The 54,490-nt window shown below is 72.4% G+C and carries 47 protein-coding genes and 1 pseudogene (1 of these 48 only partly in view); 27 read left to right on the top strand and 21 right to left on the bottom strand.

All coding sequences use genetic code 11. The features are described from left to right. The 9 genes and pseudogenes from AB0912_RS20700 to AB0912_RS20740 all read left to right on the top strand — a co-directional run. On the top strand, positions 1 to 1,171 hold the 3' portion of the coding sequence (locus tag AB0912_RS20700) for a M20 family metallopeptidase (RefSeq protein ID WP_366701820.1). 50 nt of this gene lie to the left of the window's left edge; 1,171 of the gene's 1,221 nt are visible here — the last part of the coding sequence; its start codon lies off the left edge, out of view; its stop codon occupies positions 1,169 to 1,171. A gap of 303 nt (positions 1,172 to 1,474) precedes the next feature. Then, positions 1,475 to 2,524 carry a BMP family ABC transporter substrate-binding protein gene (locus tag AB0912_RS20705; RefSeq protein ID WP_366701728.1) on the top strand — a complete coding sequence of 350 codons (1,050 nt, stop codon included), beginning with the start codon at positions 1,475 to 1,477 and terminating at the stop codon, positions 2,522 to 2,524. 396 nt (positions 2,525 to 2,920) lie between these two features. Further along, positions 2,921 to 3,973 (top strand): BMP family ABC transporter substrate-binding protein, encoded by a 1,053-nt coding sequence (locus AB0912_RS20710; protein ID WP_366701730.1) that lies wholly within the window; start codon positions 2,921 to 2,923, stop codon positions 3,971 to 3,973. Positions 3,974 to 4,216: 243 nt separating this feature from the next. Then, positions 4,217 to 5,920 carry an ABC transporter ATP-binding protein gene (locus AB0912_RS20715; protein ID WP_366701823.1) on the top strand — a complete coding sequence of 568 codons (1,704 nt, stop codon included), beginning with the start codon at positions 4,217 to 4,219 and terminating at the stop codon, positions 5,918 to 5,920. Further along, positions 5,920 to 7,041, top strand: coding sequence for an ABC transporter permease (locus AB0912_RS20720; protein ID WP_366701732.1), 1,122 nt, complete (start codon positions 5,920 to 5,922; stop codon positions 7,039 to 7,041). The genes AB0912_RS20715 and AB0912_RS20720 overlap by 1 nt, the downstream gene beginning before the upstream one ends. Further along, on the top strand, positions 7,038 to 8,303 hold the full coding sequence (locus tag AB0912_RS20725) for an ABC transporter permease (protein WP_366701734.1): 1,266 nt from the start codon (positions 7,038 to 7,040) through the stop codon (positions 8,301 to 8,303). Before AB0912_RS20720 ends, AB0912_RS20725 begins: the two co-directional genes overlap by 4 nt. Beyond that, positions 8,300 to 8,710 carry a cytidine deaminase gene (locus AB0912_RS20730; RefSeq protein ID WP_366701736.1) on the top strand — a complete coding sequence of 137 codons (411 nt, stop codon included), beginning with the start codon at positions 8,300 to 8,302 and terminating at the stop codon, positions 8,708 to 8,710. The genes AB0912_RS20725 and AB0912_RS20730 overlap by 4 nt, the downstream gene beginning before the upstream one ends. 88 nt (positions 8,711 to 8,798) lie before the next feature. Continuing rightward, positions 8,799 to 10,082 (top strand): thymidine phosphorylase, encoded by a 1,284-nt coding sequence (locus AB0912_RS20735; protein ID WP_366701825.1) that lies wholly within the window; start codon positions 8,799 to 8,801, stop codon positions 10,080 to 10,082. 107 nt (positions 10,083 to 10,189) lie between these two features. Beyond that, positions 10,190 to 10,429: pseudogene (locus AB0912_RS20740) on the top strand (hypothetical protein); the annotation flags it as partial. Positions 10,430 to 10,468: 39 nt separating this feature from the next. Here AB0912_RS20740 and AB0912_RS20745 read toward each other — a convergent pair. Then, a complete protein-coding gene (locus AB0912_RS20745) occupies positions 10,469 to 11,539 on the bottom strand; it encodes a sigma-70 family RNA polymerase sigma factor (protein ID WP_366701738.1) in 1,071 nt (356 codons plus the stop codon). A gap of 693 nt (positions 11,540 to 12,232) precedes the next feature. Continuing rightward, the gene (locus AB0912_RS20750) at positions 12,233 to 13,546 is read right to left on the bottom strand and encodes an MFS transporter (RefSeq protein WP_366701740.1); all 1,314 of its coding nucleotides are present in this window, start codon (positions 13,544 to 13,546) and stop codon (positions 12,233 to 12,235) included. A gap of 62 nt (positions 13,547 to 13,608) precedes the next feature. Here AB0912_RS20750 and AB0912_RS20755 point away from each other — a divergent pair, with 62 nt between their 5' ends. Continuing rightward, entirely contained in the window at positions 13,609 to 14,571 is a 963-nt protein-coding gene (locus AB0912_RS20755; RefSeq protein ID WP_366701742.1) for a LysR substrate-binding domain-containing protein, read from the top strand. Between the two features lie 19 nt (positions 14,572 to 14,590). Here the strand turns inward: AB0912_RS20755 and AB0912_RS20760 are convergent, their stop codons facing one another. Continuing rightward, on the bottom strand, positions 14,591 to 15,352 hold the full coding sequence (locus AB0912_RS20760; protein ID WP_366701744.1) for an alpha/beta hydrolase: 762 nt from the start codon (positions 15,350 to 15,352) through the stop codon (positions 14,591 to 14,593). 113 nt (positions 15,353 to 15,465) lie between these two features. On the opposite strand from AB0912_RS20760, the gene AB0912_RS20765 reads away from it, so the two are divergent. Together AB0912_RS20765 and AB0912_RS20770 are read left to right on the top strand one after the other, a co-directional pair. Then, complete coding sequence (locus AB0912_RS20765) at positions 15,466 to 16,620, top strand: adenosine deaminase (RefSeq protein ID WP_366701746.1); 1,155 nt, start codon at positions 15,466 to 15,468, stop codon at positions 16,618 to 16,620. A 135-nt stretch (positions 16,621 to 16,755) separates the two neighbouring features. After that, positions 16,756 to 17,109, top strand: a complete 354-nt coding sequence (locus AB0912_RS20770; RefSeq protein ID WP_366701748.1) for an ATP-binding protein — start codon at positions 16,756 to 16,758, stop codon at positions 17,107 to 17,109. A gap of 164 nt (positions 17,110 to 17,273) precedes the next feature. On the opposite strand, the gene AB0912_RS20775 is transcribed toward AB0912_RS20770, so the two are convergent. The 5 genes from AB0912_RS20775 to afsQ1 form a co-directional block, all read right to left on the bottom strand. Next, positions 17,274 to 17,477: a PspC domain-containing protein gene (locus AB0912_RS20775; RefSeq protein ID WP_081219053.1), complete on the bottom strand. Its 204-nt coding sequence runs from the start codon at positions 17,475 to 17,477 to the stop codon at positions 17,274 to 17,276. 109 nt (positions 17,478 to 17,586) lie between these two features. Further along, the gene (locus AB0912_RS20780; protein ID WP_366701750.1) at positions 17,587 to 18,138 is read right to left on the bottom strand and encodes a VanZ family protein; all 552 of its coding nucleotides are present in this window, start codon (positions 18,136 to 18,138) and stop codon (positions 17,587 to 17,589) included. A 64-nt stretch (positions 18,139 to 18,202) separates the two neighbouring features. Continuing rightward, entirely contained in the window at positions 18,203 to 18,787 is a 585-nt protein-coding gene (locus tag AB0912_RS20785; protein WP_366701754.1) for a hypothetical protein, read from the bottom strand. A 443-nt stretch (positions 18,788 to 19,230) separates the two neighbouring features. Next, the gene (locus AB0912_RS20790; RefSeq protein WP_366701756.1) at positions 19,231 to 20,814 is read right to left on the bottom strand and encodes a HAMP domain-containing sensor histidine kinase; all 1,584 of its coding nucleotides are present in this window, start codon (positions 20,812 to 20,814) and stop codon (positions 19,231 to 19,233) included. Beyond that, positions 20,811 to 21,488 (bottom strand): two-component system response regulator AfsQ1, encoded by a 678-nt coding sequence (afsQ1, locus tag AB0912_RS20795; RefSeq protein WP_037625670.1) that lies wholly within the window; start codon positions 21,486 to 21,488, stop codon positions 20,811 to 20,813. Before afsQ1 ends, AB0912_RS20790 begins: the two co-directional genes overlap by 4 nt. A 309-nt stretch (positions 21,489 to 21,797) precedes the next feature. Between afsQ1 and AB0912_RS20800 the strand changes: the two genes are divergently transcribed. After that, a complete protein-coding gene (locus tag AB0912_RS20800) occupies positions 21,798 to 22,574 on the top strand; it encodes a SigE family RNA polymerase sigma factor (protein WP_366701758.1) in 777 nt (258 codons plus the stop codon). Positions 22,575 to 22,930: 356 nt separating this feature from the next. Here AB0912_RS20800 and AB0912_RS20805 read toward each other — a convergent pair whose 3' ends face one another. Then, positions 22,931 to 23,569: a uridine kinase gene (locus tag AB0912_RS20805; RefSeq protein ID WP_366701760.1), complete on the bottom strand. Its 639-nt coding sequence runs from the start codon at positions 23,567 to 23,569 to the stop codon at positions 22,931 to 22,933. A gap of 301 nt (positions 23,570 to 23,870) precedes the next feature. Between AB0912_RS20805 and AB0912_RS20810 the strand changes: the two genes are divergently transcribed. Beyond that, positions 23,871 to 24,278 (top strand): hypothetical protein, encoded by a 408-nt coding sequence (locus AB0912_RS20810; protein ID WP_366701762.1) that lies wholly within the window; start codon positions 23,871 to 23,873, stop codon positions 24,276 to 24,278. Between the two features lie 125 nt (positions 24,279 to 24,403). On the opposite strand, the gene AB0912_RS20815 is transcribed toward AB0912_RS20810, so the two are convergent. From AB0912_RS20815 to AB0912_RS20830, 4 genes are all read right to left on the bottom strand, one after another. Further along, positions 24,404 to 25,321: an aldehyde dehydrogenase family protein gene (locus tag AB0912_RS20815; RefSeq protein WP_366701764.1), complete on the bottom strand. Its 918-nt coding sequence runs from the start codon at positions 25,319 to 25,321 to the stop codon at positions 24,404 to 24,406. Beyond that, entirely contained in the window at positions 25,318 to 26,790 is a 1,473-nt protein-coding gene (locus AB0912_RS20820) for an aldehyde dehydrogenase family protein (RefSeq protein WP_366701766.1), read from the bottom strand. The genes AB0912_RS20815 and AB0912_RS20820 overlap by 4 nt, the downstream gene beginning before the upstream one ends. A gap of 5 nt (positions 26,791 to 26,795) precedes the next feature. Continuing rightward, positions 26,796 to 27,746, bottom strand: a complete 951-nt coding sequence (gene deoC, locus AB0912_RS20825) for a deoxyribose-phosphate aldolase (protein ID WP_366701827.1) — start codon at positions 27,744 to 27,746, stop codon at positions 26,796 to 26,798. Positions 27,747 to 27,841: 95 nt separating this feature from the next. Beyond that, positions 27,842 to 28,807, bottom strand: a complete 966-nt coding sequence (locus tag AB0912_RS20830; protein ID WP_366701768.1) for a class I SAM-dependent methyltransferase — start codon at positions 28,805 to 28,807, stop codon at positions 27,842 to 27,844. A gap of 102 nt (positions 28,808 to 28,909) precedes the next feature. On the opposite strand from AB0912_RS20830, the gene AB0912_RS20835 reads away from it, so the two are divergent. Next, positions 28,910 to 29,371, top strand: coding sequence for a helix-turn-helix domain-containing protein (locus AB0912_RS20835; protein ID WP_366701770.1), 462 nt, complete (start codon positions 28,910 to 28,912; stop codon positions 29,369 to 29,371). A 255-nt stretch (positions 29,372 to 29,626) separates the two neighbouring features. Continuing rightward, positions 29,627 to 30,307, top strand: a complete 681-nt coding sequence (locus tag AB0912_RS20840) for a PH domain-containing protein (protein ID WP_366701772.1) — start codon at positions 29,627 to 29,629, stop codon at positions 30,305 to 30,307. A gap of 406 nt (positions 30,308 to 30,713) precedes the next feature. On the opposite strand, the gene AB0912_RS20845 is transcribed toward AB0912_RS20840, so the two are convergent. The 3 genes from AB0912_RS20845 to AB0912_RS20855 form a co-directional block, all read right to left on the bottom strand. After that, on the bottom strand, positions 30,714 to 32,345 hold the full coding sequence (locus tag AB0912_RS20845) for a phospho-sugar mutase (RefSeq protein ID WP_366701774.1): 1,632 nt from the start codon (positions 32,343 to 32,345) through the stop codon (positions 30,714 to 30,716). An 82-nt stretch (positions 32,346 to 32,427) separates the two neighbouring features. Then, positions 32,428 to 33,252 (bottom strand): purine-nucleoside phosphorylase, encoded by an 825-nt coding sequence (locus AB0912_RS20850; protein WP_366701776.1) that lies wholly within the window; start codon positions 33,250 to 33,252, stop codon positions 32,428 to 32,430. Positions 33,253 to 33,525: 273 nt separating this feature from the next. Continuing rightward, positions 33,526 to 33,963, bottom strand: a complete 438-nt coding sequence (locus tag AB0912_RS20855) for a gamma-glutamylcyclotransferase (RefSeq protein ID WP_366701778.1) — start codon at positions 33,961 to 33,963, stop codon at positions 33,526 to 33,528. A 106-nt stretch (positions 33,964 to 34,069) separates the two neighbouring features. On the opposite strand from AB0912_RS20855, the gene AB0912_RS20860 reads away from it, so the two are divergent. After that, a complete protein-coding gene (locus AB0912_RS20860) occupies positions 34,070 to 35,518 on the top strand; it encodes an NAD(P)H-quinone dehydrogenase (RefSeq protein ID WP_366701780.1) in 1,449 nt (482 codons plus the stop codon). Between the two features lie 167 nt (positions 35,519 to 35,685). Then, positions 35,686 to 36,654 carry a DeoR/GlpR family DNA-binding transcription regulator gene (locus AB0912_RS20865; protein WP_366701782.1) on the top strand — a complete coding sequence of 323 codons (969 nt, stop codon included), beginning with the start codon at positions 35,686 to 35,688 and terminating at the stop codon, positions 36,652 to 36,654. Positions 36,655 to 37,073: 419 nt separating this feature from the next. Here the strand turns inward: AB0912_RS20865 and AB0912_RS20870 are convergent, their stop codons facing one another. Then, positions 37,074 to 38,846: a biotin carboxylase N-terminal domain-containing protein gene (locus AB0912_RS20870; protein ID WP_366701784.1), complete on the bottom strand. Its 1,773-nt coding sequence runs from the start codon at positions 38,844 to 38,846 to the stop codon at positions 37,074 to 37,076. Between the two features lie 356 nt (positions 38,847 to 39,202). Between AB0912_RS20870 and AB0912_RS20875 the strand changes: the two genes are divergently transcribed. Continuing rightward, a complete protein-coding gene (locus AB0912_RS20875) occupies positions 39,203 to 39,682 on the top strand; it encodes a hypothetical protein (protein ID WP_366701786.1) in 480 nt (159 codons plus the stop codon). Here the strand turns inward: AB0912_RS20875 and AB0912_RS20880 are convergent. Both AB0912_RS20880 and AB0912_RS20885 read right to left on the bottom strand, forming a co-directional pair. Continuing rightward, the gene (locus tag AB0912_RS20880; RefSeq protein ID WP_366701788.1) at positions 39,651 to 40,271 is read right to left on the bottom strand and encodes a nucleoside triphosphate pyrophosphatase; all 621 of its coding nucleotides are present in this window, start codon (positions 40,269 to 40,271) and stop codon (positions 39,651 to 39,653) included. The two genes, AB0912_RS20875 and AB0912_RS20880, sit on opposite strands and share 32 nt — an antisense overlap. A 181-nt stretch (positions 40,272 to 40,452) precedes the next feature. Beyond that, the gene (locus tag AB0912_RS20885) at positions 40,453 to 40,581 is read right to left on the bottom strand and encodes a hypothetical protein (protein ID WP_366701790.1); all 129 of its coding nucleotides are present in this window, start codon (positions 40,579 to 40,581) and stop codon (positions 40,453 to 40,455) included. A gap of 173 nt (positions 40,582 to 40,754) precedes the next feature. On the opposite strand from AB0912_RS20885, the gene AB0912_RS20890 reads away from it, so the two are divergent. Further along, positions 40,755 to 41,930 carry an SGNH/GDSL hydrolase family protein gene (locus AB0912_RS20890; protein WP_366701792.1) on the top strand — a complete coding sequence of 392 codons (1,176 nt, stop codon included), beginning with the start codon at positions 40,755 to 40,757 and terminating at the stop codon, positions 41,928 to 41,930. A gap of 48 nt (positions 41,931 to 41,978) precedes the next feature. Here the strand turns inward: AB0912_RS20890 and AB0912_RS20895 are convergent, their stop codons facing one another. Both AB0912_RS20895 and AB0912_RS20900 read right to left on the bottom strand, forming a co-directional pair. Further along, positions 41,979 to 42,188 (bottom strand): acyl-CoA carboxylase epsilon subunit, encoded by a 210-nt coding sequence (locus tag AB0912_RS20895; protein WP_366701794.1) that lies wholly within the window; start codon positions 42,186 to 42,188, stop codon positions 41,979 to 41,981. Positions 42,189 to 42,220: 32 nt separating this feature from the next. Then, positions 42,221 to 43,813, bottom strand: a complete 1,593-nt coding sequence (locus AB0912_RS20900) for an acyl-CoA carboxylase subunit beta (RefSeq protein WP_366701796.1) — start codon at positions 43,811 to 43,813, stop codon at positions 42,221 to 42,223. Positions 43,814 to 43,972: 159 nt separating this feature from the next. Here AB0912_RS20900 and AB0912_RS20905 point away from each other — a divergent pair, with 159 nt between their 5' ends. From AB0912_RS20905 to AB0912_RS20935, 7 genes are all read left to right on the top strand, one after another. Beyond that, positions 43,973 to 44,839: a biotin--[acetyl-CoA-carboxylase] ligase gene (locus AB0912_RS20905; protein ID WP_366701798.1), complete on the top strand. Its 867-nt coding sequence runs from the start codon at positions 43,973 to 43,975 to the stop codon at positions 44,837 to 44,839. A 362-nt stretch (positions 44,840 to 45,201) separates the two neighbouring features. Continuing rightward, on the top strand, positions 45,202 to 46,569 hold the full coding sequence (locus AB0912_RS20910; protein WP_366701800.1) for an adenylate/guanylate cyclase domain-containing protein: 1,368 nt from the start codon (positions 45,202 to 45,204) through the stop codon (positions 46,567 to 46,569). A gap of 1,642 nt (positions 46,570 to 48,211) precedes the next feature. Continuing rightward, on the top strand, positions 48,212 to 49,099 hold the full coding sequence (locus tag AB0912_RS20915; RefSeq protein ID WP_366701802.1) for an enoyl-CoA hydratase-related protein: 888 nt from the start codon (positions 48,212 to 48,214) through the stop codon (positions 49,097 to 49,099). Between the two features lie 62 nt (positions 49,100 to 49,161). After that, a complete protein-coding gene (locus AB0912_RS20920; RefSeq protein ID WP_366701804.1) occupies positions 49,162 to 50,316 on the top strand; it encodes a sensor domain-containing diguanylate cyclase in 1,155 nt (384 codons plus the stop codon). A gap of 240 nt (positions 50,317 to 50,556) precedes the next feature. Beyond that, positions 50,557 to 52,095, top strand: coding sequence for a histidine ammonia-lyase (gene hutH / locus AB0912_RS20925; protein ID WP_366701829.1), 1,539 nt, complete (start codon positions 50,557 to 50,559; stop codon positions 52,093 to 52,095). Between the two features lie 273 nt (positions 52,096 to 52,368). Further along, entirely contained in the window at positions 52,369 to 52,572 is a 204-nt protein-coding gene (locus AB0912_RS20930) for a cold-shock protein (protein ID WP_030794464.1), read from the top strand. A 134-nt stretch (positions 52,573 to 52,706) separates the two neighbouring features. Next, the coding region (locus tag AB0912_RS20935) for a DEAD/DEAH box helicase (RefSeq protein WP_366701806.1) at positions 52,707 to 54,490 on the top strand (1,784 nt) is incomplete at its 3' end.

The following is a 54,490-nucleotide window of genomic DNA, read 5'->3' on the forward strand; positions in this document are numbered from 1 at the left end:
CGCGCTGCCCGAGGCACTGCGTGCCGAACTCGTGGCGTTCCGCCGCGACTTGCACATGCACCCCGAGCTGGGCAACCAGGAGTTCCGCACCACCGCGGCGATCAAGGCGCGCCTGGAGCAGGCGGGCCTCGCGCCGCGCGTCCTCGCCATCGGCACCGGCCTCGTCTGTGACATCGGAGACCCGGGCGACGTACGGCCCCGGCTGGCCCTGCGCGCCGACATCGACGCCCTGCCCATCCCGGACACGAAGAGTGACTGCGCGTACCGCTCCACGGTTCCCGACCGCGCGCACGCCTGCGGTCACGACGTCCACACCACGGTCGTGCTCGGCGCCGGTCTCGTCCTCGCCGACCTGCACGCCCAGGCGCTGCTGCCCCGCCCGGTGCGGCTGATCTTCCAGCCCGCCGAGGAGGTGCTGCCCGGCGGCGCCCCCGACGCGATCGACTCCGGGGTCCTCGAAGGCGTCGGCCGGATCGTCGGCGTGCACTGCGACCCCAAGGTCGACGCCGGGCGCATCGGACTGCGGCACGGCGCGATCACCTCGGCGTGCGACCGGCTCGAAGTGTCCCTGGACGGCGCGGGCGGCCACACCGCGCGCCCCCACCTGACCACGGACCTCGTCACCGCCGCCGCGCGGGTCGTCACCGACGTGCCGGCCCTCGTCGGCAAGCGCGTGGACGCCCGCAGCGGGCTCGCGGTGACCTGGGGACGCATCGAGTCGGGCCACGCCTGCAACGTGATCCCGCAGCACGCCGAGCTGTCCGGAACCGTGCGCTGCCTGGACCTCGACGCCTGGCGGGCCGCCCCCGACCTGGTCCACGCGGCCATCGACGAGATCGCCAACCTCTACCGCGCCAAGTCCGAGATCAACTACATCCGGGGCGTCCCGCCGGTGGTGAACGACCCGGCCGTCACCGACCTGCTCCGCGACGCGATGACCGCCCGGCGTGGCGCGTACTCCATCGAGGACACCGAGCAGAGCCTCGGCGGCGAGGACTTCTCCTGGTACCTGGAGCACGTGCCGGGCGCGATGGCCCGCCTCGGCGTCCGCACCCCGGGCGAGCGCACCACCCGTGACCTGCACCGCGGCGACTTCGACGCGGACGAGCACGCCATCACGGTCGGCGTCGAGATGTTCACCGCGGCGGCCCTCCTGGACCAACCGGCCTGAGCCGGCCCCGGCGCCCCGGCCGACGGGCGCGTCCGCTCACTCCGGTCGCGCCCGCCGACCCCCCGTCGTAGCGTGGTGTCCCGCCACGCGACAGCGTGACGGCCGGTCGTCTGCGCATCGTCGGAGCGCGGGCGGCGCGTCCCCGAACGCACCTTTCGGCCCGGTGGTTCACAAGGACGTAACCGGCCACCGGCACGAATGGATAACGGCCACGCGGAACCCCGTTCCCTGGATGGTCTACGCGCGTTAATGTGCGCCGAACTCAGCACCCACTGCGGGGCTTTGGAGAATGGGGAGCTTCAGATGCGTCGGATAGCCAGCCTGACCCGCGTCGCGGTGGGGGTCGCGTCGCTCGCACTCGCCGCCACGGCCTGCGGCGGCACCAGCAACGACAGCGGCAGCAGCGACAGCAGCAAGGACGCCAAGGGCCTCGCCATCGCGTACGACGTCGGCGGCAAGGGCGACCAGTCCTTCAACGACGCCGCCTTCTCCGGTCTGGAGAAGGCGAAGAAGGAGTTCGGCTACAAGACGGCCGACATCGAGCCCACCGACAACGAGACGGACGCCGACAAGCAGCAGCGCCTGGAGTCGCTGGCCAAGCAGGGCTACAACCCGGTCATCGGCATCGGCTTCGCCTACGGCCCCGCGCTGGAGAAGGCCGCCGCGAAGTTCCCGAAGACCACCTTCGGCATCGTCGACTCGGTCGTGCCCGGCAAGAACGTCACCTCCCTCGTCTTCGCCGAGCAGGAGTCCTCCTACCTCGCCGGTGTCGCCGCCGCGAAGGCCACCAAGAGCAACACGGTCGGCTTCGTCGGCGGTGTGGACGTGCCGCTCATCCACAAGTTCGAGGCCGGCTACACGCAGGGCGTCAAGGACACCAAGCCCGGCGTGAAGGTCCTCTCGCAGTACCTCACCCAGACCGCCGCCGAGGGCGGCTTCTCCAGCCCCGACAAGGGCAAGGCCGCCGCCGAGGGCCAGCTCGAGAAGGGCGCCGACGTCGTCTACGCCGCCGCCGGTCTCTCCGGCCAGGGCGTCATCCAGGCCGCGGCCAAGGACAAGAAGTGGGCCATCGGCGTCGACTCCGACCAGTACAAGCAGGAGCCGCTGGCCGCGTACAAGGACTACATCCTGACCTCCGCGCTCAAGGACGTCGGCGGTGCCGTCTACACGCTGGCCAAGTCGGTCCACGACGGCAAGCCGCTGACCGGCACGCAGACCTTCGACCTCAAGGTCAACGGTGTCGGCCTCGCCGACAGCAACCCGAAGATGGCGGAGATCTCCGGTCTCACCGACGCCGTCGCGAAGGCCAAGGCGGCGATCGTGGACGGCACCATCAAGGTCAAGACCTCCTAACCGCCCCGGACGCCGGATGAGGCACGGCGGGCCAGGCCCCGCCGTCCCCGCCCCGGCGCCGGAGACGGACGCGTGACTCCCGGAGCGGGCGGGCACCCCAGGTGCCCGCCCGCTCCGTCGTGCGCCGCCCAAGACGCCGGACGTGGTGCGCCGGGCCGGACGCCGGACGCCGTGCGCCGGGGCCGGACGCCGTGCGGCGCGCGTCCCGGAGGTCACCCATAGCCACCGTCTCTTCGCGGTCGGCAAGCCCCGGGCCCGCCCGCGGGTGGCGTCGGGCACAGCCGCATAACAAGGTGGACAGAAGGGGTTTTCTAGTTGGTCTACGCGCGTTAATCTGCGGCGAAGCCAGCGCCGAAGCTGAACCGTCAGGCGCTTGTACGACAGGAGCACAACACCATGCGCCGGGTTACCCGCATCGCGCTCGCAGGTACTGCGACCGCCTCTCTCGCCCTCGCTCTGTCCGCCTGTGGCGGCACCTCGACCTCCTCCAGCTCGTCCACGGACAGCAAGGGGGACAAGGGCCTCGCCATCGCGTACGACGTCGGCGGCAAGGGCGACCAGTCCTTCAACGACGCCGCGTACGCGGGTCTGAAGCGGGCGAAGGCGGAGTTCAAGTACGACACCGCCGACGTCGAGCCCACCGACGGCGAGACGGACGCGGACAAGACGCAGCGCCTGGTCTCGCTGGCCAAGCAGGGCTACAACCCGGTCGTCGGCATCGGCTACGCCTACGGCCCCGCCGTCAAGGCCGCCGCCGCGAAGTACCCGGACACCACCTTCGGCATCGTCGACGACTCCACCGTCACGGCGAAGAACGTCGCGGACCTGGTCTTCTCCGAGCAGGAGGCCTCCTACCTCGCCGGCGTCGCCGCCGCCAAGGCCACCAAGACCAACACGGTCGGCTTCGTCGGCGGTGTGGACGTGCCGCTGATCCACAAGTTCGAGGCGGGCTTCGAGCAGGGCGTCAAGGACACCAAGCCCGGCGTGAAGGTCCTCTCGCAGTACCTCACCCAGACCGCCCAGGAGGGTGGCTTCTCCAGCCCCGACAAGGGCAAGACGGCCGCCGAGGGCCAGATAGAGAAGAAGGCCGACGTCGTCTACGCGGCGGCCGGTCTCTCCGGTCAGGGTGTCATCGAGGCCGCCTCCGCCAAGAAGGTCTGGGCGATCGGCGTCGACTCCGACCAGTACAAGCAGGAAGCCCTCGCCAAGTACAAGGACTCGATCCTGACCTCGGCGACCAAGGACGTCGCCAAGGCGGTCTACAACGTGGCGAAGTCGGTCAAGGACGGTAAGCCGGAGAGCGGTATCGTACGGGGCGATCTGAAGTCGGGTGAGGTCGGTCTGGCCGACTCGAACCCGAAGTTCAAGAGCGACACCGCGATCCAGGACGCCGTCAAGGCGGCCCAGGAGAAGATCATCAGCGGCGAGATCAAGGTCAAGTCGAGCTGACCAGCAACACCTCAGGAGCAGCCAATGCGGTCCCGGGAAGGGTCGGGTACGCCTCCGTGTCGTCGGACACGCGAGGGTGCCCGCCCCGCCCCGGTCCCGCTTGGTAACCGCGGGGTTACGTCCGCTCAACGGGATACGAGGAGTCTGGCTCCCCGTATCCCGTTCTCGCGGCGCGTGGCCCCTTTCGTTGCCGTAGGGGCGCTACGCGCGTAGACGACCCCCTTTCCCTCAGGAGAGTGCGCCATCAACGCGTCCAGCAGCCCTCCGGCCGACGCGGTCGACGGTCAGGCGACCGCCGTCGAACTCGCCGGGATCACCAAGCGGTTCCCGGGCGTCGTGGCCAACCACGACATCCACCTCAGCGTCCGCAAGGGCACCGTGCACGCCCTGGTCGGCGAGAACGGCGCCGGCAAGTCGACGCTGATGAAGATCCTCTACGGCATGCAGAAGCCGGACGAGGGAACCATCGCCGTCGGCGGCGAACAGGTCACCTTCTCGTCGCCCGCCGACGCCATCGCCCGCGGCATCGGCATGGTCCACCAGCACTTCATGCTGGCCGACAACCTCACCGTCCTCGAGAACGTCGTCCTCGGCAGCGAGAAGCTCCACGGCATCGGCGGCAAGGCCCGCCGCAAGATCGTTGAACTCTCCGAGCGCTACGGCCTCGGCGTCCGCCCCGACGTCCTCGTCGAGGAACTCGGCGTCGCCGACCGCCAGCGCGTGGAGATCCTCAAGGTCCTCTACCGCGGCGCCCGCATCCTCATCCTGGACGAGCCCACCGCGGTCCTCGTGCCGCAGGAGGTCGACGCGCTCTTCGACAACCTCCGCGAGCTGAAGTCCGAGGGCCTGTCCGTCATCTTCATCTCCCACAAGCTCGGCGAGGTCCTCTCGGTCGCCGACGACATCACCGTCATCCGGCGCGGCACGACGGTCGGCACCGCCGTCCCCGCCGAGACGACCCCCCGCCAGCTCGCCGAGCTGATGGTCGGCAGCGAGCTGCCCACCCCGGAGACCTCCGAGTCGACCGTCACCGACCAGGCCGTCGTCCAGGTCGAGGACCTCACCGTCCTCGCGAAGGGCTCCGGCTCGCTCGCCAAGGGCTCGGCGGACCGGCTCAAGGAGGAGGTGGAGCGCGGCACCGTCCGGCTCGTCCTCGACCACGTCTCCTTCACCATCCACGCCGGCGAGGTCATGGGCATCGCCGGCGTCGAGGGCAACGGCCAGACCGAGCTGATCGACGCGCTGATCGGCCTCAAGGCCGCCGACTCCGGCGTCATCCGCTTCGCCGGCGGCGACATCACCGCATGGTCGACGCGCAGGCGCCGGGAGAGCGGCATCGGCTACATCCCCGAGGACCGCCACCGCCACGGCCTCCTGCTGGAGTCCCCGCTCTGGGAGAACCGCATCCTCGGGCACGTCACCGAGAAGCCCAACGCCAAGGGCGTATGGCTCGACATCAAGGGCGCCCAGCAGGACACCCGCCGCATCGTCGAGCAGTACGACGTCCGCACGCCCGGCATCGACGTCACCGCGGCCTCGCTGTCCGGCGGCAACCAGCAGAAGCTGATCGTCGGCCGCGAGATGAGCCACCAGCCGAAGTTCCTCATCGCCGCCCACCCCACCCGCGGTGTGGACGTCGGCGCGCAGGCGCAGATCTGGGACCAGATCCGCGAGGCGCGCCGCGAGGGACTCGCCGTCCTGCTGATCTCCGCCGACCTGGACGAGCTGATCGGCCTGTCCGACACGCTCCGGGTGATCTACAACGGCAAGCTGGTCGCGGACGCCGACCCCGCCACCATCACCCCGGAGGAACTCGGCTCGGCCATGACCGGCGCCGCCTCCGGCCACCTGGAGAACGAGGAGCTGGCCGAAGCGGCCGAGCTGGAAGAGCCCGCCGAGACCCCGGCAGACGGCCCGCAAGACGCCCCGGAAGACGAGGCCCGCTGATGAAGAAGTTCGACAAGGAGCGCCTGCTCCTCGGGGTGGCCGGACCGGTCATCGCGCTCGTCGTCGCCGTGGCGCTGACCTCGGTCGTGCTGCTCGCCTCGGGCAAGAGCCCGTTCGAGCCGTACTCGATCATGTTCCAGCAGGCGACGTACTCCGACATCCAGGTCCTGATCATCAACCAGGCCTCGCTGTACTACATCGCCGCGCTGGCGGTCGCCATCGGCTTCCGGATGAACCTGTTCAACATCGGTGTCGACGGCCAGTACCAGCTCGCCGCCATGATGGCCGCGATCGTCGGCGCGCACGTCGCGCTGCCGGCCGCGCTCCAGGTGCCGCTGCTGATCCTGACCGCCGTCTGCACCGGCGCGTTCTGGGCCGGCATCGCCGGTGTCCTCAAGGTCACCCGCGGGGTCAGCGAGGTCGTCGCGACGATCATGCTCAACGCGATCGCCACCTCCGTCATCGCCTACCTGTGGCTGCCCGACGTCTTCGGCGTCAAGCTCGGCAACAACAACACCACCGGCGAGATGCACAAGTCCGGCTGGGTCCCCGGCTTCGACATGGGCGAGTCCGGCGAGATCTACGGACTCGTGATCCTCGCGGCCGTCCTCGGCATCGGCTACTGGGTCGTCCTCAACCGCACCCGCTTCGGCTTCGACCTGCGCGCCTCCGGCGCCTCCGAGTCCGCCGCCGCGGCCAGCGGTGTCGACCCCAAGCGCATGGTGCTCACCGCCATGCTCGTCTCCGGCGCCATCGCCGGCCTCGCGGGCCTGCCGATCCTCCTCGGCGACACCCACACGTACAGCCTCAACTTCCCCACCGGCATCGGCTTCCTCGGCATCGGCATCGCCCTGCTCGGCCGCAACAGCCCCGTCGGCATCGCCTTCGCGGCCCTGCTGTGGGCCTGGCTCGACAAGGCGTCTCCCGAACTCGACTTCCACGGGTACGACAAGGAGATCGCGGTCATCATGCAGGGCCTGATCGTGATCGCCGTCGTCGTCTCCTACGAGTCCGTGCGCGAGTGGGGCCTGCGCCGCCAGCAGCGCCGCGTCGGCGCGGAACTCGCCGCGGGCCACGCCCTCGCCACCGACAACACCCAGAAGGAGGTGGCTGGCCGATGACCACCGCAACCGACGTCAACCAGCCCACGCTGCAACCCGCGGCTCCCACCGGCCGCCGGATGTCGCTTCCCGTCCTCCTGCTGGTCATCGCGGGCGGCCTGGCGCTGACCTCGATCGTCCGCATCATCACCGGCGCCGACGGCATCACCAACGTCAGCCAGATGTCGACCGCCCTCCAGCTCGCCGTCCCGATCGGGCTGGCCGGTCTCGGCGGTCTGTGGGCCGAGCGCTCCGGCGTCGTCAACATCGGCCTCGAAGGCATGATGATCCTCGGCACCTGGTTCGGCGCCTGGGCCGGCTACCAGTGGGGCCCCTGGACCGGTGTCCTGGTCGGCATCATCGGCGGCTGCGTCGGCGGCCTGCTGCACGCGATCATCACCGTCACCTTCAACGTGAACCACATCGTCTCCGGTGTGGCCATCAACATCCTGGCCCTCGGCGCCACCCGCTACCTCTCCCCGCTCGCCTTCGAGGGCAAGCAGGGCGGCTCCGCCAAGCAGTCCCCGCCGGTCGACACGCTCGGCCACTTCACCGTGCCCGGACTCTCCGACTGGCTGACCACCCTGAACTCCAAGGGCTGGTTCTTCATTTCGGACATCGCCGGTCTGCTCGGCGGCCTGGTCACCAACGTGTCCTGGCTGACCCTGATCGCCATCGCGCTGATCCCGGGCACCTGGTGGATCCTGTGGCGCACCCCGTTCGGCCTGCGCCTGCGCTCTTGCGGCGAGAACCCGGTCGCGGCCGAGTCGCTCGGCGTCAACGTCTACAAGTACAAGTACCTCGCCGTGATCATCTCCGGTGGTCTGGCCGGCCTCGGCGGCGTCTTCCTGTCCATCGTCGCCAACCCCTTCTACCTGGAGGGCCAGACCAGTGGCCGCGGCTACATCGGTCTCGCCGCGATGATCTTCGGCAACTGGATGCCCGGCGGACTCGCCCTCGGCGCGGGCCTGTTCGGCTACACCGACAGCCTCAACCTGCGCGGCGGCTCGGAGAACGTGCACGCCCTGCTGCTGCTCGGCGCGATCCTGCTCCTCATCGGCGCGATCTGGCTCGGCGTGCGCAAGAAGTACGTCTCCGCGGTCGCCACCCTGGCCGTCGGCGTCCTCGTCTTCCTCTGGTACTCGCTGACCAACGAGGTGCCGAACCAGATCGTCTCCGCCACGCCGTACGTCATCACGCTGCTCGTCCTGTCCCTGTCGGCGCAGCGCCTGCGCATGCCCAAGGCGGACGGCCTGCCGTACCGCAAGGGGCAGGGCAAGTGACCACCGGCGCGGACCTCGCGCCCGCCGACTGGGAGCGGCTGCGGGAGGTGGCCCGCGCGGCGATGCACCGCGCCTACGCCCCCTACTCGGGCTACCCGGTCGGCGCCGCCGCCCGCGTCGACGACGGCCGCACCGTCTCCGGCTGCAACGTCGAGAACGCCTCCTACGGGCTCTCGCTGTGCGCCGAGTGCGGTCTGGTCTCCGAGCTGCGCAACAGCGGCGGCGGCCGGCTGACGCACTTCACGTGTGTCGACGGGCGGGGCGAGATCCTCGTGCCGTGCGGGCGCTGCCGGCAGCTCCTGTTCGAGTTCGGCGGGCCCGGCCTCGTCGTGGAGACACCGGACGGGCGCCTGCCCCTCTCCGAGATGCTGCCGCAGGCCTTCGGGCCCGCCCATCTCCGCCAGTAACGCCGTGCGGCCCCTCCCTGCGCGACCGACCGTCGCCCGGAGGGGCCGCTCACCTTTTGGAAGGAAAGCCATGTCCGCCGTGTCAGCTCTGTCCATGGATGCCGTGTCCGTCATCCGCGCCAAGCGGGACCGCGCCGAACTCAGCGATCCGCAGATCGACTGGGTCATCGACGCGTACACCCGCGGCGAGGTCGCCGACTACCAGATGGCCGCGCTCAACATGGCGATCCTGCTCAACGGCATGAACCGCCGTGAGATCGCCCGCTGGACGGCCGCGATGATCGCCTCCGGCGAGCGCATGGACTTCTCGTCCCTCTCCCGCCCCACCGCCGACAAGCACTCGACCGGTGGCGTCGGCGACAAGATCACCCTCCCGCTGGCCCCGCTCGTCGCCGCGTGCGGCGCCGCCGTGCCGCAGCTCTCCGGGCGCGGCCTCGGCCACACCGGCGGCACCCTGGACAAGCTGGAGTCGATTCCCGGCTGGCGCGCGCTGCTCTCCAACGAGGAGATGCTGCACGTCCTCGACACCACCGGCGCGGTCATCTGCGCCGCCGGTGACGGACTCGCCCCCGCCGACAAGAAGCTCTACGCGCTGCGCGATGTCACCGGCACCGTCGAGGCGATCCCGCTGATCGCGTCCTCGATCATGTCCAAGAAGATCGCCGAGGGCACCGGTTCGCTGGTCCTCGACGTGAAGGTCGGCTCCGGCGCCTTCATGAAGACCATCGAGGACGCCCGTGAGCTGGCCTCCACCATGGTGGGGCTCGGCACCGACCACGGGGTGAAGACCGTCGCGCTCCTCACCGACATGTCCACGCCGCTCGGCCTGACCGCGGGCAACGCGCTGGAGGTCCGCGAGTCCGTCGAGGTCCTGGCCGGCGGTGGCCCCGCCGACGTGGTCGAGCTGACCATCGCCCTGGCCCGCGAGATGCTCGACGCGGCCGGCCTGCCCGACGCCGATCCGGCGAAGGCGCTCGCCGACGGCTCCGCGATGGACGTGTGGCGCCGCATGATCGCCGCGCAGGGCGGCGACCCGGACGCCGCGCTGCCCGTCGCCCGCGAGCAGCAGGTGGTGACCGCCCCGTCCTCCGGCGTACTGACCCGCCTCGACGCCTATGACATCGGCATCGCCGCCTGGCGGCTCGGCGCCGGACGCGCCCGCAAGGAGGACCCGGTGCAGGCGGGCGCCGGCGTCGAACTCCACGCCAAGCCGGGCGACACGGTCACCGCGGGCCAGCCCCTGTTCACCCTCCACACGGACACCCCGGACCGCTTCGACTACGCCCTTCAGGCAACGCGGACCGCCTTCGACATCGCCCCGACGAACACGCCCTTCACCCCGACCCCGGTGGTGCTGGAACGAATCGCCTGACCTGCGGTTTCCCCTTCCGGGCGGACGGGACCGGTGGACCCCCACCGGTCCCGTCCGGCGTTCGGCACAAGGTGCCGGTGACAAGCGTCGCCCCGGTCGTCGCGGCGATGAGTTCCGGGGGGCTCGGCGGTCTACTGAGTGTGGATTTCGCGACACCCGCCGTACTCGTGCTGCCAGGACTCGTCACCCGGGACGAGGTGTCCCGGCTGTGTGACGACGTCCGTGCCCGGCTGGAGGCGGCCGGGGGCGGGGTCGTGGTCTGTGATGTCGCCGGGCTCGGGCCGCCCGGTCTCGCCGCCGTCGACGCGCTGGCCCGGCTGGAGCTGACCGCCCGGCGGGCCGGGGGCCGGATACGCCTGAAGGACCCCGACCCCGCCCTGCGCGCCCTACTCGACCTCGTCGGCCTCCGCTTCGACATCTCTTCCGGTGCCGCCGGCTCCGGAGACGGCGAGTGCCGTGGCCTCCTCCGGGCCGTCCAGATGGAGCGGGAGCCCGAACAGCGGGAACCAGCGCGCGGTGTCGAGGAAGCAGTGGAACCCGGTGATCCGGCCCTTTGAGATCTCCAGCGCCTGCACCGCCCACGGCATGTAACCGCCGGATTCCTCGTCCGGCTTGTAGTGGGCGAAGCCCGGCAGCCCGTTCACCTCGACGGGGATCAGCCGCGAGTTCGCGCACGCGGCGCCCAGCGTCGTCATGAAGCCGGTGATGTCCGACGTGCCGCGCAGCCACAGGTCGAACGGCGGCATCGTCATGATCGCGTCCTCGTGGAGGAGCGCCGTCAGCGCCGTCATGTCGTAGCCCTCGAACGCCGCCACATAGCGCTCCAGGAGCTTCTGCTGCTCCTCGTCGAGCGGGTCGGAGGTGGCCGCGTCCGCGCCCTCCCCCTCGCGCTCGGCGAGCGTGGCGCGGGCCCGCTGGAGCGCGCTGTTGACCGACGCGACCGTCGTGCCCAGCAGCTCGGCGACCTCGCTCGCCTTCCACGCGAGGACCTCGCGCAGGATGAGCACCGCCCGCTGCTTGGGCGGGAGCTGCTGGAGGGCCGCCATGAAGGCCAGCCGCACGGACTCCTTGGCGACCGCGGTCTCCGCCGGGTCCCCGGTCATGGGCAGCACGCGGGCGTCGGGCATCGGCTCCAGCCAGGTGTTGTCCGGGCGGGGGGCGAGCGCCGCCTGGGCGAGCGGTGAGGGGCCCGTGAGGTCCATCGGGCGCGCTCTGCGGTTGCCCGCGCTGAGCATGTCCAGGCAGACGTTCGTCGCGATCCGGTACAGCCAGGAGCGCATCGAGGAACGGCCCTCGAACTTGTCGTAGCTGCGCCAGGCGCGGACCATCGTGTCCTGCACCGCGTCCTCGGCCTCGAAGGAGGAGCCGAGCATCCGGTAGCAGTACCCGGTCAGCTCGACCCGGTGCTTCTCCAGCCGGACGTCCAGGTCTGCCGTCGTCGCCGTGCCCTCGCTCATAGCCAACCCACCCCTGTGGCCGTTCTCCGCCCCGCGCACCATTGCGCCGGTCCTTCGGAAGCTACCGCAGCCCACTGACAATGGCCCCCGGAGCGAGGAAACCCGCAGGTCGCGGGGGCGGCGCCGGAGGCGTTCCGCGCCCCGTCGGCCAGTCCCCGCGTCCAGGTGGCGGGCTGGGGCGCGGCGGCTGTGGGAGCCGGGCGTTGAGCAAGCCTTGGGCGGTTGGCCGTTCGCGGGCCGGTACGGGTACGCGGCGGCTGTCCGTGAGCGGGCTCCCGAGTCCGGTGGGCGGGGCTGTCTGCGGGCAGGCCGCGAGCGAGCCCGATGTCCGCCGGGTCCGTCAGGGGCGGGGCGGCGGGTGCAGGTGTTCGTCGGGTTCGTCGGCACCGGTGCTCAGGGTCCGTCAGCGGCACACGCACCGCCCCCCCCGGGTGGCCGGTGTCCCCCCGGGAGGCGGCTCGGCGGGCCGTCGGCGTCGGCGCGCGGCGGCCCCCCGGCGGGCGAGGGGGCCGGTCGACTGGTCCGACGGTGAGGCGAGGGGCCGGTTCCGCCGCGTCCTCGGGGGCGCGAGTACCGCCGTAGGGCCGGGCGGCAGTCCGCGTGAGTGCCGCCGTACAGCCGGGCGTCAGAGGCTGAGGCCGGGGGCCGCCGCCGGGGCCGTCAGGGGCGCACGTACCGGCGTACGGGCTCGCCTCAGTGGGCCAGGGCCGGGCCTCTGCGGGCCGCCGTCCGGGCCGCGCGAGTGCCGAGGAGGGTGATGGAGACCACGCCGAGCACCGCCAGCAGGCCCATGACCACCGTGCCCGCCCAGCCCCCGGCGTGGAAGGCGACCGCGCCGAGCGTGCTGCCCGCGCTGGAGCCGATGTAGTACGCCGACTGGTAGAGCGCCGAGGCCTGCGCCCGGCCGTGCCGCGCGGTGTGGCTCACCGACGAGGACGCCACCGCGTGGCCCGCGAAGAAGCCCGCCGTGATGAGCACGAGGCCCAGCAGGACGAGGACCACCGAGTCCCCGAGGGAGAGCAGCAGACCCGCGGTCGTGGTGCCGCCCGCCAGGTACAGGGAGCCGCGGCGGCCGACCCGGTCCACCAGCCGGCCCGCCGTCGACGCGGACACCGTGCCCACGAGGTAGACCAGGAAGACCGAGCCGACGATGCCCTGGGGGAGCGAGAAGGGCGCCTCGGTCAGCCGGTAGCCGATGACCGTGTAGACCCCGCCGAACACCATCATGAACAGCGCGCCGATCGCGTACAGCCGGCGCAGCAGCGGGTTCGCCAGATGGTCGCGCACCGTGCGGGCCAGCACCCGGGGCCGCAGCGAGCCCTGGCTGAAGTGCCGGGGCGCGGGCAGCAGCAGCCGGAAGGCGACCGCGCAGGCCACGGCGAGCAGCCCGATCACGCCGACGGCCACCCGCCAGCCCCACTCCTGGGCGACCCACCCGGTGATCACCCGGCCGCTCATACCGCCGACGCTGTTGCCCGCGACGAACAGCCCGATCGCGGAGACCAGCGCCTTGGGGCGGACCTCCTCCGCCAGATACGCCGTCGCCGACGCGGGAAGGCCGGCCAGCGCCGCTCCCTGCACCGCCCGCAGCGCCACCAGCGCGCCGATCGACGGAGCGAAGGGCACGAGGAGACCGACGGTCACCGCCACCGCCAGGGACGCCGTCATGACCGTACGGCGCCCGAAGCGTTCCGAGAGGGCGCTCATCGGGAGGACGAACAGCGCGAGTCCGCCGGTCGCCGCCGACACCGTCCAGCTCGCCTCGCTCGCGCTGACCGCGAACTCCCCGGAGACCAGCGGGAGGAGGGCCTGCGTGGAGTAGAGGAGCGCGAAGGTGGCGACGCCCGCGAGGAAGAGCGCGAAGCTCATCCGGCGGTAGCCGGGCCCGCCGGGGGCCATACGCGAGTCGGTGGCGTCGCCGCCGGGGCCGGCGGCGGCGACGGCGGGGACGGGGGCGGGCGAGGTGGCGTCCACGGTGGTGGACGCCCCGGTACTGGCGGAAGGCATGCCCCGAAGGTAAGGACCCGCCGCTCATCCGTCCAATGCATGGAATCGCCATAATCGTTCCCATGGCGCATCAGCAGAGGTCAGAAGCTCACCTGTCACTGTCCGGTGACACAGAAGACACCGGGGGCATGGCCGCCGTGCTCGCCCCGCGCCTCGCCCACTTCGCCCAGGTCGCCCGCACCGAGCACGTCACGCGCGCCGCGCAGGAGATGCGGGTACCGCAGTCCACCCTTTCCCGCTCACTCGTCCGGCTCGAACAGGACCTCGGCGTCGACCTGTTCGCCCGCCGTGGCCGCACCCTGTCGCTCACCCCGGCGGGCCGCACCTTCCTCGCCTCCGTGGAGCGCGCCCTCGCGGAGATCGAGCGGGCCGCCGACGAGGTCCGCGCGGACGCCGACCCGGCCACCGGCAAGGTCGCCTTCGGCTTCCTGCACACCATGGGCTCCGAGACCGTGCCGGGCCTGATCCGGGCCTTCCGCGCCGACCATCCCCGGGTGCGCTTCAGCCTGGTGCAGAACTACGGCGAGGCCATGCTGGAGCGGCTGCGCTCCGGCGAACTGGACCTCTGCCTCACCTCGCCCGTGCCGGACGCCCCCGACCTGGTCGGCCGCCGCCTCGACGAGCAGAAGCTACGGCTCGTCGTGCCCGCCGACCATCCGCTGGCCGCCCGCAAACGCGTCCGTCTCGCCGAGGCCGCCGACGAGGCCTTCGTGACCCTGGAACCCGGATACGGAATGCGCCGGATCGCCGACGACCTGTGCCGGCAGGCCGGGTTCCGGCCGCGCATCGCGTTCGAGGGGGAGGAGGCGGAGACGCTGCGCGGCTTGGTCGCGGCCGGCCTCGGCGTCGCCCTGCTGCCGCCGCCGGCCGTCGCCCGCCCGGGAGTCGTGGAGCTGACGGTCACCGCGCCACGGGCCGTGCGCGAGATCGGTGTCGCCTGGCTCGACGGCCACCCCGACACCCCGCCGGTGGCCGCGTTCAAGAAGTTCCTGCTCTCCCGCAGAGGCCGCCTGCTGCCCGACTGATCGCCCCTCAAGAGGCGGGCTACCGGCGCAGCGACCGCCCGAAGCCCGCCGCCAGCGGCATCCGCAGGCCCAGCGGCGGCGGCGCGGCGAACGCGTCCTCGACCGGCCGGGAGTAGGAGTGGCCGAACAGTGAGCCCAGCACGAAGTCCTCGGCGAGGGCGATGACTTCGTGCCGGTGCTGGTGCAGCGCGTGCCCGTCCGAGTGGACCTCGAAGCGGCAGATGTCGCGGTTGGCCTTCTTGGCGCGTGCCGCGAGCCGGAAGGACAACTCCGGGTCGGTGCGCTCGTCGTTGGTGCCGTGCACGATCAGCACCCGGCGCCCGGCGAGCTGCTTCACCGGTTCGGGTGGTGCCGCGACATCGTCCTCGGGCAGCCAGGGGGCCAGCGCCAGCACGGAGTTGACGGCGCTGTGCCCGCCCGCCCGCAGCGCCGCCCGGGCGCCCATGTCGATCCCGGCCAGGCAGACGGGGACGTCGCCGTAGCGTCGTACGACCTCGTCCGCCGCCCAGGTCGCGTCGCCCGCGAGATGGGCCTCGGCGCCGTTCCAGCCGCGCACCCGGTAGTGCACGACATGCGTGACCAGGCCGTCCGCCCGCCCGCTCCGGGCCAGTCTGCGGCCGAGCGCGCGGACGGAGGCGGTCGCCATCAGGGGGGAGGGTCTTCGCGCCGAGGTCTCCTCGCCGCCGGGCAGCAGCAGAACAACCCCGCTGACCGCCGTCGGCTCCGGGCCGAGCGCCCTCCCCAGCCGGGCCATGCGAACCGGCGTCGCTTGCTGTGCCATGACAGAACAGTGTCAGAAGCATCGGTGTACGCCACCCGTCCGCACGGTCACCGTTACGTATCGACGGATCGGCCCGACAGGAGTTCTACGCGCGTAGGGGCTACAGTGCGAAAATGACGAGCCAGATCCGGAACACCCCCAGCTCGGAACAGATCCGCCGGGCGCCCAAGGTCCTGCTGCACGATCACCTCGACGGGGGACTGCGCCCCGGCACGATCGTCGAACTCGCCCGGGATTCGGGCTACCAGAACCTCCCCGAGACCGACGCCGACAAGCTCGGCCTCTGGTTCCGGGAGGCCGCCGACTCCGGTTCGCTGGAACGGTATCTGGAGACCTTCGCGCACACCTGCGCCGTCATGCAGAGCCGCGAGGCGCTGGTGCGGGTCGCCCGCGAGTGCGCCGAGGACCTCGCCGAGGACGGCGTCGTCTACGCCGAGGTGCGGTACGCGCCCGAGCAGCACCTGGAGGGCGGGCTCAGCCTCGAAGAGGTCGTCGAGGCGGTCAACGAGGGCTTCCGGCAAGGGGAGCGGCTGGCCCGGGAGAACGGCCACCGCATCCGGGTCGGCGCGCTGCTCACCGCGATGCGGCACGCGGCCCGCGCCCTGGAGATCGCCGAACTCGCCAACCGCTACCGCGACTTGGGTGTGGTCGGCTTCGACATCGCGGGCGCCGAGGCCGGGTTCCCGCCCACCCGGCACCTGGACGCCTTCGAGTACCTCAAGCGCGAGAACAACCACTTCACGATCCACGCCGGTGAGGCGTTCGGACTGCCGTCCATCTGGCAGGCCCTCCAGTGGTGCGGCGCCGACCGGCTCGGCCACGGGGTCCGCATCATCGACGACATCCAGGTCCGCGAGGACGGCACGGTGGAACTCGGCCGCCTCGCCTCCTACGTCCGGGACAAGCGCATCCCGCTGGAGCTGTGCCCCAGCTCCAACCTCCAGACCGGCGCCGCCGACTCCTACGCCGACCACCCGATCGGGCTGCTGCGACAACTGCATTTCCGGGCCACGGTGAACACGGACAACCGGCTCATGTCCGGGACGAGTATGAGCAGGGAATTCGAGCACCTTGTCGAAGCGTTCGGTTATTCACTCGACGACATGCAGTGGTTCTCGGTCAATGCTATGAAGTCAGCATTCATTCCTTTCGATGAACGGCTCGCCATGATCAATGACGTCATCAAGCCGGGATATGCGGAACTCAAGTCCGAATGGCTGTTCCAGCAGACCGCTTCGACCAGCGGTTCTGTGGGCGACGGGGCCTGATCGGAGCAGCGGGAAAGCGGCCGGGTCTTCACTTCTTCTCCATGACTCGGCCGCTTTTCGATGTTTGCGGACGGCGGGCCCGCGTGTTTACGGTTCTGGACCGCTCACATCCCCGTATTCAAGGACGCATTCACGATGAAGCAGTCTGCTGCCAAGACCCTCGGCGTCGCCGCTCTCGGTGCCGCTTTCGCCGCCGCCGGCGCGGGCGCCGCGAACGCCGCCCCGGCCGTGCCGGACGCCTCCTCCGCGCTGGACACCGTCACCCGGACGCTGCCCGCCGAGAACGTCGCCAAGGCGCTGCCCGGGGCCGGTCAGGCGCTCGCCCAGGGTCAGGGCGCGCTCGGCACGGGCGTGGCCGCCGCGCAGCCCGCCGCCGCGCGACTGCTCGCCGACGGACCCGCCGCCCCCGTGGCCGGACTGCTCGGCGGTCTGCCGCTCAAGGGCCTGCCCACGCACGGTCTGCCGGTGAACGGCATTCCGCTCGGCTGACCCCCGCGGTACACAGCGGCACACGGGCCCCCTTCCCCGCCCCCGGGGCCTTTTCGCCGCGTCGGCGCCGGTGGGGCGCACCCGTGTCGGGTGTGCCCCACCGGCGTTCGCCGTGCGCGGGCCGGATGCGGGATGCCGGGTGCCGGATGCCGGACGGGCCCGGGTCACCAGGCCGTGCGGGAGGCCTTGTCCTCGGAGGGGAAGAGGATCCACAGCGCTATGTAGAGCAGGAACTGCGGGCCGGGGAGCAGGCAGGACACCACGAAGATGACCCGCATCGTGGTCGCGGAGGTGCCGAAGCGCCGCGCCAGCGCAGCACAGACTCCGCCGATCATGCGGCCGTTCGTGGGGCGGGCGAGGGCGGTCATGGTGGCTCCTTCGCGAACCGTCGTGGAGCGCCGGGCCGGGCTCCGAGGTCATCGGCGCGTTCACCGATGTCTTCGACGGTACGCGGACGAACGGGTGCGAAGCGTCGCTCTACGGGGCGATGCCGACCCTGGGAATCGTCGGGGTCGGACCCTGAGCCGGGTCCTCCCGGAGAACGGCCGCGAGGTCCCGCGTCTCCGTCCGGCGGCGGAGCCGGGCGCGCACGGCGGGTACGACCGCGAGATGCGCGAGGACCACCCCGAGGGTGTTCAGCAGAATCGAGTCGATGTCCACGACCTGGCCCGGGACGCCGGTCTGGAGCAGCTCTATGCCCAGCGACAGCAGGGTGCCGGCCGCGGCCGACCGCAGCAGCGAGCCGAACGTGGAGACGCCGAGCCGGCCGCCGGCCAGCGGGAGCAGGACCCCCAGCGGGGCGAGCAGCGCGAGGCCCGCGGCGATCCGGCGGGCCGCCGTCCCGGCGCCGAGCGCGAGGTCGGCTCTGATGCCCGCGAAGGGCCGCAGGTTGGCGGCACTGACCCAGGGGACGTCCAGCGGGCGCAGGGTGATCCAGGCGACGAGGGCGAGGTGTACGACGAGGAGGACACATCCTGCCGCACGGGCGCGGGTGACGGCACTGTGGCCGTCCGAACCAAGACGCTGCACGCACCCCAAGACGCGGGGTCCGGCACGATCGGTTCCGGCGCCGGGGATTTCGCCCCGGCCCGCCTCACGAGCCCCCGGCCGCCGTCGACTCGGGGGACTCGGCGCCCGGGGAGGCCCGCACCTCGGGCGTGCAGGTGTACGTGCGCGGCGCGCCCGGCGCCGGACCGCCGAGGATCACGCTCCCGTCGTCCCGTGCCGCCGCCGAGTCGGAGAAGGTGCAGACGATCTGCGCGAGGGCCGTCGGGGTGAGGTCCGCGGGGGAGGTGCTCAGCCGCAGGGTCTCCTCGGGGTCCCGGCCGCGCGGCCCGCCGACCGTCATCCCGCCGCGTACGTCCGTCGAGTACCGCGCCTGCTGCTCCGGCGTCGACGGCGTCTCCGCCAGCTCGTCGAGCAGCGCCTGCGCCACCAGGACGCGCCGCGCGGACTCCGCCGTGCCGTCGGGTATGCGCACCGACCGGTCCACGGTGACCAGTTGGGCCGAGCAGACCAGGAAGACCTGGACGGGCACCCCGCCCGAGGTCTGGGTGGCGGTGTCCTGGGCGGACAGCGCGCAGGGCACCCGCGAGGGAGCGGGCCCGAAGTCGGTGGGCACCCGCGTGGCACGAATCCCACACCCCGCGAGCAACAACCCCAACAGGGGCAGCACCATCCACCGCCGCACCCGCCCCGGGCCCCGCCGAACCCGCCGGGCGGGACGAGGGGAGGTCCGGCCGTCGGCCCCGACGGAGGCGCCGTTGGTGCGGGGCGGGCCCGGGGTGTGAGGCGTGTCCGAGGCCTGCCGCGTACCCGGGGCATGGCGCGGGTCCCGCGTGTGATCCGGGCCCGGGGCCTGACGCGTTCCGGGCGTGGGACGCGTGCCCGGCGTGGGACGTGTACCCGGCGTGGGACGTGTACCCGGCGTCTGAGGCGTGCCCGGGGTCTGCCGCGTGCCCGGCGTGGGACGCGTACCCGAGGCATGGTGCGTACCCGGCGTCCGAGGCGTGCCCGAGGTCTGAGGCGTGCCCGGCGTCCGAGGCATGCTCGGCGTCCGAGGCGTGCTCGGCGTCCGAGGCGGGCCCGGGGTCTGGTTCGGGCCCGGGGTCGGGGCGTGGGTCATGCCGGGGTGCCTTCCGTGCCGTTGCCGAGCGCGGGGTCCTTGCGCTCGCCCGGACCCTCGTCGAGCAGCCGCGAGGCGTCGTGCGGCAGCCGCAGGGTGAACACCGCGCCGCCCTCGGGCGAGTTGGCCGCGGTGATCTCGCCGCCGTGGATGTGCGCGTTCTCCAGCGCGATGGACAGGCCGAGCCCGCTGCCCTCCGAACGCGGCCGGGACGCGCTGGCCTTGTAGAACCGGTCGAAGACATGCGGCAGGACATCCTCGGGAATGCCGGGTCCGTGGTCCCTGACCGCGATGACCAGCTCCTCGCCCTCCACCCGCACCGCCACCCGGACCGGCGAACCGCCGTGCTTGAGGGCGTTGCCGATCAGGTTGGCGAGGATCACGTCGAGGCGGCGCGGGTCGAGCCGGGCCAGGATGCCGCGCTCGGCGTCCAGTTCGACGGCGTCCAGCCAGGCCCGCGCGTCGATGCACGCGGTGATCTGGTCGGCGATGTCCACGTCGTCCAGGACGAGCCGGGCGGTGCCCGCGTCGAAACGGGTGACCTCCATGAGGTTCTCGACCAGGTCCCCGAGCCGCCGGGTCTCGCTGACGACCAGCCGGACGGCCGGCTCGATCATCGGGTCCACACTGCCGGTCTCCGCGTCCAGTTCCTCTTCGAGGATCTCCGTCACGGCGGTGATGGCCGTGAGCGGCGTCCGCAGTTCGTGGGACATGTCGGCGACGAACCGCCGGGACGCCTCGTCGCGGGCGCTCATGTCCGCCACGCGTTTCTCCAGCGCCTCCGCCGTGTGGTTGAACGTCCGTGACAGATCGGCGAGTTCGTCCGTGCCGGAGACCCGCAGCCGGGTGTCGAGCTTGCCCTCGCCGAGCCGGCGGGCCGCGATGCCCAGCCGGTGCACCGGCTTGAGGACGGTGGTCGCGGCGGCCTGCGCGAGCAGCGCGGACCCGATCAGCGCCAGCCCCGTCGCGATCCCCAGCGACCAGGCCAGCGAGTTGAGGTCCTTCGCCTCCGGCTCCAGCGACTTGAGCATGTAGCCGGTCGTGGTGCCGCCGATCACCCGCGCGCCGCCCACGAGATACGGCTTGTCGTGCTCGGTGATCCGCTGCCAGTACAGGTGGTAGGCGGACTTGTTGTTCGAGGAGAGCGACTGCTTCTTGTTCACCGCCTTGCGCAGCGACGCGGGCACGTCCTCCAGGGTGAAGGTGTCCAGCTCGGAGTTGCCGGTGATCCTCTTCCCGGTCCCGTCCTCGGCGACCAGCAGCACGCTGAACCGCTGACTGCTGTTCGCCATCTGCCCTGCCGTACGCCGGAGTTCGTCCTGCCCCGGGTGCACGGGCAGCACGCTCGCGTGGTTGCGCATCTCCTGCTGGAAGTCGCGCAGCACCGCGTCCTGGGTGCGCGTCAGCACCGCCTCGCGGTTCAGCCAGTACGCGATGCCCGACGCCGAGACCGCCGCGGTGAGCGCCACCAGCCCGAACACCACGACCAGCCGCAGCCGCAGACTCGTGAAACGCAGGCCGGACAGGAGTGCCTTGCGCGCCGCGGCCCAGCCGCGGAGCTTGTCGTGCGGTTTCGTCACTGAGGGTTGTCCAGCCGGTATCCGACGCCCCGCACGGTACGGATCAGGGTCGGCGAGGAGGGCACGTCCTCCACCTTGGCGCGCAGCCGCTGCACACAGGCGTCCACCAGCCGCGAGTCGCCCAGGTAGTCGTGCTCCCAAACCAGACGCAGCAACTGCTGGCGGGACAGGGCCTGTCCGGGCCTGCGGCTCAGCTCCAGCAGCAACCGCAGCTCGGTGGGCGTCAGTTGCAGGTCCTCGCCGTTCTTGGTGACCGTCATCGCCGCGCGGTCGATGACCAGCGAGCCGAACGACGCCGAGTCGTTCGCCTCCCGCTCGCCCCGGCGCAGCACGGCACGGATCCGGGCGTCGAGCACCCTGCCCTGCACCGGTTTGACCACGTAGTCGTCGGCGCCGGACTCCAGTCCGACCACCACGTCGATGTCGTCGCTGCGCGCGGTCAGCAGGATGATCGGCAGCTGGTCGGTACGCCGGATGCGCCGGCACACCTCGAAGCCGTCGATGCCGGGCAGCATCACATCCAGCACGATCAGGTCCGGCCGCTGCTCGCGCAACAGCTTCAGACCGTCCTCGCCGGTGGCAGCGGTGGCCACACGGTGTCCCTGGCGCGTCAAAGACAGCTCCAGGGCCGTACGGATGGCGTCGTCGTCCTCGATCAGCAACAGGGAAGGCACGAACGTCATTCTGGCCCATGTCATGGCCGGGTATCGACCGTTGGACCGCGCCCCCTCTGCGTAGTCGTACGGCTCCTGTCCGTAATCGACCGTGCCGCGCCGGTGCCGGACCCCTGTGACAGGTCTGTGACAGTCGGCGGACACGGCCATGAAGTGGCCCGGGCAAGCTTTTCGACACACGGCAGAACGCACCACGGAACCAACAGCACGACCAGCACGAACCGTATGACCAGCACGAACAGCACGAACAGCGCGAGAGCACGAAAAGCACGAACCGAAGCACCGGTACTCCACGACGGGGGGCGCGAGATGAACACACTGCACAGCACGAACACTGGCGCGGTTGTCACGCGGCTCCACGACGTCAGCCGGGCCACGGAGAAGTCCGGCGCTGTGATCGGGCGGGGGTGCGATCGCGGCGCCGGGCGTCAGCACACCGTGCACATGAAGGTGGTTGACGCTCGCACGGGGGAGAACACCACGGCAGCCGCCGTGGGCACGACCGGGGGGAAGGCTCACGGGGGAGCCGCGTACGGGGAGGCCACGGGGGAGCGTCGCCCGCTGTCGGAGGTGGAGTTCACCGCCTACGTCCAGGAGCGCCGCGCCTCCCTGTACGCAACCGCCTACCACCTGACCGGTGACCGCTACGAGGCCGAGGACCTGCTGCAGAGCGCGCTGTTCTCCACATACCGCGCCTGGGACCGGATCACCGACAAGGCCGCGGTCGGGGGCTACCTCCGCCGCACCATGACCAACCTGCACATCAGCGCGTGGCGCCGCCGCAAGCTGAACGAGTACCCGACCGAGGAACTGCCGGAGACGCCCGGCGACACGGACGCGATGCGCGGCACCGAACTGCGCGCCGTCCTGTGGCAGGCGCTGGCCCGGCTGCCCGAACTCCAGCGCACGATGCTGGTCCTCCGTTACTACGAGGGCCGCACCGACCCGGAGATCGCGGAGATCCTCGACATCAGTGTCGGCACGGTGAAGTCCAGCATCTGGCGCTCGCTGCGCCGGATGCGCGAGGACGAGGTCCTCAGCTTCGGCCGTGACGAGGAGGAGTCCTTCGGGGAGCTTGTCGCCTGAAGGTCTGGGGGGAGCGGTAACAGACCGGGGGGAGTCGGTTCCGGGGGGAGCCGGCGACGGTCTGGGGGGACCAACGGGGTCACGGGGGACCACGGGGGAAACGGAGAAGGTCCAGGCGGACGGGGGGTCCGCCTGGACCTCTTTTCGTTGTACGGGTGCGGTGCACGAGTTCGGTGCGCGGGCTCGTTGTGCGGGTTCGGTGCACGGGTTCGCTGTAGAGGTTCGGCGTACGGGTGTTTGTCGTACGGGCTTTCGTCGCCGGGTCCGCGAATGTGCCCGGCCTGCCAAGTCGCCCGGCCTGCCAACTCGCCCGGCCCGCGGATGCGTCCGGCGCCGTGCGGTCGTGGTCGTCTCGGTTACGCCGCCGTGCGGTGCGCGGGCGCCGGGTGGCCGGCCGCCGCGGCGGTCAGCCGGCCCAGCGCCTCGTCCTTGTCGCAGGGGTGGGCGCCCAGAGCCGCCTGGCGGGCCACGATGGACCGCTCGGTGCGCATCAGCCGCCAGCCGCGCCGCAGCAGGAACGGCACCGACTTGCGGCCCTCCCTGAGGTCCCGCACGAAGCGGCGCCGGAACGTGGTCACCGGGCCCCGCGACAGACACAGCGCGTCGGCCAGGACGCCCAGTTCGCGGCAGCGCCCGACGATCTCGGCGGCGAAGATCCCCTCCGCGATGAACACCGGGGTGCCCTCGATCCGCAGCGTCTCGGCGCCGGTGCGGGCGCTCAGCGAGAGGTCGTAGACGGGGATGTCCGTACGTCCCGTACGGCACAGTTCCTCGATGGCGGCGACCGCCGTGTCCGCGTCCCAGGACTGCGGGTGGTCCCAGTCGATGTCCTCGCTGCCCTCGACCTGGGGGAGCGTGGGGTCCGTGGCCTCTTTGTAGAAGTCGTCCAGGCGCAGCACGGGGAGGCCGGAGGCGGCGGCGAGCAGGGACTTCCCGGAGCCGGAGGGGCCGCAGAGCAGCACCACGCGGCTGGGTATCGGGGGGTGGGAGCCCAATTCTCTGCACCTTCTGTGACGGGTCCGGCGGCGCGCGCGGCGGCGCGGCTCCCGGACATTATCCCCGTTGCCGGAGCGGGGGCCGACGACCGCCCGGGGCGGTGGACCGACTGGCGCTGATATGCCTGTTGACCCGCAGGGGCGAATCCGGCGCCAGGACCGCCCGCGACGCGAGCCGGTCAACTACTCTGCGTGTCACTTCCGTTGCTCTCGGCCGGCGGACTCCCGGCGGAGAACACTTCCGGCGGGGACTCCCCGGCAGAGAACTCCCGCCTTCCGCTAGTCACAGAGGAAACCCCTGATGGCGCGACACGCAGCCCAGTCGACCTCCCTGGCCCGTACGACCGCGCGGATCGCCGCCGCGGTCGGTGTGGTCGCCGCCGGTGCCGCCGCGGCCTCCCCGGCCGTCGCGGACTCGGCCCCCGTCGTGGACGTCCTGCGCACCCGGCCCACCTCGCTCGGCACCATCGACCCGCAGTCCGGCCTCCAGGCGCTGACCGGAACCGTGGGCTATGTCACCGGCCCGATCGAGGGACTCAAGCCCAACCCGCTGGCCGGCACGGGCGTCGACCCGCTCGACAACGGCGTGGGCACCCAGCTCGCCGACTTCAAGCCGCTGTCCTCCAAGACCCTGACGGGCCCGCTGGCCCAGGCGCCCTCGGTCGGCAGCATCCCGGTGCTCGGCCAGGTCACCGGCCTGCTGCACTGACCTCTGCCGACCTCTGCGGGCGTACGGCAGAGAGCCGCGCTCCCCCTGGACGGAGGGGGAGCGCGGCTCCGTACGAGGGGCCCGTGGGGCCCGATGGGCGCGTGGGGCCCGAGGGGTGCGAGGGCTCAGTACGAGGAACCCGAGGCGCCCAGCGCGCCGGTCGGGTGCCAGACCGTCTTGGTCTCCAGGAAGGCCGTCAGGCGCTCGGTGCCGGGGGTGCGCGCGTAATCCACAGCCTGTGGACGGACGACCCGCTTCAGGTTGTCCGCGGCGGCGATCTCCAGCTCCTTGGCCAGCTCCTCGTCCGCCCCGGTCAGGTCGATCGCGTTGACGTCCTGGTGCGCGGCCAGCGGCGCCGCGATCTCCGCGGTCCGGCCGGACAGGATGTTCACCACACCGCCCGGCACGTCGGAGGTGGCCAGCACCTCGCCCAGCGACAGCGCCGGGAGCGGTGACTTCTCGCTCGCGATCACGATCACCGTGTTGCCGGTCGCGATCACCGGGGCGATCACCGAGACCAGACCGAGGAACGACGACTCCTGCGGGGCCAGCACCGTCACGACACCGGTCGGCTCCGGGGTCGACAGGTTGAAGTACGGGCCCGCCACCGGGTTGGCGCCGCCCACCACCTGGGCGATCTTGTCCGTCCACCCCGCGTACCAGACCCACCGGTCGATCGCCGCGTCGACGACCGCCGCCGCCTTCGCCTTGGACAGGCCCTCCGCCTCGGCCACCTCACGGGCGAACTGCTCCCGGCGGCCCTCCAGCATCTCCGCGACGCGGTACAGGACCTGGCCGCGGTTGTACGCGGTGGCGCCCGACCAGCCGCCGAACGCCTTGCGCGCGGCGACGACGGCGTCCCGGGCGTCCTTGCGCGAGGACCGCGGAGCGTTCGCCAGCCATGTGCCCTTGGAGTCGGTCACCTCGTACACCCGGCCGCTCTCGGAACGCGGGAACTTGCCGCCCACGTACAGCTTGTAGGTCTTGAACACGCTCAGCCGGCGCTGCTCGGACTTGTCCACTGCCTTCTCCGCCGCACTCATTTGTCGCTCGCCTCCTGGCTCGACGGGGCGAGGTACGCCTCCAGACCGTGCCGGCCGCCCTCGCGGCCGTAGCCCGACTCCTTGTATCCGCCGAACGGCGAGGTGGGGTCGAACTTGTTGAACGTGTTGGACCAGATCACACCCGCGCGCAGCTTGCCCGCCACCGCGAGGATCCGGGAGCCCTTCTCGGTCCAGATGCCCGCCGACAGGCCGTACTGAGTGTTGTTGGCCTTGGCGACCGCCTCGTCCGGGGTGCGGAACGTGAGGACGGACAGCACCGGGCCGAAGATCTCGTCGCGCGCGACGGTGTGCGCCTGCGTGACGTTCGTGAACAGCGTCGGCGCGAACCAGTAGCCGGACGAGGGGAGTTCACAGGCCGGCGACCAGCGTTCGGCGCCCTCGGCCTCGCCCTGCTCGACCAGCGAGGTGATCCGCGCGAGCTGCTCGGCCGAGTTGATCGCGCCGATGTCGGTGTTCTTGTCCAGCGGGTCGCCGAGGCGCAGCGTCGCCAGCCGGCGCTTCAGCGAGTCGAGCAGCTCGTCGTGGATCGACTCCTGCACCAGCAGCCGCGAGCCCGCGCAGCAGACCTGGCCCTGGTTGAAGAAGATGCCGGTGACGATGCCCTCGACGGCCTGGTCGATCGGGGCGTCGTCGAAGACGATGTTCGCGCCCTTGCCGCCCAGTTCGAGCGTGACCTTCTTGTCCGTGCCCGCGACCTGCCGGGCGATCGCCTTGCCGACGGCGGTGGAACCGGTGAACGCCACCTTGTCCACGTCCGGGTGCGCGACGAGGGCCGCGCCCGCGTCCCCGTACCCGGGAAGGATGTTGACGACGCCCCTGGGCAGGCCCGCCTGGCGGCAGATGTCCGCGAAGAACAGCGCCGACAGCGGTGTGGTCTCGGCGGGCTTCAGCACCACCGTGTTGCCGGCCGCGAGCGCCGGGGCGATCTTCCACGCCAGCATCAGCAGCGGGAAGTTCCACGGGATGACCTGGCCGGCGACGCCCAGCGGACGCGGGTTCGCGCCCAGACCGGCGTGGTCGAGCTTGTCGGCCCAGCCCGCGTAGTAGAAGAAGTGCGCGGCGACCAGCGGGAGGTCCGCGTCGCGGGTCTCCTTGATCGGCTTGCCGTTGTCCAGCGTCTCCAGCACGGCCAGCTCGCGGCTGCGCTCCTGGATGATCCGCGCGATGCGGAACAGGTACTTGGCGCGCTCCGAGCCCGGCAGCGCGGACCACTTCGCGAACGCCTTGCGGGCCGCCCGCACCGCGCGGTCCACGTCCGCCTCGCCCGCCTGGGCGATCTCGGAGAGGACCTCCTCGGACGCGGGGGAGACGGTCTTGAAGACCTTGCCGTCGGCGGACTCGGTGAACTCGCCGTCGATGAACAGGCCGTAGGAGGGAGCGATGTCGACGACCGAGCGGGACTCGGGGGCGGGGGCGTACTCGAAAGCGGATGCGGATGCGGATGCCATGGGGATCAGTCCACCGTCACGTAGTCGGGGCCGGAGTAGCGGCCGGTGGCCAGCTTCTGACGCTGCATCAGCAGGTCGTTCAGGAGGGAGGACGCGCCGAAGCGGAACCAGTGGTTGTCCAGCCAGTCCGCGCCCGCCGTCTCGTTCACCAGGACGAGGAACTTGACCGCGTCCTTGGTGGTACGGATGCCGCCGGCCGGCTTCACGCCGACCTGCACCCCGGTCTGGGCGCGGAAGTCGCGGACGGCCTCCAGCATGAGCAGCGTGTTCGCGGGCGTCGCGTTCACCGCGACCTTGCCGGTGGACGTCTTGATGAAGTCGGCCCCGGCCAGCATGCCGAGCCAGCTCGCCCGCCGGATGTTGTCGTACGTCGACAGCTCGCCGGTCTCGAAGATGACCTTCAGCCGGGCGGCGCCCGAGGCCTCCTTCACGGCGACGATCTCCTCGTACACCTTCAGGTAGTTGCCCGCGAGGAACGCCCCGCGGTCGATGACCATGTCGATCTCGTCGGCGCCCGCGTCGACCGCGTCGCGCACGTCGGCCAGCTTCACGCCGAGCGCGGCACGGCCCGCCGGGAACGCGGTGGCGACGGAGGCGACCTTCACACCGGAACCGGCGACGGCCTCCTTCGCGACGGCCACCATGTCGGGGTAGACGCAGACGGCGGCCGTGGTGGGCGCGGTGCGGTCGGTCGGGTCCGGGAGCACCGCCTTGGCGCCGAGCGCCCGGACCTTGCCCGGGGTGTCCGCGCCTTCCAGCGTCGTCAGGTCGACCATCGAGATGGCGAGGTCGATCGCGTACGCCTTCGCGGTGGTCTTGATGGAACGGGTGCCGAGCGAGGCGGCACGCGCCTCCAGCCCGACCGCGTCCACGCCGGGCAGTCCGTGAAGGAAGCGGCGCAGCGTGCTGTCGGACGCGGTCACGTCGGCGAGGGCAGCGGGTGCATGGGTGGGCATGGTCACCAGACGAGCATATCTACGCGCGTAGCGGCTGTACAGCCCCCGGGGTCGGTCCGGGTTCGCTCTCCTCGCGGGGGCCGGGCCGGCCGGGGTTACCGGGGCGCGGTGGCGTCGATCTGCCAGCAGGCGGCCGTGAAGCGGACCTCGTCCGCGTGGACGAAGGGGGCGAAGGCCGGGCGGACGGTTTCGACGACGCGCTCGCGGGTCGGTTCGTCCGCCTCGCGCAGGGCGGTGCCGAGCGGGCCGAAGCGGGTGAACCACCACTCCAGCCGTTCGGCGGGCAGCACGCAGCTCGCGTCGGCCGGCCGGATGTCGACGTCCTCCCAGCCGCCCTCCTCCAGCAGGCGCCGGACCCGGCCCGCGTCCGCGAAGGCGAACTGTCCCGGCGCGTCCGGCCGCCGCGCCGGGAGGTCCGGCAGCAGCGGGGCCGCGGCCCGTTCCGCCGTCGTCATGAACGGGTTCTCCGTCAGGTCGCGCCAGGCGATGAACCGCAGTGCGGCCCCGGTCCGCGCGGCCCGGCGCAGGTTCGCGAAGGCGCGTACCGGGTCCTCGAAGAACATCACGCCGAACCGCGAGACGACCGTGTCGAAGACGCCGGGCTCGAAGGGGTGGTCCTGGGCGTCGCCGCGTACGAAGGAGACCGGCGCGTTCTCCCGCTCCGCCCGGTCGCGGGCCGCCTCCAGCATCGGTTCCGAGATGTCCACGCCCACGCAGTGGCCGCCGGGTCCGAGCCGCCGGGCCACGGCCACCGTCGTGCCGCCCGTACCGCAGCCGACGTCCAGGACCCGGCCTCCGCGCCCCTGTGGGACGGCCTCGACGAGGAGGTCCTCCAGCGGCCGGTACAACGCGTCCACCACGTCCCGGGCCTCGACCCAGGCGCTGCCCGAGGGCCCGTTCCAGCGGGCGGCCTGACCGTCGGCCGCCTGGCTGCCGGGGTTCCCGGCGGTCTGGATCTTCCCGGTGTTCCCGGTGTTTCCGGTGTTTCCGGAGCGGCCGGTGTTCTCGGCGTGCTCGGTGTTCTCGGCGTGCTCGGGATTCTCGGGGTTCTTGGCTTCCATGGCCGTCTCCTCTGGTCGCCCCACGACGTTGCCCCCACGGCGGGGAGATGACACCGTCCTACTTCAAGCCGACTTGAGGTCAAGCGGACGGGAGGGGCGAGGGTGCCGGACCTGGACATCGCCGAGGTGGCCCGGCGGGCGGCCGTGCCCGCCTCCACGCTGCGGTACTACGAGGAGCGGGGGCTGATCGCCTCGACCGGCCGGCGTGGCCTGCGCCGGCAGTTCGACCCGGGTGTGCTCGAACGGCTGGCGCTGATCGCGCTCGGGCGGTCCGCCGGGTTCTCCCTGGACGAGATCGCCCGGATGTTCGCGCCGGACGGGCAGCCACGTATCGACCGCCGGATGCTCGCCGACAAGGCCGACGAACTGGACCGGACGATCCGCGAACTCGGCGTCCTCAGCGAGTCCCTGCGGCATGCGGCGGTCTGTCCGGCGCCGACTCACCTGGAGTGCCCGACCTTCCGGCGCCTCCTGCGGAGCGCCGCGCGGGGGGCGGCCGTTTCACCGGCAGGCGCGCCGGCGGCGCCTCGGGGGACAGGCCGGCGGACTCCCCGGCGGGCGTGACGGCGGCCGGTGGTACGTCGACGGTGACGTCGGACACTTCGGTGGCCTCAGTGGCCTCAGTGGCCTCAGTGGCCTCAGTGGCCTCGGTGGCCTCGGTGAACCCGTGATCGGCGTCGCAGGTCGCGGATGGCAGGTCGTGGACGGCGGGTCGTGGACGGCGGGGCGGGTGCCGGGCGCCTGGTGAGAAGAGTTCGCGACCATAGTGAGACCCCACCGAGCTCAAGCGCACCGGGCTCGTCGGGCACAATCGGGACCATGAGCACCCCGGACCACCAGTCACCCCTTCCGGACGCCTCGCGACCCGAGGCCCCGGACCGGATCTACCGGTCGCCCGCCGGGATCGCGGGCGGCGCGCTGCTGCTGTTCATCGCGGGCTGGCTCGGCATCGACGCCCTGGTCTCCGGAACCGGCCGCACCCCCTGGCTGGCTCTCGCCTCGCTGATCCTGATCGTCCCGCTGGTCGCCGCCTTCACCCTGCGCCCCGCGGTGTACGCCAACGACGACCGGCTGCGCGTCCGCAACCCGCTCCGCGTCATCGTGCTGCCGTGGAGCAAGGTCGCCTCGCTGCGTTCGTCCTACTCGAACGAGGTCGTCGACACGGACGGCACCAAGTACCAGCTCTGGGCGGTGCCGGTGTCGCTGCGCGCCCGCAAGAAGGTGGCCAAGCACCAGGGGCGGGCCGCCACCGGGAGCCGTGGCGTCGAGGGCCGCATGCTGTCGATGGGCCGGCCGTCGCCCTTCGGCCGGGGAGCCGTCACCGACGCGCCGACCCGCGCGCAGACCGACCAGATCATGGACGACCTGCGCGAGACGGCCGAGGCCCGCGCCCACGAGCCCAGCGCACAGGGCGAGGTCACGGTCCGCTGGGCGTACGAGGTGATCGGCCCCGCGATCGCGGGCGCGGTGCTGCTGGCGATCCTGATCACCACGGGCTGAGTCCCGCCTGTCACGGGCCCACTCTGGCCCACGAAGGTGAAGTCCTTGGGCTGGGCGAAGACGACCAACCCTCCACCCGGGGGCGTGCTCTCGCCTCGTGAGGGCGTGCGGCCCGTTGGACGGGCCTGGTGTTCGCCGGCCGGTCGCCTTGGCCGCTCCCGCTCCCGCTCCGTCCCGGCTCTCGGGAGCAAGGGCAACCTCGCACCCCGGCTCGCCTCCGAGCAGCCCGAAGGGGGCGCCGCGGTTCAGGACGCGGCGCCCCCTTCGGCGTACGGGAGGCCTGAGTGGGCCGGGGCCCACAAGTCCGGGCGGCGGCTCGGAGCCCGCCCGGGCCCCTGCCCGCGCCCCCGGAACCCCGGCGGCGCTCACTGCGCAAGTGCCCCAGCCCAGTCCAGCCGGGCCCCTGTCAGATCCCCGCCGCCGCCGACAAATCCCGCTTGATCGCCGCGAGCAGTTCCGTCGCCCTCGTGTGGGCCGTCGGGAGGGAGTCGTGGGTGGGGGCCGGGACGACGACCTCCAGGTAGCACTTCAGTTTGGGTTCCGTGCCGCTCGGGCGGACGATGACCCGGGCGCCGTCCAGGGTGTAGCGCAGTCCGTCCGTGGGCGGGAGCAGCTCCGTGCCCTCGGTCAGGTCCTCCGCCTTCGTGATCGCGAGGCCCGCCAGTTCGGTCGGCGGGTGCTCGCGCAGCCGGCGCATGGCGGACGCGATGACCGACAGGTCCTCCACCCGCACCGAGAGCTGGTCGGTGGCGTGCAGGCCGTGGGTGACGGCGAGGTCGTCGAGCAGGTCGAGCAGGGTCCGGCCCTGCTCCTTCAGCTCCGAGGCCAGCTCCGTGATGAGCAGGGCCGCGGTGATGCCGTCCTTGTCGCGCACGCCCTCGGGGTCGACGCAGTAGCCGAGCGCCTCCTCGTAGCCGTAGCGCAGACCCTCGACGCGGGCGATCCACTTGAAGCCGGTGAGCGTCTCCTCGTACGGCAGGCCCGCGTGTCCGGCGATCCGGCCGAGCAGCGAGGAGGAGACGATCGACTCGGCGAACGTGCCGCGCGCCCCGCGCCGGACCAGGTGCTCGGCGAGCAGCGCGCCGACCTCGTCGCCCCGCAGCATCCGCCAGTCCCCGCCGTCCGGGACGGCCACGGCGCAGCGGTCGGCGTCGGGGTCGTTGGCCACGACGAGGTCCGGCGCGCTCGCCCGGGCCCGCGCGAAGGCGAGGTCCATCGCGCCCGGCTCCTCCGGGTTGGGGAAGGCGACCGTCGGGAAGTCCGGGTCGGGCTCGGCCTGCTCGGCCACGAGCACCGGCTCCGGGAAGCCCGCCCGCGCGAACGCCGCGAGGAGCACCTCCTTGCCGACGCCGTGCATCGGCGTGTACACCGTGCGCGCGGTACGCGGCGAGCCCGGCGCGAGGACGGCGTCCGTACGGGCCAGATAGGCGTCCAGGACGCTCTCGTCGAGGATCTCCCAGCCCGACTCGGGGCGCGGCACGTCGGCCAGCGCCCGCACCGCGGCGATCTCGGCGGCGATCTCCGCGTCGGCCGGCGGCACGATCTGCGAGCCGTCGCCCAGGTACACCTTGTAGCCGTTGTCGCGGGGCGGGTTGTGGCTGGCGGTGACCTCCACGCCCGCGACCGCGCCGAGGTGCCGTATGGCGAAGGCGAGGACGGGGGTGGGCAGCGGGCGGGGCAGCACGGCGGCGCGCAGGCCGGCGCCGGTCATCACGGCCGCGGTGTCCCGGGCGAAGTCGGCGGACTTGTGCCGGGCGTCGTAGCCGATCACGACCAGTCCGCCGGTCTCGCCCTTGGCCTTCAGATAGGCGGCGAGTCCCGCCGCCGCCCTGATCACCACGGAGCGGTTCATCCGCATCGGCCCGGCGCCGAGTTCCCCGCGCAGGCCCGCGGTGCCGAACTGGAGGGTCCCGGCGAAGCGGGCGGCCAGCTCGGTGACGTCCCCGGCCTCCACGAGCTTGCCGAGTTCCTCACGGGTCTCCGCGTCGGGGTCCTCGGCCAGCCACGCCTTGGCCCGCGCGATGAGTTCGTCCTGCACCTCGGGTGCACCTCTCTTCGGTCGTACGGTTCCGTCTGCCCGGTCGTCCCGCCCCCCGCTCCGGGGACGGGCCGCCCGCCGCCTACAGGCGGTCCAGCACCTGGGTCAGGAGTTCCCCCATGCGCACGGCCGAGTCGCGGCCCGCCTGGAGAACCTCCTCGTGGTTGAGGGGCTCGCCCGTCATGCCGGCGGCCAGGTTGGTGACCAGCGAGATGCCGAGCACCTCGGCGCCGGCCTCGCGCGCGGCGATGGCTTCGAGGGTCGTCGACATGCCCACCAGGTCGGCGCCGATCACCCGTGCCATCCGGATCTCGGCCGGCGTCTCGTAGTGCGGGCCGGGGAACTGGGCGTAGACGCCCTCCTCCAGCGAGGGGTCGACCTCCTTGCACAGCGCGCGCAGCCGCGGCGAGTACAGGTCGGTCAGGTCCACGAAGTTCGCGCCGACGATCGGCGAGGTGGCCGTCAGGTTGATGTGGTCACTGATCAGCACCGGCTGGCCGGGGCGCATGCCCTCGCGCAGTCCCCCGCAGCCGTTGGTGAGCACGATGGTCTTGCAGCCGGCGGCGACGGCGGTCCGGACGCCGTGCGCGACGGCGGCGACCCCGCGGCCCTCGTAGTAGTGCGTGCGGCCGAGGAAGACCAGGGCGCGCTTGTCGCCGATCAGGTACGAGCGGACCTTGCCGCCGTGTCCCTCGACGGCCGGCGCCGGGAACCCGGGCAGCTCGGTGACCTGGAACTCGGCCTCGGGGGTGCCGAGCGCGTCCACGGCCGGGGCCCAGCCGGAGCCCATCACGAGCGCGACGTCGTGGGTGTCGGCGCCGGTCAGCTCGCGCAGGCGCGTGGCGGCGGCGTCAGCGGCGGCATGCGGGTCGCCCTGGATGTCGTCCGGAAGAAGAGATGCGTTCACGCGCAAGAGGGTAGCCGGTTTGTGCCTACGCGCGTAGATGACAGAGCTCACGGTCTTGCGATCGTTGTCTTGTCGTTTCCGACGAACAGGAGGCGGGGAGCGGGGGCGGGGAGCGGCGCGGAAGGGGCCCGCCCGCACGTGACCCGGCGGGTGGCCCCGCACGTGACCCGGCGGGTGGCACCGCAGGTGACCCGGCAGGTGGCTTCCCGTGCCCCGGCGCGTGACTCGCCGAGTGGAGCGGCGAGTGGCGCGGCAGGGGGCGCCGCGGCGGGCTCAGCAGGGGCGTTTGCGCAGTTCCATCACGTAGTCGTGCGGCGCCCCCGCAGACTCCGCGGCGTCCGCCAGTTCCCCCAGGTACCGCGCCGAGGGGAGCCCGCCCTCGTAGCCGTTCAGCACGTACACCCAGGCGGCCTCCTCGCCCTCCAGGGTGTGCACGCGTACGCGCATCCGCCGGTAGATGTCGAGGCCGACGCCCTCCCAGCGGTCCATGGAGTCCTCGTCCGGCGGCGCGAGGTCGTAGAGCGCCACGAAGACCTGGGACCGGGGTGCCTCGACGATCGTCGCCAGCGCGCCCTCCCAGCCCATGTGCTCGCCGCCGAACGTCAGCCGCCAGCCGTTGAGCCAGCCCGTGGCGCGCAGCGGCGAATGCGGGGCGCGGCGCGTCATGAGCCGCGGGTCGAGATTGCCGGCGTACGCGGCGTAGAGCGACATGGGGTCGAGGGTACGGCAGCGAAACACGCGTCTCTCGCGTGACAAACCGGCCCGGAAGCCCCGACCGGGGGCCCCTGGGCGGAAGCATCTTGAAGCGTGCGGGACAATGGAGTACGTGACTCGGATCGTGATCATCGGTGGCGGACCCGGCGGATACGAAGCTGCCCTGGTGGCGGCGCAACTCGGCGCGGAGGTGACCGTCGTCGACTGCGACGGCCTGGGCGGCGCGTCGGTGCTCACCGACTGCGTGCCGTCCAAGACCCTGATCGCCACGGCCGAGGTGATGACCACCTTCGACTCCTCCTACGAGGAGCTGGGGATCATCGTCGCCGACGACACTCCGCCGGAGGAGCAGGCGGCCCGGGTGGTCGGCGTGGACCTCGGGAAGGTCAACCGCCGCGTGAAGCGCCTCGCGCTCGCCCAGTCGCACGACATCACCGCCTCCGTGACCCGGGCCGGCGCCCGGGTGCTGCGCGGCCGGGGCCGGCTGGAGGGCATGCAGGCCCTGGACGGCTCCCGCAAGGTCGTCGTGCGCGCCGCGGACGGCACCGAGGAGACCCTCACCGCCGACGCCGTGCTCATCGCCACCGGCGGTCACCCGCGCGAGCTGCCCGACGCGCAGCCCGACGGCGAGCGCATCCTGAACTGGACGCAGGTCTACGACCTCGACGAGCTGCCCGAGGAACTCATCGTGGTCGGCTCCGGTGTCACCGGCGCCGAGTTCGCCGGCGCCTACCAGGCGCTCGGCTCCCGCGTCACCCTCGTCTCCAGCCGGGACCGCGTGCTGCCGGGCGAGGACCCGGACGCCGCCGCCGTCCTGGAGGACGTCTTCCGCCGCCGCGGCATGAACGTGATGGCCCGCTCCCGCGCCGAGTCCGCCAAGCGGGTCGGCGACCGTGTCGAGGTCACCCTCTCCGACGGCCGCGTGATCAGCGGCACCCACTGCCTGATGGCGGTCGGCGCCATCCCCAACAGCAGCGGGATGGGCCTGGAGGAGGCCGGCGTCAAGGTCCGGGACTCCGGGCACATCTGGACCGACAAGGTCTCGCGCACCACCGCCCCCGGTGTCTACGCGGCCGGTGACGTGACCGGCGTCTTCGCCCTCGCCTCCGTCGCCGCCATGCAGGGCCGCATCGCGATGTACCACTTCCTCGGCGACGCGGTGGCCCCGCTGAACCTGAAGACGGTGTCCTCGAACGTGTTCACCGACCCCGAGATCGCCACGGTCGGCTACTCGCAGGCGGACGTCGACGCGGGCAAGATCGACGCCCGCGGGGTCAAGCTGCCGCTGCTGCGCAACCCGCGCGCCAAGATGCAGGGCATCCGCGACGGCTTCGTCAAGATCTTCTGCCGCCCCGGCACCGGCATCGTCGTCGGCGGCGTCGTGGTCGCCCCGCGCGCCTCGGAGCTGATCCATCCCATCTCGATCGCGGTCGACAACAATCTGACGGTCGAACAGATCGCGAACGCGTTCACCGTCTATCCGTCCCTGTCGGGCTCGATCGCCGAGGTCGCCCGGCAGTTGCACACCCGGAAGACGGCGGGCGAGAGCTGACCCTCTCCGGCGACTCTTCGCTGGTCACCGGGGGTCAGGGCGCATTCACGCGGCATAGGCGGACCGATTAGGCGCGTATACCACTTCGTGCCCTGCCATGCGAACAACTTCTGTTATTCGGCGCATAGTGCTGAAAGCAGACGGTCGTTGGGGTTACTGTCAGTTTCGTGTTCGCTGCAGAACGTCGCCAATTGATCCTCGAAATGGTGCGAGCGAATGGGGCCGTGTCGCTCCGTGAGCTCGCCCGCGTCGTCCAGACCTCCGAAGTGACCGTACGGCGGGACGTGCGCGCACTGGAGGCAGAAGGACTCCTCGACCGCCGGCACGGCGGTGCGGTATTGCCGGGCGGGTTCACGCGGGAGTCCGGCTTTCCGCAGAAATCACATCTCGCGACCGCCGAGAAGACGGCCATCGCCGATCTCGCCGCGGGTCTCGTCGAAGAGCGCGAGGCCATCGTGGTGGGGGCCGGTACGACCACGCAGGAGCTGGCCCGCCGGCTCGCGCGGATTCCCGGCCTGACCGTCGTCACCAACTCACTGCTGGTGGCCCAGGCGCTGGCCCATGCCAACCGTGTCGAGGTCGTGATGACCGGCGGCACCCTGCGCGGTTCCAACTACGCCCTGGTCGGCTCGGGTGCCGAGCAGTCCCTCCAAGGGCTGCGGGTGTCCCGGGCGTTCCTCTCCGGGAGCGGGCTGACCGCCGAGCGCGGGCTCTCCACGTCCAACATGCTCTCGGCGTCCGTGGACCGCGCGCTGGTCCAGGCGGCCGCGGAGGTGGTGGTCCTCGCCGATCACACCAAGCTCGGCGCGGACACCATGTTCCAGACCGTGCCGACCGATCTGATCACCCGGCTGGTCACCGACGAGCCGCCCGCGCACGACGACCGTGCGGCCACCGAGTTGCAGGCCCTGGCCGATCAGGGCGTCCAGATCGCGGTGGCCGGGTCATCGGCCCCGGGGGGCGCGGGAGGTGATCCCCTCCCGGCTGGGCGCCAGCAGCGCCGGGACGTGCCGCTGCCCGGTCCGCGCCGGGGTCAGGTCGGGCCGGGGGCGGGGCCTCAGCTACGGAGTGCGACGGTGATGGGGGAGCAGGCGCCGGCCGAACGGGCTCGGGTGGCTGATCTGCGGCGCCGCTGAGGGGTCGCCGGTTCGGCAGAGGGGCCGACACCCGTGTCGTCCCGGGTTCGCCTTGCCGGCCTGCGTGTGGGGCGTGGTCGCCTTGCGCCGGTGGGGGTTTGGCGCGCAGTTCCTCGCGCCCCTGGGGGGTCACCGGTGTTCTGGGCTGCGCCCCTGGGCTGCTTGCGGTGGTTCTTCGGGTGGGCCGCCGGTGGGGGCTTGGCGCGCCGTTCCTCGCGCCCCTGGATGGGCCCCTGCGTTTCCGGGCTTTGCCCGTTGGGCTGCTCGCGGTTGGTCTTCGGGTGGGCCGCCGGTGGGGGTTTGGCGCGCCGTTCCTCGCGCCCCCGGATGGGGCCCTGCGTTTCTGGGCTTTGCCCCTCTGTGTCATGGGCTGCGCCCGGCGTCCCTTGGGTGTGGGGGCCGGGCGCAGGGAGGGTGGGTCAGTCCTTGATCTCGCAGATGGGGGCGCCCGAGGTGATCGAGGAGCCGACCTCTGCCAGGAGGCCCTTGATGGTGCCCGAGCGGTGGGCGTTCAGGGGCTGTTCCATCTTCATGGCCTCCAGGACCACGACGAGGTCGCCCTCCTTGACCTCCTGGCCCTCCTCGACGGCCACCTTGACGATGGTGCCCTGCATCGGGGAGGCGAGCGTGTCGCCCGAGGCGGCCGGGCCCGACTTCTTCGCGGCCCGGCGCTTGGGCTTGGCACCCGCGGCGAGCCCGGTACGGGCCAGGGACATGCCGAGCGAGGAGGGCAGCGAGACCTCGAGGCGCTTGCCGCCGACCTCGACGACGACCGTCTCACGGCCCGGCTCGTCGTCGGCCTCGGCGTCGGCCGGAGCGGCGAACGGCTTGATTTCGTTGACGAACTCGGTCTCGATCCAGCGCGTGTGGACCGTGAACGGCTCGCTGGAGCCGGTGAGTTCGGGGGCGAACGCCGGGTCCGTGACGACCGCGCGGTGGAACGGGATCGCCGTCGCCATGCCCTCGACCTCGAACTCGGCGAGCGCGCGGGAGGCCCGCTGGAGAGCCTGCTCACGGGTGGCGCCGGTGACGATCAGCTTGGCGAGCAGCGAGTCCCAGGCCGGGCCGATGACCGAGCCGGACTCCACACCCGCGTCCAGCCGGACACCGGGGCCCGACGGCGGGGCGAAGGTGGTGACCGTACCGGGAGCGGGCAGGAAGTTGCGGCCAGGGTCCTCGCCGTTGATACGGAACTCGAAGGAGTGACCGCGCAGTTCGGGGTCGCCGTAACCGAGTTCCTCGCCGTCGGCGATACGGAACATCTCGCGGACGAGGTCGATGCCGGCGACCTCCTCGGTGACCGGGTGCTCCACCTGGAGACGGGTGTTGACCTCCAGGAAGGAGATCGTGCCGTCGGTGCCGACGAGGAACTCGACGGTGCCCGCGCCGACGTAGCCGGCCTCCTTCAGGATCGCCTTGGACGAGCTGTACAGCTCCTCCACCTGGGCGTCCGACAGGAAGGGCGCCGGGGCCTCCTCGACCAGCTTCTGGTGGCGGCGCTGGAGGGAGCAGTCACGCGTCGACACGACGACCACGTTGCCGTGGGTGTCGGCCAGGCACTGCGTCTCCACGTGCCGGGGCTTGTCGAGGTAGCGCTCCACGAAGCACTCGCCCCGGCCGAACGCCGCGACGGCCTCACGGACGGCCGAGTCGTACAGCTCGGGGACCTCTTCGAGGGTGCGGGCGACCTTCAGGCCGCGTCCGCCACCGCCGAAGGCGGCCTTGATCGCGATCGGCAGACCGTGCTGCTCGGCAAAGGCCACGACCTCCTCGGCACCCGACACCGGGTCCGGGGTGCCGGCCACCAGCGGGGCACCGGCGCGCTGCGCGATGTGCCGGGCGGCGACCTTGTCACCGAGGTCGCGGATGGCCTGCGGCGGCGGGCCGATCCAGATCAGGTCCGCGTCGAGAACGGCCTGGGCGAACTCCGCGTTCTCGGAGAGGAACCCGTAACCGGGGTGGACGGCGTCCGCCCCCGAGTCCTTGGCGGCCTGCAGCACCTTGGCGATGTCCAGGTAGCTGGTGGCCGGGGTGTCACCGCCCAACGCGAACGCCTCGTCCGCCGCACGGACATGCAGAGCGTCCCGGTCCGGTTCCGCATACACGGCAACGCTCGCGATCCCGGCATCCCGGCACGCCCGGGCCACGCGGACAGCGATTTCGCCACGGTTGGCGATGAGCACCTTGCGCACGATGGCTCCCTCCTTGAAACAAGCCGAGTTTAGGGACAGCCAACACGACCTTTCGACCCGTCCCCGGTGGTGAGCTTGCCCACACGGAGCGTGATTCGAGGCTCGCCCGACCCGCGAAATCCCTTGTCGCGCCGCAGCACGCGGGAGTCCTTGGCTGAACCCTAGCCCTCCGATGTGGCCAAGGTCTCTGTGACTCCGTGCTGCGGCCCACAGTGATTCTTTGTGGAGTCCCTACGAATGGCCCAACGATTCTTTGCCCTCGGCAGAACCCTTGTCCCGTGGTTTACCCGTTAGTAGCGTTCGGGATGTCTCGAACGTACTTGGGGTAACAGCACGCGGAAGTGGGTGGGGTACCGGTGGTGCGCAGACCGGTGGCATGGGTGACGGCGCTCGTGCTCTTCGCGGAGGCGATCGGTGTCGCGCTCCTGAACTGGTTCCTCGGCGTGGTGGTGGACCGCCAGGACATGTCACTCGCCGGGCTCGACCCCGACACCATGTCCGTCTCCTCGAAGATCGGCGGCCTGGTCTTCGGCCTCTACTTCGCGGCCTGCGCCATATCCGCCCTGCTCGTGGGCGTACGCGACCGCGGCCCCGGTTTCGCCGGGCGGCTGCTGCTGATCAGCGCCGCGGTCGTGCACGCCCTGCTGGGCGCCTTCACGGTGGGCCTGGTCGGCTGGGGCGTCTTCGTCTTCATGATGGTCGTGCTCGGCCTGATCGTGTTCACCCTGCTGGCGTACGACCGTCGGGAGGCGGCCCCCGTCGCGGACGCCGTGCCGCCGGGCGCCGAGACCGCCGGCGAAGGCCCTACTTCGCCCGGGGTGCCCACAACTCCGTGATGCCCACGCCCAGTTCGGCGAGCAGCTTGCGCACCAGGGGCAGCGAGATGCCGATGACGTTGCCGTGGTCGCCCTCGATGCCCTCGATGAACGGGGCCGACAGGCCGTCGAGCGTGAACGCGCCCGCCACGTAGAGGGGTTCGTCCGAGGCGACGTACGCGGCGATCTCCGCGTCGGTCGGCTCGCCGAAGCGCACGACGGTGGACGCCGTCGCCGACACCCAGCGCTTGTTCGCGGTGTCCCAGACGCAGTGGCCGGTCTGGAGCGTGCCCGCCCGGCCGCGCATCGCCTTCCAACGGGCGGTCGCCTCCTCGGCGTCGGCGGGCTTGCCGAGCGCCTCGCCGTCCAGGTCGAGCACCGAGTCGCAGCCGATCACCAGCGCGCCCTGGACCTCCGGGCGGGCCGCCACGACGGAGGCCTTCGCCTCGGCCAGCGCGAGGGCGAGTTCGGCGGGGGTGGGGGCGGTGACGGCCTCCTCGTCGACCCCGCTCACGATCACCTCGGGGGCGAGTCCGGCCTGCCGCAGCAGATTGAGCCGGGCGGGGGACTGCGAGGCGAGCACGAGACGGCGGCGCGGCTGATCGGTCATGCCGTTCAGGGTATCGGCGTACCGGTACCGGCCGGTCCGCGCGTCGGTACGCCGTACATCGGTCCGGGTCCCCCGGGTCCCCCGGGTCCCCCGGGTCGCCGGGTTGCCGGGTTACGCCGGTCGCCCGGCCGTCGGGTCGCCCGGTCGCCGGCTGGCCGTGTGTGCCCTCCGGGCCGGCCGCTCAGCGCACGCCCAGCACGATCATCGCGATCACCATGGCCAGCGCCATGAGAACGCCCAGCCGCCGCAACATGACCTGCATGTCGCGCAGCTCCTCGGGGGGCTCGTTCTCCGGGTCGGACCACAGCATGCTTCCGATCGTGCGACGCCCCCGGCGCCGGGCGCCTGAGTACGCGTACTCAACTTGTGCGCACCCCGTGTAAACGGGTCGCCAGTTTCTTTAGTGTCCCCGACGGTGCTACCGTCTGGGCATCACTAAAGGAACTCCAGTCCCCTTTGGTCGTCCCGGGAGAGGGAACCGCCATGTTCACCGCCACCGCCACCGCCACCGCCACCCGCGCCTTCACCACCGCCTGGACCGCCTCACCCCAGCTCCCCGCGGAAGGCTTCACCCCGAACTGGTCACGCGAGGGCTTCTGGCGCCAGTCGCTGCGCCAGACCGTCCGGCTCACCGCCGGCGGCGGCCGGCTGCGCGTCCGGCTGTCCAACGCGTACGGCACCTCGCCCCTGCGGATAGCCGGCGCCACCGTCGCCCGGCCCGCGCGCGGAGCCGCCGTCGAACCCGGCTCGGTGCGCCCGCTCACCTTCGCGGGCACCGCCGGCGCCGAGATACCGGCCCGCGCCGAAATCGTCAGCGACTGCGTCGAACTGCCCCTGGAGCGGCTGGAGTCGGTGACCGTCACGCTGCACCTCGACGCCGTGACCGGGCCCGCCACCTTCCACGCGCAGGCCTTCGCGACCAGTCACCGGGGCGCCGGGGACCTGCTCCACGACACCGGCGGGCACGGGTTCACGGAGTCCACCGAGTCCTGGTACTTCCTGTCCGCCGTCGAGGTCGACGCGGGCGGGCGGCGGGACGGGATCGCGCTGTTCGGCGACTCCATCGTGGACGGCTTCGGCTCCACGCCGGGCGCGAACCGGCGCTGGTCCGACCGGCTCGCCGAACGCACCGGCCGGCCCGTCCTCAACGCCGGCATCGGCGGCAACCTGCTGCTCAACGACTCGGCCTGGTACGGCGAGAAGGGCGTCCACCGGCTCAGCCGGGACGTCCTCGACCACCCGGGCGCCGACACCCTGATCGTGCTTCAGGGCGTCAACGACATCGGCTTCAGCGAGACGGACCAACAGCCCACCTACCGGCCCGCTCCGGTCGTCGAGACCGGCGAACTCATCGCCGGATACCGGCGGTTGATCCACCTGGCCCGCGCCCGCGGACTCCGCGTGATCGGCGCGACCCTGCTGCCCTTCGGCGGCTCCGACCACTGGGGCGAGCACGCGGCGAAGGTCGCCCACGAGGTCAACGCCTGGATGCGGGACCCCGCGCACGGCGAGTGGGACGCGGTGGCCGACCTCCACCGCGCCCTGGCCGACCCGGCGGACCCGGACCGGCTGCACCCCGCGTACGACATCGGCGACCACCTGCACCCGGGCGACGCCGGGTACGCGGCGATGGCCGACGCCGTGGCGAGGGTCCTCTAGCGCCCCGCGCTGTCCGGCCCGGTCGGCGGGACGTGTGGTCCGCGGGTGCTATCCGGGCCAGTAGGTGCGGCCCCAGGCCGTCGGGCCTGGCCGCGGAAGCCGGTGCGCCGCGACCCGGGCCGGGTCGGACCAGGAGTCCCGCGGCCGGGGCGCGCCGGACGGCTGGGCCGCCACCGCCGCGGCGCGCGCACGGACCACCGCCAGGGCGGCGGCCAGCTCCTCCGGGGTCGGATTGCCCCGTACGACCTTGATCGTCATGTCTGCTCCCAGGGGTCCGGGCCTGCGGCGGTCTACAGCGGGATGTTGCCGTGCTTCTTCGGAGGAAGGGATTCCCGCTTCGTCCGCAGTTGACGCAGCCCGCGGACCACGTGCGCGCGGGTCTGCGACGGCATGACCACCCCGTCGATGTAACCGCGCTCGGCCGCCGTGTACGGGTTCAGCAGCGTGTCCTCGTACTCCTGGATCAGCCGGGCCCGGGTGCCCTCCTGGTCCTCGGCGGCGGCGATCGTGCGGCGGTGCAGGATGTTCACCGCGCCCTGCGCGCCCATCACGGCGATCTGCGCGGTCGGCCAGGCCAGGTTGAGGTCGGCGCCCAGGTGCTTGGAGCCCATGACGTCGTACGCGCCGCCGAACGCCTTGCGGGTGATGACCGTGATCAGCGGGACGGTCGCCTCCGCGTACGCGTAGATCAGCTTGGCGCCGCGCCGGATGATGCCGGTGTGCTCCTGGTCGACACCCGGCAGGAAGCCCGGCACGTCCACGAAGGTGAGGACGGGGACGTTGAACGCGTCGCAGGTGCGGACGAAGCGGGCCGCCTTCTCGCTCGCGTCGATGTCGAGGCAGCCGGCGAACTGCATCGGCTGGTTGGCGACCACACCCACCGGACGGCCCTCGACCCGGCCGAAGCCGGTCAGGATGTTCGGCGCGAACAACGGCTGCGTCTCGAAGAACTCGGCGTCGTCCAGGACGTGTTCGATCACCGTGTGCATGTCGTACGGCTGGTTCGCGCTGTCCGGCACGATCGTGTCCAGCTCGCGGTCCTCGTCCGTGAGGGTGAGGTCCGCCTCCTCCGGGAACGCCGGGGGCTCGCTGAGGTTGTTGGACGGCAGGTACGACAGCAACTGCTTGACGTACTCGATCGCGTCCTTCTCGTCGCCCGCCATGTGATGGGCCACGCCCGACACGGCGTTGTGGGTGCGGGCGCCGCCCAGCTCCTCGAAGCCGACGTCCTCGCCCGTCACCGTCTTGATGACGTCGGGACCCGTGATGAACATGTGCGAGGTCTGGTCGACCATCACCGTGAAGTCGGTGATGGCGGGGGAGTACACCGCGCCGCCCGCGCACGGGCCGACGACCAGGCTGATCTGCGGGATGACACCCGAGGCGTGGGTGTTGCGGCGGAAGATCTCGCCGTACATGCCGAGCGCGCTGACCCCTTCCTGGATCCGCGCGCCGCCCGAGTCGTTGATGCCGATGACCGGACAGCCGGTCTTCAGCGCGAAGTCCATCACCTTCATGATCTTCTGCCCGTAGACCTCGCCGAGCGCGCCGCCGAAGACGGTGAAGTCCTGCGAGAACACGGCGACCGGACGGCCGTCGACCGTGCCGTAACCGGTGACGACGCCATCGCCGTACGGGCGGTTCCGCTCCAGGCCGAAGTCCGTGGAGCGGTGCCGGGCGAACTCGTCGAACTCGACGAACGACTCCTCGTCCATGAGCAGTTCGATCCGCTCACGGGCCGTCAGCTTGCCCTTGGCGTGCTGCTTCTCGACGGCGCGCTCCGAGCCGGCGTGCGTCGCCTCCTGGATGCGGCGCCGCAGGTCCGCGAGCTTGCCCGCGGTCGTGTGGATGTCGGGGTGGTGCAGCTCTTCCGGCTCGGACATCGGGATGCGGCTCCCTGCCTGCTCTAAGGGGACGTGAGGGGCGGTGCGGTGCGGATCGGTACGGGCGGTGCTCAGAAGGGGGACTTGCTACTCATCCGTAGCGTAGTGCTGTGCCTACCGTTCGGCAGTGCGGCGTTTACCACACCTAGGCTGGGTTGCATGACGCCGCGAGATGCTTCAGACGCGCCCGACAACCGCTGGTCCGACCTGGGCCGGCCGCCGCTCAACGGCACCGCCCTGCGCCGGGCGCTGGTCCGCGAGGGCGGCCTGTGGACGGATGTGCGGATCGTGCAGCGCACCGGGTCGACCAACACCGACCTGGCCGGCCTCGTCACCCGGGAGAACGCCGATGAGGGCACGGTCCTCGTCGCCGAGGAACAGAACGCCGGGCGTGGCCGGCTGGACCGCCGCTGGACGGCGCCCGCCCGCTCCGGGCTCTTCTTCTCCGTGGTGCTGAAGCCCACCGGCGTGCCCGTCGAACGCTGGGGCTGGCTGCCGCTGCTCACCGGCGTCGCCGTCGCCACCGCGCTCTCCCGCACCGCCGGCGTCGACACCGCCCTGAAGTGGCCCAACGACCTGCTGGTCACCGTGGACGGCGAGGAACGCAAGGCCGGCGGCATCCTCGCCGAACGCGCGGGCGCCGACGCGGTCGTGGTCGGCATCGGCGTCAACGTCACCCTCGGCGCGGCCGAGTTGCCGGTCCCCGGCGCCGGATCGCTGCTGCTGGCGGGCGCCACGACCACCGACCGCGACACGGTCCTTCGGACGGTGCTGCGCTCCCTGGAGGACTGGTACGGACGCTGGCGCGCCGCCGCCGGGGACCCCGCCGCCTCCGGCCTCCAGGAGACGTACGCGGCCGGCTCCGCCACCCTCGGCCGCACGGTCCGCGCCGAACTGCCCGGCGGCCGCTCCCTCGTCGGCGAGGCGGTGGCCGTCGACGGCGACGGCCGCCTCGTCATCGCCACGGAGGAGGGCGTCCAGGAACCGGTGGGCGCGGGCGACGTGATCCACCTCCGCCCGGCCTGAGCCGTCCGGCACCGGGGGCGTGGCCGGCGCCGCCCACCGGTCCGGCACCAGGTGCGCGGCCGGTGTCGCCCACCCGTCCGGAAGGGGGCCGACGACGCTCGCCGTGGCCCGGCCCGGAGCCCGGCCCGGACCGCGGTCCAGACCTCGGCCCAGACCTCGGCCCGGACCCTGGCCCAGACCCCGGTCCGGTGCGACAGGTACGGGCGGTCATCGCGGGTGTACGGGCCGTGTGCGGGCGGCGGGGTGCGGCCGTGCGGGGGGTTCCCGAGCGGGGCGTCGTATCGGGAGTGAGCCAGCGCACACCTGCCGTAGAGTTGAGCGCGGTCGATACCTGACCTCGGCAGATCGGAAGGGCAGCAGGCGTGACCGTCGACGACACCGGCTCCGGCACGGGTGCTCACCCTGCCCCCGACGGCGAGCCGGGCCGTACCGCCGGGCCGGTCACGGACGCGACCTCCGCACGGGCCGCCGCCGACGGCGGCACCGGCCCGCGGGCCAGACCGCAGGACCGCACGGACGCGGCCCCCGCCCCGCGTGGCGACGGCCACCCCGGCGGGCCGGCCGACCTGACCGACACACGGGCCGAGGCCCGCCCCGAGGGGCGCCCCGAGCTTCGGTCCGACGCGCGCCACGAGGCCAACGGCCGGGTCGACACCCCCGCCGACCCGGACGCCGGCGAGGACCCCCTCGCGCTGCGCCTGGAAGGGCTGATCCTGGGCGCCGAGCGCCGCTACACCCCGTTCCAGGCGGCCCGTAGCGCGGGCGTCTCCATGGAGCTGGCGTCCCGCTTCTGGCGGGCGATGGGCTTCGCCGACATCGGGCAGGCCAAGGCGCTCACCGAGGCCGACGTCCTCGCCCTGCGCCGGCTCGCCGGTCTTGTCGAGGCCGGACTGCTGAGCGAGGCCATGGCCGTCCAGGTCGCCCGCTCCACCGGGCAGACCACCGCCCGTCTGGCCGAATGGCAGATCGACTCCTTCCTGGAGGGCCTGACCGAGCCCCCAGAACCGGGGATGACCCGCACCGAGGTGACGTACCCCCTGATCGAGCTGCTCCTGCCCGAGCTGGAGGAGTTCCTCGTCTACGTCTGGCGCCGCCAGCTCGCCGCCGCCACCGGCCGGGTCGTGCAGGCGGGCGACGACGAGGAGATGGTCGACCGCCGTCTCGCCGTCGGCTTCGCCGACCTGGTCGGCTTCACCCGGCTCACCCGCCGCATGGAGGAGGAGGAGCTGGGCGAACTCGTCGAGGCCTTCGAGACCACCGCGGCGGACCTGGTCGCCGCCCACGGCGGCCGGCTCATCAAGACCCTCGGCGACGAGGTGCTCTACTCCGCCGACGACGCCGGTATCGCCGCCGAGATCGCGCTGCGCCTCATCGAGACGATGGCGAACGACGAGACGATGCCGGAACTGCGCGTCGGCATCGCCTTCGGCACGGTGACCACCCGGATGGGTGATGTGTTCGGCACGACCGTGAACCTGGCGAGCCGGCTCACGTCGATAGCGCCGCGTGACGCCGTCCTCGTGGACGGTGCCTTCGCGGAGGAGCTGACCCGCACCGGGGACGCCCCTGCCTCCGAGGCGGAGGCCGCCGAGGCCGCTGCCGCCGCAGAGAAGGAGGGCGAGGAGCCGCCCTCGTACCGCTTCGCGCTCCAGCCCATGTGGCAGCGCCCGGTCCGCGGCCTCGGCGTCATCGAACCCTGGCTGCTGGCCCGCCGGGACACCGGCGCGTAGCCCTTTCCCCTGCTCCTGCTCCTGCTCCTGCTCCCGCCCCGGCCCCTGCTCCCGCCCCGGCCCCTGCCCGTCGTCGCCGGGGCCGGGCGGGTCCGGCGTCCCCGTCATCCCCGCGGCCCGGGGGACACCAGCCCGTCCACGCAGATCCCCACGATCGGTACGCACACGCCCGGCCGGTGTGTCGGTGCCGGAGCCGGTGTGCTCCGGGGCGGTGTCGGAGCCGGGGGCGGTGTCGTGGGGGCGGGGTTCGGTGCCTGCGGAGGCCGGGTGGTGGACGGGGCGGTGGGGATACCGGTGTCACCCGATCCGGGGTCGCCCGGTCCGGCCGCACCCGATCCGGGAGTGTCCGCGCCAGGCGTGACCGGGTCCGTGCCGGTGTCCCCGGCCCCCGGGACCGTGCCGTCGGAGGCCGTGGAGGAGATACCGGGGGCCGGGACCACGCCTGCGGCGGGCTTCCGGCTCGCGTCGCCCGGCCGCCCGGCGGTCGCCTCGCCGGTACCGGCACGGGCGGACGGCGGTACCGCCTCCACGGTGGTGACGGCGTCGCCCGCCGAATCCGCCGCCGTGGGCGTCCCGCCCCGGGGCGCCGCCTCCGCCGGCCCGCCGCCACCGCCGATCCCGGTCACCGACTCGGGTGCCATCCGCGCGAGGCTCAGCACACTCGCGGCGACGGCGAGGCCCCCGGCGGCGAACAGCACCCGCCGGCGCCGTGGCCTGCGATGCCGTCCCCGGGCGGGGCCTGCGGAGAGCGCATCTGTATCGACATCGCTATCCACATCGCTATCCACATCGGCGTCGGCATCGACACCGGCGGCGAGGGCGAGGGCGAGGGGGAGGGTGCCGAGCCTGGCTTCGGGCTCGGTGCCGCTCGCGGCGGGTGCGGGACCGGGTGCGGAGCCGGTGGTCTTCCGAGGCGTCGGCGATACGGCCGTGGGTGGCGGTGGCGGTGGCGGTGTCGCCGGTACGGGTCCCGTCCGTTCGTCGGGGTGCTTGCCCGGGGCCGTTACCGGGGGAGGGGAAACGTTCCTGGAGGCGCCCGAGGCGGGCGGAACCGTGTCCTTCGGCCTCCGCACGTCCCCGCCCGTGATCCCGGGTGCCGGAATCCCCCCGATCCCGGCCTCGACCGCCGGCTCGGCCCCCGTCTCCCGGGCCGGAAAGGAAGCCGCGACCTTGAGCGTCCGTACCGCCCCCGGCCGTACCGTCCCCGTCCGTCCCGCCCTTGTCCCCGCCGCCCCCGTCCGCGCCGCGCCCCCCGTCCGTACCGCCCCGGCCCGTGCCACCGCGGCCCCCACCCCCGCCGGGTCGAGGGCACCCGCGGCGAAGGACGACGGGGCGTCCGTCGCCACGCCGAGGGACGTCGCCCGCACCCAGCGGCCCCGCGCCGGAGCGGGCGTCGGCTTGTCGGTGCCGTCTGCCCCCGGCGTCTCGCGGTCTGTCATGGCCGTCCCTCCCCGGTGTGCCGGTGCCCCGCGTGCGCTGTGGCGGTGCGCAGGTTAAGCACGGCTCCGGCTGCCCGGTACGGGAGTTGGGCCGGATGTCACCCGAACGAGGGGGTGTGCGACGAGGAGGTGGGTTTCGCCGGACGGCGTCGGCTGCGATGATCGGGGCGTCGTTGTTAACCCGCGTTAACCGGGAGGGTGTCATGGCGGAGCAAGCGGCGGAGCGACCCGCGGAACAGGGCGGGGAGCCGGGCGCGGAGCAGGGCGGGGAGCCGGGCGCGGAGCAGGGCGCGGAGCAGGGTGAGCGGCGGTTCGGCGAGTTCGTGGCCGTACGGCGGCACGGTCATGTGGCCGAGCTGGTCCTCGACCGGCCCAAGGCCATGAACGCCGTGTCCACGGAGATGGCCCGCTCCATCGCCGGTGCCTGCGACGCGCTGGCCGCCGACCGGGACGTCCGCGTGGTCGTGCTCACCTCCACCCATGAGCGGGCGTTCTGTGTCGGCGCCGACCTGAAGGAGCGCAACTCCTTCACGGACGCCGAGCTGGTGCGCCAGCGGCCGGTCGCGCGGGCCGCCTACACGGGCGTCCTGGAGCTGCCGATGCCGACCGTGGCCGCCGTTCACGGGTTCGCGCTGGGCGGCGGGTTCGAGCTGGCGCTGTCCTGCGACCTGATCGTGGCCGACCGCACGGCGGTCGTCGGGCTGCCCGAGGTGTCCGTCGGGGTGATCCCCGGCGGCGGCGGTACGCAACTGCTGCCGCGCCGGGTCGGTGCCGCCCGCGCGGCCGAGCTGATCTTCTCGGCCCGTCGTCTGGAGGCGTCCGAGGCGCGGGAGTTGGGGCTGGTGGACGAGCTGGTCGAGGCTGGCCGGGACCGCGCGGAGGCGCTCGCGCTGGCCGCCCGGATCGCCGCGAACTCGCCGGTCGGACTGCGCGCCGCCAAGCGTGCCCTGCGCCTCGGGCACGGGCTCGACCTGCGCGCCGGTCTCGAGGTGGAGGACGCGGCCTGGCGTTCCGTCGCCTTCTCCGGGGACCGCGCGGAGGGTGTCGCCGCCTTCAACGAGAAGCGCGCCCCGGACTGGCCCGGGGAGTAGCCCGGCCCCCTGTTCGCCCCACCAATGTCCCGAATATAGGTAAATGTCCCTAACCTGGGGTGATGGGAGAGGACAGGCGGCTGAAGGCCGTGGTGACGCTGGCGCAGGGGATGGCCGCGGCACACACGCCGCGCGAGTCGTGGCGGGCCGCGGCGCTCGGCGCGTGTCACGCGCTGACCGGCAGTTTCGCCGCGCTCTCCGTGTGGGAGCGCGAACTCGGGCGGCTCCGGGTCCTCGTCAACGTGGGGGACCGGGCGCCGGACGAGGACGAGTTCCCGGAGGGCGAGGCCTATCCGGTGCACCAGTTCCCGGAGATCACCGAGTTCCTGCACGAGCGGTGGGCGGGCGGCGGTGAGCCCAACGCCTGGGTGGAGACCGCCGACGGCCCGGCGGCCGGCCCCGCCGGGTACTGCCACCAGCGGGTCGCCGCGCTGCGCAGACGGGGGCGCGGCTGCTGTGTGGTCGCGCCGATCGTGCTGCACGGACGGGCCTGGGGCGAGCTGTACGTGGCCCGGCGCACCGGCGCCCCCGTCTTCGCCCGTTCCGACGCCGACTTCGCGACCGTGCTCGCCTCCGTCGTCGCCGCCGGGATCGCCCAGACCGAGCGCCTGGAGGAGGCCCGCCGGCTCGCGTACACCGACGCCCTGACCGGACTCGCCAACCGCCGTGCCGTGGACGTACGGCTCGACGAGGCGGTGGAGCGGCACCGGGAGGAGGGGACGGTGGTCAGCCTCGTCGTCTGCGACCTCAACGGGCTCAAGCGGGTGAACGACACCCGCGGCCACGCCGTCGGCGACAGGCTCCTCGAACGGTTCGGGTCCGTGCTCTCGCTGTGCGGGGCGATGCTCCCGGGCACCCTGGCCGCGCGGCTCGGCGGCGACGAGTTCTGTCTGCTCGCGGTCGGCCCCGCCGCCGACGAGGTGGTCCGGATCGCCGACGAACTCTGCCGCCGGGCCGCCGAGTTGGAGCTGGGGGAGGGTGTGGCCTGCGGGGTCGCCTCGACCGAGGACCCGATCGGGCCCGTACGGTCGGCGCGCCGGCTGTTCCGGCTGGCGGACGCGGCCCAGTACCGGGCTAAGGCGGTCCGGGCCGCGAAGCCGGTGGTCGCCGGGCGGGAGGGCCCCGACGATCCGGTGGTCCGCCTCGCGGACACCCCCGCGCCCCCGGCGGGCGAGCGCCGCAGGTTCCGCGGACGGCACGACCGGCCCCGCTCCTGAGGGCCCGCGCACGGGGCTTGCCGCCCTGCGGCGGAGCCCGTGGCGCCGTACGCGGGGCGCCCGTCGGGACGGACGCCGGAGTCCCTGTGCGCCGCACTCCGGGGTCCCGCTGTGACGTACTCCGGAGTCCTGTTGCGACGTACTCCGGAGTCCCGTTGTGACGTACGCCGAAGTAAGGGGTCAACCGGCCGTCCACTAGTGACATCATCGAATTCACTGCGTACGCTCCTGAATATGGATATGCACACTGTGGTGGTGGGGACGTCCGGGGTGACCGCGTCCGACGTACTCGCCGTGGCGCGCGACGGCGCCCGGATCGAACTCTCCGGCGAAGCGGTGGCGGCCCTCGCCGCGGCCCGCGAGATCGTGGACGCGCTGGCCGCCAAGCCGGAGCCCGTCTACGGCGTCTCCACCGGCTTCGGCGCGCTCGCCTCCCGGCACATCAGCCCGGAGCTGCGCGCCCAGCTACAGCGCAACATCGTCCGCTCGCACGCCGCCGGGATGGGCCCGCGCGTCGAGCGCGAGGTCGTCCGCGCGCTGATGTTCCTGCGGCTCAAGACCGTCTGCTCCGGCCACACCGGCGTACGCCCCGAGGTCGCGCGGACCATGGCCGACATCCTCAACGCGGGCATCACCCCCGTCGTGCACGAGTACGGCTCGCTCGGCTGCTCCGGCGACCTCGCCCCGCTGTCCCACTGCGCGCTGACCCTGATGGGCGAGGGCGACGCCGAGGGCCCCGACGGTGTGGTCCGGCCGGCCGGCGAACTCCTCGCCGAGCACGGCATCACCCCCGTCGAGCTGCGCGAGAAGGAAGGCCTCGCCCTCCTCAACGGCACCGACGGCATGCTCGGCATGCTGGTCATGGCCCTCGCCGACCTGGAGACGCTCTACAAGTCGGCCGACGTCACCGCCGCGCTCTCCCTCGAAGCCCTGCTCGGCACGGACAAGGTCCTCGCCCCCGAGCTGCACGCCATCCGCCCGCACCCCGGCCAGAGCGCCAGCGCCGCCAACATGCTGGCCGTGCTGCGGGGTTCGGAACTCACCGGCCACCACCAGGACGACGCCCCGCGCGTCCAGGACGCCTACTCCGTGCGCTGCGCCCCGCAGGTCGCGGGCGCCGGCCGGGACACCCTCGCCCACGCCCGTACGGTCGCCGAACGCGAGCTGGCCTCCGCCGTCGACAACCCCGTGGTGCTGCCCGACGGCCGCGTCGAGTCCAACGGCAACTTCCACGGCGCCCCGGTCGCCTACGTGCTCGACTTCCTCGCCATCGCCGCCGCCGACCTCGGCTCCATCGCCGAGCGGCGCACCGACCGGCTGCTCGACAAGAACCGCTCGCACGGGCTGCCGCCGTTCCTCGCGGACGACGCCGGTGTCGACTCGGGCCTGATGATCGCCCAGTACACGCAGGCCGCGCTGGTGAGCGAGATGAAGCGGCTGGCCGTACCGGCGTCCGCCGACTCCATCCCCTCCTCCGCCATGCAGGAGGACCACGTCTCCATGGGCTGGTCGGCCGCCCGCAAGCTGCGTACCGCCGTGGACAACCTGGCCCGCGTCGTGGCCATCGAGCTGTACGCCGCGACCCGCGCCATCGAACTCCGGTCGGGCCTGACCCCGGCCCCGGCGTCGCGGGCGGTCATCGCCGCCGTCCGCGCGGCCGGCGTCCAGGGTCCCGGCCCCGACCGCTTCCTCGCCCCCGACCTGGAGGCGGCGGACGCGTTCGTGCGCGCCGGCGGAGTCGTGGCGGCGGTGGAGCCGGTGACCGGACCGCTGGCCTAGGGCATCCGGTGACCGGACCGCTGGCCCTGTGGCATCCGGTGACCGGACCGCTGTCCTAGGGCATAGGGTGGGCCGGGTGGTGCCCGGCCCACCCGTCCCGCCTCGCACCCGCGTATCAGGATGTGCTACTGTCTCATTGATACGTTTTTGGTACCCATTTACTTTGTGCGCCTGATCGGAATCCTCCGCAGGCGCGTTTTGTTTTACCGGCATCTCCGGCATCACCCGGTGCATGCTCCGGATGGGGGCCCACTACCTGTTCAGGAGAACAACATGGCTACCGGCACCGTGAAGTGGTTCAACTCGGAAAAGGGCTTCGGCTTCATCGAGCAGGACGGCGGCGGCCCCGACGTCTTCGCGCACTACTCGAACATCGCCAGCTCCGGCTTCCGTGAGCTCCTCGAGGGCCAGAAGGTCTCCTTCGAGGTCACGCAGGGCCAGAAGGGCCTTCAGGCGGAGAACATCATCCCCGCCTAGTTCGCGACGCGCTTTTCCAGAGCCGGGTCCCGCGCCTTCGGGTGCGGGTCCCGGCTCGCGCTGTGACAGCTCACGCACGTGGTGAGCGCTGTGTGTGCAGTCCGTGGGGCCCAGGAAGGAAATCCAGATCCAGCATGACTCGATCCGAACGTCCCGTCCGTAAGCGGCCGGCGAACGCACGCGCCGCACAGACCGGCGGCTCCGCGAAGAGCGCCGGGCGCGCCACCGGACGGGGCGCCGGCCGCGGCCCCGCCCGCAAGGTGACGCCGCCGCAGGAGTTCTCGCTCCCCGAGACCATCACCCCGGCGCTGCCCGCCGTCGAGTCCTTCGACGCGCTGGACATGCCGGCCGCCCTGACGAAGACCCTCACGGCTCAGGGCGTCACCGAGCCCTTCCCGATCCAGGGCGCCACCCTGCCGAACTCCCTCGCCGGGCGCGACGTGCTCGGCCGCGGACGCACCGGCTCCGGCAAGACGCTCGCCTTCGGGCTCGCCCTGCTCGCCCGTACCGCCGGCCGGCGTGCCGAGCCGAGGCAGCCCCTCGCGCTCGTGCTCGTCCCCACGCGCGAACTCGCCCAGCAGGTCAACGACGCGCTGACGCCGTACGCCACCGCCGTCAACCTGCGGGTGGCGACGGCCGTCGGCGGCATGTCGATCGGCCGGCAGGCCGGCACCCTGCGCCGGGGCGCCGAGGTTCTGGTGGCCACCCCCGGGCGGCTCAAGGACCTCATCGAGCGCGGCGACTGCGCGCTCGGCCAGGTCGCGATCACCGTCCTCGACGAGGCCGACCAGATGGCCGACATGGGCTTCATGCCGCAGGTCGTCGCCCTGCTCAACCAGGTCGAGCCCGGCGGCCAGCGGCTGCTGTTCTCCGCCACCCTCGACAAGAACATCGACCGGCTCGTACGGATGTTCCTCACCGACCCCGTGGTGCACTCCGTCGACCCGTCCGCGGGCGCGGTGACCACCATGGAGCACCACGTGCTGCACGTCGCCGACGAGACCGACAAGAAGGCCGTCGCCACGCGCATCGCCGCCCGGGACGGCCGGGTCATCCTCTTCGTCGACACCAAGCGCGGCGCCGACCGCTTCACCAAGCGGCTGCTCGCCAGCGGTGTCCGCGCCTCCGCCCTGCACGGCGGACGCAGCCAGCCGCAGCGCAACCGCACCCTCGACCAGTTCAAGAACGGCCAGGTCACCGCGCTCGTCGCCACCAACGTGGCGGCCCGCGGCATCCACATCGACGACCTCGACCTCGTGGTCAACGTCGATCCGCCGACCGACCACAAGGACTACCTCCACCGCGGCGGCCGTACCGCCCGCGCCGGAGAGTCCGGCAGCGTCGTCACGCTGGTGCTGCCCGAGCAGAAGCGCGAGATGACCCGCCTGATGGCGGACGCCGGCATCACGCCGCGCACCGCCCGTGTCTCCTCCAGCGACGCGGAACTCGCCCGCCTCACCGGCGCCCGCGAGCCCTCCGGCATCCCGGTCGTCATCGAGGTCCCGCAGCAGGCCGAACAGCCCAAGTCGCGGCCCAAGGCCCGGCGCGCCACCGGCGGCGGCGCCAGGCGCCCGTCCACGGCCGGCACCGGCTCGTCCCCGCGCCAGGGCGCCGCGTCGGACGGCCAGCCCCGCCGCCAGCGCGGCACCGCGGCGGCCCCCCGCCGCACGGAAGGCGGCACCGGCCGTCGCACCGAGGGCGGCACCGGCCGTCGCACGGAGGGCGGCACCGGCCGTCGTACGGAGGGCGGGGCCTCGCCGCGCCGCTCCGAGGGCGGTACGGGCACGGGACGCTCCGGCAGCCCGAGCCGTGGCCGCGCCCCGCAGCGCGGCAGCGCCGAGGAAATCGGATACGGAAACGGTCTGATAGAGTCGGAAACGCAAGACCGAAGGGAAGCGCCCGGAGGAAAGCCCGAGAG

The sequence above is a fragment of the Streptomyces sp. NPDC007084 genome (assembly GCF_040703595.1).
GTDB lineage: Bacteria > Actinomycetota > Actinomycetes > Streptomycetales > Streptomycetaceae > Streptomyces.

Coding starts and splice junctions, on each gene's coding strand:
- AB0912_RS20705 (WP_366701728.1), top strand. CDS start 1,475: ATGCGTCGGATAGCCAGCCTGACCCGCGTCGCGGTGGGGGTCGCGTCG.
- AB0912_RS20710 (WP_366701730.1), top strand. CDS start 2,921: ATGCGCCGGGTTACCCGCATCGCGCTCGCAGGTACTGCGACCGCCTCT.
- AB0912_RS20720 (WP_366701732.1), top strand. CDS start 5,920: ATGAAGAAGTTCGACAAGGAGCGCCTGCTCCTCGGGGTGGCCGGACCG.
- AB0912_RS20725 (WP_366701734.1), top strand. CDS start 7,038: ATGACCACCGCAACCGACGTCAACCAGCCCACGCTGCAACCCGCGGCT.
- AB0912_RS20745 (WP_366701738.1), bottom strand. CDS start 11,539: ATGAGCGAGGGCACGGCGACGACGGCAGACCTGGACGTCCGGCTGGAG.
- AB0912_RS20750 (WP_366701740.1), bottom strand. CDS start 13,546: ATGCCTTCCGCCAGTACCGGGGCGTCCACCACCGTGGACGCCACCTCG.
- AB0912_RS20755 (WP_366701742.1), top strand. CDS start 13,609: ATGGCGCATCAGCAGAGGTCAGAAGCTCACCTGTCACTGTCCGGTGAC.
- AB0912_RS20760 (WP_366701744.1), bottom strand. CDS start 15,352: ATGGCACAGCAAGCGACGCCGGTTCGCATGGCCCGGCTGGGGAGGGCG.
- AB0912_RS20765 (WP_366701746.1), top strand. CDS start 15,466: ATGACGAGCCAGATCCGGAACACCCCCAGCTCGGAACAGATCCGCCGG.
- AB0912_RS20770 (WP_366701748.1), top strand. CDS start 16,756: ATGAAGCAGTCTGCTGCCAAGACCCTCGGCGTCGCCGCTCTCGGTGCC.
- AB0912_RS20775 (WP_081219053.1), bottom strand. CDS start 17,477: ATGACCGCCCTCGCCCGCCCCACGAACGGCCGCATGATCGGCGGAGTC.
- AB0912_RS20785 (WP_366701754.1), bottom strand. CDS start 18,787: ATGGTGCTGCCCCTGTTGGGGTTGTTGCTCGCGGGGTGTGGGATTCGT.
- AB0912_RS20800 (WP_366701758.1), top strand. CDS start 21,798: ATGAACACACTGCACAGCACGAACACTGGCGCGGTTGTCACGCGGCTC.
- AB0912_RS20810 (WP_366701762.1), top strand. CDS start 23,871: ATGGCGCGACACGCAGCCCAGTCGACCTCCCTGGCCCGTACGACCGCG.
- AB0912_RS20815 (WP_366701764.1), bottom strand. CDS start 25,321: ATGAGTGCGGCGGAGAAGGCAGTGGACAAGTCCGAGCAGCGCCGGCTG.
- AB0912_RS20820 (WP_366701766.1), bottom strand. CDS start 26,790: ATGGCATCCGCATCCGCATCCGCTTTCGAGTACGCCCCCGCCCCCGAG.
- deoC (WP_366701827.1), bottom strand. CDS start 27,746: ATGCCCACCCATGCACCCGCTGCCCTCGCCGACGTGACCGCGTCCGAC.
- AB0912_RS20830 (WP_366701768.1), bottom strand. CDS start 28,807: ATGGAAGCCAAGAACCCCGAGAATCCCGAGCACGCCGAGAACACCGAG.
- AB0912_RS20840 (WP_366701772.1), top strand. CDS start 29,627: ATGAGCACCCCGGACCACCAGTCACCCCTTCCGGACGCCTCGCGACCC.
- AB0912_RS20855 (WP_366701778.1), bottom strand. CDS start 33,963: ATGTCGCTCTACGCCGCGTACGCCGGCAATCTCGACCCGCGGCTCATG.
- AB0912_RS20860 (WP_366701780.1), top strand. CDS start 34,070: ATGGAGTACGTGACTCGGATCGTGATCATCGGTGGCGGACCCGGCGGA.
- AB0912_RS20880 (WP_366701788.1), bottom strand. CDS start 40,271: ATGACCGATCAGCCGCGCCGCCGTCTCGTGCTCGCCTCGCAGTCCCCC.
- AB0912_RS20885 (WP_366701790.1), bottom strand. CDS start 40,581: ATGCTGTGGTCCGACCCGGAGAACGAGCCCCCCGAGGAGCTGCGCGAC.
- AB0912_RS20890 (WP_366701792.1), top strand. CDS start 40,755: ATGTTCACCGCCACCGCCACCGCCACCGCCACCCGCGCCTTCACCACC.
- AB0912_RS20895 (WP_366701794.1), bottom strand. CDS start 42,188: ATGACGATCAAGGTCGTACGGGGCAATCCGACCCCGGAGGAGCTGGCC.
- AB0912_RS20900 (WP_366701796.1), bottom strand. CDS start 43,813: ATGTCCGAGCCGGAAGAGCTGCACCACCCCGACATCCACACGACCGCG.
- AB0912_RS20905 (WP_366701798.1), top strand. CDS start 43,973: ATGACGCCGCGAGATGCTTCAGACGCGCCCGACAACCGCTGGTCCGAC.
- AB0912_RS20915 (WP_366701802.1), top strand. CDS start 48,212: ATGGCGGAGCAAGCGGCGGAGCGACCCGCGGAACAGGGCGGGGAGCCG.
- AB0912_RS20920 (WP_366701804.1), top strand. CDS start 49,162: ATGGGAGAGGACAGGCGGCTGAAGGCCGTGGTGACGCTGGCGCAGGGG.
- hutH (WP_366701829.1), top strand. CDS start 50,557: ATGCACACTGTGGTGGTGGGGACGTCCGGGGTGACCGCGTCCGACGTA.
- AB0912_RS20930 (WP_030794464.1), top strand. CDS start 52,369: ATGGCTACCGGCACCGTGAAGTGGTTCAACTCGGAAAAGGGCTTCGGC.